Annotated in this window: 52 protein-coding genes, 1 tRNA gene and 1 pseudogene (2 of these 54 running past the window's edge); 12 read left to right on the forward strand and 42 right to left on the reverse strand. The window is 40.8% G+C overall.

Annotated elements, in window-relative coordinates; all coding sequences use genetic code 11:
• From yiaK to mfd, 7 genes are all read right to left on the reverse strand, one after another.
• A protein-coding gene (yiaK, locus tag IL355_RS04610; RefSeq protein WP_225621108.1) for a 3-dehydro-L-gulonate 2-dehydrogenase crosses the window boundary here: on the reverse strand, positions 1-319 show its 5' portion. The gene continues 731 nt to the left of window position 1, outside the view; 319 of the gene's 1,050 nt are visible here — the first part of the coding sequence; its start codon is at positions 317-319; its stop codon lies beyond the left edge, outside the window.
• A 34-nt stretch (positions 320-353) separates the two neighbouring features.
• Positions 354-1,202, reverse strand: coding sequence for a DMT family transporter (locus IL355_RS04615; RefSeq protein WP_192460994.1), 849 nt, complete (start codon positions 1,200-1,202; stop codon positions 354-356).
• 1 nt (position 1,203) lies between these two features.
• Positions 1,204-2,487, reverse strand: a complete 1,284-nt coding sequence (locus tag IL355_RS04620; RefSeq protein ID WP_225621109.1) for an acetylxylan esterase — start codon at positions 2,485-2,487, stop codon at positions 1,204-1,206.
• Between the two features lie 61 nt (positions 2,488-2,548).
• The gene (locus IL355_RS04625; RefSeq protein ID WP_225621110.1) at positions 2,549-2,977 is read right to left on the reverse strand and encodes a YybH family protein; all 429 of its coding nucleotides are present in this window, start codon (positions 2,975-2,977) and stop codon (positions 2,549-2,551) included.
• Between the two features lie 30 nt (positions 2,978-3,007).
• The gene (locus IL355_RS04630) at positions 3,008-3,352 is read right to left on the reverse strand and encodes a TerB family tellurite resistance protein (protein WP_192460995.1); all 345 of its coding nucleotides are present in this window, start codon (positions 3,350-3,352) and stop codon (positions 3,008-3,010) included.
• A gap of 5 nt (positions 3,353-3,357) precedes the next feature.
• Positions 3,358-3,693 carry a TerB family tellurite resistance protein gene (locus IL355_RS04635; protein ID WP_192460996.1) on the reverse strand — a complete coding sequence of 112 codons (336 nt, stop codon included), beginning with the start codon at positions 3,691-3,693 and terminating at the stop codon, positions 3,358-3,360.
• A gap of 102 nt (positions 3,694-3,795) precedes the next feature.
• The gene (mfd, locus tag IL355_RS04640; protein WP_192460997.1) at positions 3,796-7,170 is read right to left on the reverse strand and encodes a transcription-repair coupling factor; all 3,375 of its coding nucleotides are present in this window, start codon (positions 7,168-7,170) and stop codon (positions 3,796-3,798) included.
• Positions 7,171-7,331: 161 nt separating this feature from the next.
• Between mfd and IL355_RS04645 the strand changes: the two genes are divergently transcribed.
• Positions 7,332-8,681 (forward strand): dihydrolipoyl dehydrogenase family protein, encoded by a 1,350-nt coding sequence (locus IL355_RS04645; protein WP_192460998.1) that lies wholly within the window; start codon positions 7,332-7,334, stop codon positions 8,679-8,681.
• Here IL355_RS04645 and IL355_RS04650 read toward each other — a convergent pair whose 3' ends face one another.
• The 5 genes from IL355_RS04650 to IL355_RS04670 form a co-directional block, all read right to left on the reverse strand.
• Positions 8,682-9,482: a tryptophan-rich sensory protein gene (locus tag IL355_RS04650; RefSeq protein ID WP_192460999.1), complete on the reverse strand. Its 801-nt coding sequence runs from the start codon at positions 9,480-9,482 to the stop codon at positions 8,682-8,684.
• A 76-nt stretch (positions 9,483-9,558) separates the two neighbouring features.
• Positions 9,559-10,191, reverse strand: a complete 633-nt coding sequence (pdeM, locus tag IL355_RS04655; RefSeq protein WP_192461000.1) for a ligase-associated DNA damage response endonuclease PdeM — start codon at positions 10,189-10,191, stop codon at positions 9,559-9,561.
• 20 nt (positions 10,192-10,211) lie between these two features.
• Positions 10,212-12,695: a ligase-associated DNA damage response DEXH box helicase gene (locus IL355_RS04660; protein ID WP_192461001.1), complete on the reverse strand. Its 2,484-nt coding sequence runs from the start codon at positions 12,693-12,695 to the stop codon at positions 10,212-10,214.
• A gap of 45 nt (positions 12,696-12,740) precedes the next feature.
• Complete coding sequence (locus IL355_RS04665; protein ID WP_192461002.1) at positions 12,741-14,363, reverse strand: ATP-dependent DNA ligase; 1,623 nt, start codon at positions 14,361-14,363, stop codon at positions 12,741-12,743.
• Positions 14,360-15,385: a ligase-associated DNA damage response exonuclease gene (locus tag IL355_RS04670; RefSeq protein WP_192461003.1), complete on the reverse strand. Its 1,026-nt coding sequence runs from the start codon at positions 15,383-15,385 to the stop codon at positions 14,360-14,362. Before IL355_RS04670 ends, IL355_RS04665 begins: the two co-directional genes overlap by 4 nt.
• A 289-nt stretch (positions 15,386-15,674) precedes the next feature.
• On the opposite strand from IL355_RS04670, the gene IL355_RS04675 reads away from it, so the two are divergent.
• Complete coding sequence (locus IL355_RS04675) at positions 15,675-16,097, forward strand: tellurite resistance TerB family protein (protein ID WP_192461004.1); 423 nt, start codon at positions 15,675-15,677, stop codon at positions 16,095-16,097.
• Between the two features lie 60 nt (positions 16,098-16,157).
• Here IL355_RS04675 and fbp read toward each other — a convergent pair whose 3' ends face one another.
• On the reverse strand, positions 16,158-17,165 hold the full coding sequence (gene fbp / locus IL355_RS04680) for a class 1 fructose-bisphosphatase (RefSeq protein ID WP_192461005.1): 1,008 nt from the start codon (positions 17,163-17,165) through the stop codon (positions 16,158-16,160).
• 112 nt (positions 17,166-17,277) lie between these two features.
• On the opposite strand from fbp, the gene IL355_RS04685 reads away from it, so the two are divergent.
• The 3 genes from IL355_RS04685 to IL355_RS04695 all read left to right on the forward strand — a co-directional run bounded on the left by IL355_RS04685 (position 17,278) and on the right by IL355_RS04695 (position 20,928).
• Positions 17,278-17,763, forward strand: coding sequence for a GNAT family N-acetyltransferase (locus IL355_RS04685; RefSeq protein ID WP_192461006.1), 486 nt, complete (start codon positions 17,278-17,280; stop codon positions 17,761-17,763).
• A gap of 32 nt (positions 17,764-17,795) precedes the next feature.
• Positions 17,796-19,043: an aspartate kinase gene (locus IL355_RS04690; RefSeq protein ID WP_192461007.1), complete on the forward strand. Its 1,248-nt coding sequence runs from the start codon at positions 17,796-17,798 to the stop codon at positions 19,041-19,043.
• 85 nt (positions 19,044-19,128) lie between these two features.
• A complete protein-coding gene (locus IL355_RS04695; protein ID WP_192461008.1) occupies positions 19,129-20,928 on the forward strand; it encodes a GNAT family N-acyltransferase in 1,800 nt (599 codons plus the stop codon).
• A gap of 14 nt (positions 20,929-20,942) precedes the next feature.
• Here the strand turns inward: IL355_RS04695 and IL355_RS04700 are convergent, their stop codons facing one another.
• The 12 genes and pseudogenes from IL355_RS04700 to IL355_RS04755 form a co-directional block, all read right to left on the reverse strand.
• Entirely contained in the window at positions 20,943-21,434 is a 492-nt protein-coding gene (locus IL355_RS04700) for a GNAT family N-acetyltransferase (protein WP_192461009.1), read from the reverse strand.
• A 26-nt stretch (positions 21,435-21,460) separates the two neighbouring features.
• The gene (locus IL355_RS04705; protein WP_192461010.1) at positions 21,461-22,075 is read right to left on the reverse strand and encodes a YtxH domain-containing protein; all 615 of its coding nucleotides are present in this window, start codon (positions 22,073-22,075) and stop codon (positions 21,461-21,463) included.
• 51 nt (positions 22,076-22,126) lie between these two features.
• Positions 22,127-22,514: pseudogene (locus IL355_RS04710) on the reverse strand (VOC family protein).
• 33 nt (positions 22,515-22,547) lie between these two features.
• Positions 22,548-23,003, reverse strand: a complete 456-nt coding sequence (locus tag IL355_RS04715) for a DUF1801 domain-containing protein (RefSeq protein ID WP_192461011.1) — start codon at positions 23,001-23,003, stop codon at positions 22,548-22,550.
• 2 nt (positions 23,004-23,005) lie between these two features.
• Entirely contained in the window at positions 23,006-23,377 is a 372-nt protein-coding gene (locus tag IL355_RS04720) for a VOC family protein (RefSeq protein ID WP_192461012.1), read from the reverse strand.
• Between the two features lie 58 nt (positions 23,378-23,435).
• A complete protein-coding gene (locus IL355_RS04725) occupies positions 23,436-24,392 on the reverse strand; it encodes a 2-hydroxyacid dehydrogenase (protein WP_192461013.1) in 957 nt (318 codons plus the stop codon).
• Between the two features lie 274 nt (positions 24,393-24,666).
• Complete coding sequence (mgtE, locus tag IL355_RS04730) at positions 24,667-26,019, reverse strand: magnesium transporter (protein WP_192461014.1); 1,353 nt, start codon at positions 26,017-26,019, stop codon at positions 24,667-24,669.
• Between the two features lie 104 nt (positions 26,020-26,123).
• A complete protein-coding gene (gene rsmA / locus IL355_RS04735; RefSeq protein ID WP_192461015.1) occupies positions 26,124-26,990 on the reverse strand; it encodes a 16S rRNA (adenine(1518)-N(6)/adenine(1519)-N(6))-dimethyltransferase RsmA in 867 nt (288 codons plus the stop codon).
• 16 nt (positions 26,991-27,006) lie between these two features.
• Positions 27,007-27,309, reverse strand: a complete 303-nt coding sequence (locus IL355_RS04740) for a gamma-glutamylcyclotransferase family protein (RefSeq protein ID WP_192461016.1) — start codon at positions 27,307-27,309, stop codon at positions 27,007-27,009.
• Complete coding sequence (locus tag IL355_RS04745; RefSeq protein WP_192461017.1) at positions 27,309-27,620, reverse strand: DUF4286 family protein; 312 nt, start codon at positions 27,618-27,620, stop codon at positions 27,309-27,311. The genes IL355_RS04740 and IL355_RS04745 overlap by 1 nt, the downstream gene beginning before the upstream one ends.
• 6 nt (positions 27,621-27,626) lie before the next feature.
• Positions 27,627-29,222 carry a S41 family peptidase gene (locus tag IL355_RS04750; protein WP_192461018.1) on the reverse strand — a complete coding sequence of 532 codons (1,596 nt, stop codon included), beginning with the start codon at positions 29,220-29,222 and terminating at the stop codon, positions 27,627-27,629.
• An 81-nt stretch (positions 29,223-29,303) separates the two neighbouring features.
• Entirely contained in the window at positions 29,304-31,094 is a 1,791-nt protein-coding gene (locus IL355_RS04755; protein WP_192461019.1) for a tetratricopeptide repeat protein, read from the reverse strand.
• 206 nt (positions 31,095-31,300) lie between these two features.
• On the opposite strand from IL355_RS04755, the gene IL355_RS04760 reads away from it, so the two are divergent.
• Complete coding sequence (locus IL355_RS04760) at positions 31,301-31,618, forward strand: hypothetical protein (RefSeq protein WP_192461020.1); 318 nt, start codon at positions 31,301-31,303, stop codon at positions 31,616-31,618.
• A 42-nt stretch (positions 31,619-31,660) separates the two neighbouring features.
• On the opposite strand, the gene serS is transcribed toward IL355_RS04760, so the two are convergent.
• A complete protein-coding gene (gene serS, locus IL355_RS04765; protein WP_192461021.1) occupies positions 31,661-32,932 on the reverse strand; it encodes a serine--tRNA ligase in 1,272 nt (423 codons plus the stop codon).
• A 283-nt stretch (positions 32,933-33,215) separates the two neighbouring features.
• On the opposite strand from serS, the gene IL355_RS04770 reads away from it, so the two are divergent.
• Positions 33,216-33,596, forward strand: a complete 381-nt coding sequence (locus IL355_RS04770) for a VOC family protein (RefSeq protein ID WP_192461022.1) — start codon at positions 33,216-33,218, stop codon at positions 33,594-33,596.
• A gap of 10 nt (positions 33,597-33,606) precedes the next feature.
• Here IL355_RS04770 and IL355_RS04775 read toward each other — a convergent pair whose 3' ends face one another.
• A complete protein-coding gene (locus IL355_RS04775; RefSeq protein ID WP_192461352.1) occupies positions 33,607-34,923 on the reverse strand; it encodes an HTTM domain-containing protein in 1,317 nt (438 codons plus the stop codon).
• A gap of 94 nt (positions 34,924-35,017) precedes the next feature.
• On the reverse strand, positions 35,018-35,950 hold the full coding sequence (locus IL355_RS04780; protein ID WP_192461023.1) for a bifunctional riboflavin kinase/FAD synthetase: 933 nt from the start codon (positions 35,948-35,950) through the stop codon (positions 35,018-35,020).
• Between the two features lie 52 nt (positions 35,951-36,002).
• Here IL355_RS04780 and IL355_RS04785 point away from each other — a divergent pair, with 52 nt between their 5' ends.
• Both IL355_RS04785 and IL355_RS04790 read left to right on the forward strand, forming a co-directional pair.
• Positions 36,003-39,788 carry a reprolysin-like metallopeptidase gene (locus IL355_RS04785; RefSeq protein ID WP_192461024.1) on the forward strand — a complete coding sequence of 1,262 codons (3,786 nt, stop codon included), beginning with the start codon at positions 36,003-36,005 and terminating at the stop codon, positions 39,786-39,788.
• Entirely contained in the window at positions 39,785-40,465 is a 681-nt protein-coding gene (locus IL355_RS04790; protein ID WP_192461025.1) for a hypothetical protein, read from the forward strand. The genes IL355_RS04785 and IL355_RS04790 overlap by 4 nt, the downstream gene beginning before the upstream one ends.
• Here IL355_RS04790 and pth read toward each other — a convergent pair.
• From pth to IL355_RS04805, 3 genes are all read right to left on the reverse strand, one after another.
• Positions 40,452-41,081 carry an aminoacyl-tRNA hydrolase gene (pth, locus tag IL355_RS04795; RefSeq protein WP_192461026.1) on the reverse strand — a complete coding sequence of 210 codons (630 nt, stop codon included), beginning with the start codon at positions 41,079-41,081 and terminating at the stop codon, positions 40,452-40,454. The two genes, IL355_RS04790 and pth, sit on opposite strands and share 14 nt — an antisense overlap.
• A 77-nt stretch (positions 41,082-41,158) precedes the next feature.
• Entirely contained in the window at positions 41,159-41,800 is a 642-nt protein-coding gene (locus tag IL355_RS04800; protein ID WP_192461027.1) for a 50S ribosomal protein L25/general stress protein Ctc, read from the reverse strand.
• A gap of 42 nt (positions 41,801-41,842) precedes the next feature.
• Positions 41,843-42,784: a ribose-phosphate pyrophosphokinase gene (locus tag IL355_RS04805; RefSeq protein ID WP_192461028.1), complete on the reverse strand. Its 942-nt coding sequence runs from the start codon at positions 42,782-42,784 to the stop codon at positions 41,843-41,845.
• 205 nt (positions 42,785-42,989) lie between these two features.
• Here IL355_RS04805 and IL355_RS04810 point away from each other — a divergent pair.
• The 3 genes from IL355_RS04810 to IL355_RS04820 all read left to right on the forward strand — a co-directional run bounded on the left by IL355_RS04810 (position 42,990) and on the right by IL355_RS04820 (position 45,022).
• Positions 42,990-43,070: transfer RNA gene (locus IL355_RS04810), tRNA-Leu, on the forward strand.
• A 762-nt stretch (positions 43,071-43,832) separates the two neighbouring features.
• Positions 43,833-44,342, forward strand: a complete 510-nt coding sequence (locus tag IL355_RS04815) for a BfmA/BtgA family mobilization protein (RefSeq protein WP_225621112.1) — start codon at positions 43,833-43,835, stop codon at positions 44,340-44,342.
• Complete coding sequence (locus IL355_RS04820) at positions 44,342-45,022, forward strand: hypothetical protein (protein ID WP_192461029.1); 681 nt, start codon at positions 44,342-44,344, stop codon at positions 45,020-45,022. The genes IL355_RS04815 and IL355_RS04820 overlap by 1 nt, the downstream gene beginning before the upstream one ends.
• Positions 45,023-45,046: 24 nt before the next feature.
• Here IL355_RS04820 and IL355_RS04825 read toward each other — a convergent pair whose 3' ends face one another.
• From IL355_RS04825 to IL355_RS04875, 11 genes are all read right to left on the reverse strand, one after another.
• Positions 45,047-46,756 (reverse strand): efflux RND transporter periplasmic adaptor subunit, encoded by a 1,710-nt coding sequence (locus tag IL355_RS04825; RefSeq protein ID WP_192461030.1) that lies wholly within the window; start codon positions 46,754-46,756, stop codon positions 45,047-45,049.
• Between the two features lie 6 nt (positions 46,757-46,762).
• The gene (locus tag IL355_RS04830; protein WP_192461031.1) at positions 46,763-47,242 is read right to left on the reverse strand and encodes a DUF305 domain-containing protein; all 480 of its coding nucleotides are present in this window, start codon (positions 47,240-47,242) and stop codon (positions 46,763-46,765) included.
• 19 nt (positions 47,243-47,261) lie between these two features.
• On the reverse strand, positions 47,262-47,969 hold the full coding sequence (locus IL355_RS04835) for a PepSY domain-containing protein (RefSeq protein WP_192461032.1): 708 nt from the start codon (positions 47,967-47,969) through the stop codon (positions 47,262-47,264).
• A 5-nt stretch (positions 47,970-47,974) separates the two neighbouring features.
• On the reverse strand, positions 47,975-50,479 hold the full coding sequence (locus tag IL355_RS04840; RefSeq protein WP_192461033.1) for a heavy metal translocating P-type ATPase: 2,505 nt from the start codon (positions 50,477-50,479) through the stop codon (positions 47,975-47,977).
• Positions 50,480-50,497: 18 nt separating this feature from the next.
• Positions 50,498-50,974, reverse strand: a complete 477-nt coding sequence (locus tag IL355_RS04845) for a nuclear transport factor 2 family protein (RefSeq protein WP_133642517.1) — start codon at positions 50,972-50,974, stop codon at positions 50,498-50,500.
• A 134-nt stretch (positions 50,975-51,108) separates the two neighbouring features.
• Positions 51,109-51,564, reverse strand: a complete 456-nt coding sequence (locus IL355_RS04850) for a heme-binding domain-containing protein (RefSeq protein WP_133642516.1) — start codon at positions 51,562-51,564, stop codon at positions 51,109-51,111.
• Positions 51,565-52,155 (reverse strand): DUF3347 domain-containing protein, encoded by a 591-nt coding sequence (locus IL355_RS04855; RefSeq protein ID WP_133642515.1) that lies wholly within the window; start codon positions 52,153-52,155, stop codon positions 51,565-51,567.
• A gap of 30 nt (positions 52,156-52,185) precedes the next feature.
• A complete protein-coding gene (locus IL355_RS04860; protein ID WP_192461034.1) occupies positions 52,186-54,615 on the reverse strand; it encodes a multicopper oxidase domain-containing protein in 2,430 nt (809 codons plus the stop codon).
• A gap of 70 nt (positions 54,616-54,685) precedes the next feature.
• The gene (locus IL355_RS04865) at positions 54,686-55,252 is read right to left on the reverse strand and encodes a helix-turn-helix domain-containing protein (protein ID WP_013188089.1); all 567 of its coding nucleotides are present in this window, start codon (positions 55,250-55,252) and stop codon (positions 54,686-54,688) included.
• A 2-nt stretch (positions 55,253-55,254) separates the two neighbouring features.
• A complete protein-coding gene (locus tag IL355_RS04870) occupies positions 55,255-56,472 on the reverse strand; it encodes a TolC family protein (protein WP_192461035.1) in 1,218 nt (405 codons plus the stop codon).
• On the reverse strand, positions 56,469-57,671 hold the final stretch of the coding sequence (locus tag IL355_RS04875) for an efflux RND transporter permease subunit (RefSeq protein ID WP_192461036.1). It continues 2,550 nt past the right edge of the window; the window shows 1,203 of its 3,753 coding nt (coding positions 2,551-3,753); its start codon lies beyond the right edge, outside the window; it ends in the stop codon at positions 56,469-56,471. The genes IL355_RS04870 and IL355_RS04875 overlap by 4 nt, the downstream gene beginning before the upstream one ends.

Below are 57,671 nucleotides of genomic sequence, written 5' to 3' on the forward strand. Positions count from 1 at the left end.
TAGTGGCATTGATAATCCCGGGTCCTAAATTACCGTCCCATCGCTCCATACTGCCCATTCCTTCGGCCTTTTCGGCCTCGGCATTAATTTGAATAAATTCTTGCTCTATATAGGATATAAATAAGGGAACGCGATTAATACCGTGTGAATTTACGCCGTCTAGAGTGCTTTCAGTGTAAGTGCGTGCCAACAATTGGGCCTTTTCTTGGGTGAATCCGTATTTTAAAAATAGGTGAACGAGTGTGGATTGCATTTCCTCAAAGGAAATGTTCTTAAGGTTGGAAGCCATAGTAGTAGTTGTAGTTTTAAAATTGAACATCAAGTTTTGATACTTGCTGTTTATTAGCGGTAAGTTAACGCTTTTTTACGTTCATGCGCGTAATGAGGAAACTGCTAATAAGAATGAGAATGCCTCCGACAATCGTATGGATACTAAGGGTTTCATTTCTGATAAAATAACCTAAAGCAATTGCACTCAAAATTTCAATGTACATGAGGCCTGAAGCAGTAGAGGCCGGCAGATGTTTAAGAGCGAAGAAAAAGAGCATGAAGACAACAATCCCGATCCAAAAACCATAAAAAACTCCCAATCCAATTTGAGAAATATCTATTTCCGGTAAAAAGAACATAAACGGAATAAAGAAAACACTGCTTACCAAGTTCTGCCAAATAATGGTCTGTTTTTGGGTGTAATAATGTGATTCTGACTTAAACATTACTACGGTAATCGCATAACCCAAAGCGCAAAGGATGGCAGCAACCATGCCTATCATATCATTGCTTTCAAAGGAAAATGACTTGTTGGAATAGGTAATGACCATACCTGTAAAAGCCAATAGTAATAACAGTACCTGCTCTTTTTGCAGTGGTTTTTTGTGCTGTCTTGACTCCAATAGGAATACGAAAATGGGCCAAGTATAAACCAATACCACGGCATTGCCAATAGAGGTATATAAGAAAGCCAAAATATAAAGGTACAGGCGTACTACATTAATGGTAGATGCCAATAGCATTTTACGATAATTACCTGTAAATAGGGGTTTGGATTTACTAAATACAACTGGTAACAAAAACAGCACCGGTACCATGGTCCTAAAAAAGGCGATGGCACCTGCAGGGAAAACGTTCAATTGTTTGATAAGAACGCCATTACTACCGGCAATTACGGCACAGGCAATAATGGCATATAGGGCTTTGTTCAATTTACTGCTTCAGTTTGGCGTATAGCCATTGGTTTTTCATTTCTCGTTGTTCAGGAAAAGTCCAGTGTTGTGTTTCCAAAAAGACTTCCAGTTCTTTTTTAGCTTCTATTAGGTTGTAGGCGGCATACATAGAAACTGGTGGACAAACATTGTCATTGTAGCCCCAGCTGTACCATCCTTCGGCCTTTACAAAGCGGGCAAAGTTGGCTACATCGTAATATTTTGAGACTTCAATTTTTTCCGGTTGGTTGGTAGATTCATCCACAAAAATCTGTGGCCAGCCACCGGCACGTCCATGAAGGAATCCGGTCATATCAGACAATGCGGGAAAAAAAGCTGCCAAGTAATCGATTCGATCATCCAAACCCGCGGTAATGATGGAAAGCGCACCTCCTTGGCTTCCTCCAGTGACGCCCATATCTTCTCCGTTGAATTTATCCAAGGTTTCAATAAAATCAAGCGCACGTACGCAGCCCAAATATACGCGCCGGTAGTACATTTGGTCCTTGTTGTCCAAATTAAAGGTCTGGTATCCGTTAAGCGCACCTGCACGTAAATCGTCATAAACAACCTTATCTAGATTTACAGGAATGCCGTGAATGCCAATGGTAAAGGAAACAAAACCTTCAGCGGACTCGTTTACTTCTCCATAATAAGGTCTGATTCCAGCTCCTGGCACGTGTAAGATGGCGGGGTATTTCCCTTCTTTTTTCGGGGTAGTTAGTATGCCATAGATTTTACCCTGTATGTTATTGATGCTCACATGGTATACATCTACCTTATCGGTACATCGTTCAGGCATCAAAGTGAGCACGGGTTCTATAGGAATTTGAGCTAGTTCTTCTTTGCCTTTTTTCCAAAACTCCTCAAAATCCTTAGGTAGTGAGGTGGTCGGTTTTATTCTTTCGGGTTCAAAGCCCACCGTGGTGTATGAGCTATATTCCTTTCCGCCCACGGTTACTTTTGCCGAACAACGGAGAAAACCAGGGTGGTCTACTTTTTTAGCCTTGACCGTAGTATTGTTTTTTAGTTTGATGGTTCCTTTTTTTGAAAATGGAAGTTCCCTGTAACCATGGTCCGGTCCAATAGAGTAGTCTACCTTAATGCCGGTCATGGGGACTTTGTTTTTCAGGACCCTTATAGTAAATTCTGCCTGTTCGCCGGTGTTGTAGGTCCAATCGGCTTCACTGGGCGTGATGATGACCTCTACCAATTGTTTACTGGGCTGGGCAATAGAAAAATAGGAAAATAAGAGGATAGGGATGAGTAGTGCTTTCATCTTCATGGTATAGGTTGGTTTAGTTGAATTGAAATACTAAGATACAAATTGATAACTAGGAAAGTAATCAATTGCCGGTTCTCGGGAGCATATTCCTAATGGCGCTTATTTTCCAAGTGTCTTCTTCCAAAATAGCGACAAAAGTGCTCCACATCTTTCGGACATTTCCATCAGGGTTCCTTATTTCATATCGGGCATCGATTATGGCCGTGGAATTGTTCAAGAAGCGAACCTGTTCTACCTTTAACACCCTATCTCCCGGATTGGCGTTGGAGCTACGGAGCATGCCTTTTTGCGCCGTTTTTAGTCCGCGCCGCCACTCGCCCGTAGAAATCAATTGGTCTATATCTTCGGTCAAGATATTACCTAATACCACCGAATCTTTTGATTCCCTAGCTTGCGCATAAGCAGCTATGAGGTCGTACAGCGGTTTTTCTTGAGAGGTTTGGGCTTGTATAGGTAATGTTAGGAACAGAATAATTATAGAAGTATACAAACAATATGTGGCTTCACCCAGCTTCATGCATTACTCCGTCTCACTTCCAATACCGATGTTCTTAAAGGTATCGATAATCAACTCCATTTCATTTTCATGTAGAACTTCATCAGCCATGGCAATATCATCCAAAATTTTGGCCAACACCTTTTTTTTGTCGTAATCCATATTGTTGAGTGGTACCAAAGCTTCGTCCATGCTCATTTCTTGGGCTTCCTTGGCAAGGGAATTTGTCAAATCCATAGAAGCAATTAGTTTTTTAATGGCAGCTACTTCGGTAGGATGGATGGATCCATCGGCAAGGACCACTTCATAGGCGGTACTTAAAATGGCTTTTTTCTCAACATCGGAAAAATGGAGCGCTTTGGTAGGCATAAAAGTTAATTTATAAAGTTCATTGAACTATAAATATACTCCATTAAATCGGATTCTTTAGTATGTTTAAAACCATCTGAAATTGCAGTGGATTCCAGTATTTTTTTTAAACTATTTTTCTTTTCCTTTGTCATGGATTTGAGAATTTCAATGGCCTGTTCGCTATCAATGTTTCGGGCCTGCATAATGAAATTACTGTCAAAATCTAGTTGCTCCATGAGTTGGGTGAGTGCAGTTATTTCTCCATTATGAATACTTCCATCTGCGAGAATAACAGCGTTTACCGCATTTACAACGGCCATTTTTTCGGCCAACGTAAATGAAATGTGGGGACTTTGCATACGTTGCTACTAGTTAAAATTGCGAGGGCAAGATAAAAAATATATACAAGTCGCACATTTTGAGGAAGAAACCTAGTTTGCTGAAAGTTACATTAACAACAGTTATTGTTCTGCGGTAACAGTTTGGGCCATTTCCCTAAAAGGAGTCAAAGCCTTCATGGCCTTTTCAATACTAGTGATATTGTTAAAGGTAAGTAGCAAACGCAGCCCGTTTCTGGTCTGCTTTTCCTTCAAGGTGCAGTGTTGTGGGTGACTCTGTACGTATTGTAAAACCTTGGTAAAGGCGGCACTTTGATAAAAGTCCGATTGTTGGTCTGCTATAAAGTAACCGATCAACTTGGTCTTTTTCATGACCACTTTTTCGATACCTATTTGGCTGGTAATCCATTTAATTCTCACCGAATTTAATAGGTCTTCTGCCTCTTGTGGAAGCTCCCCAAATCGATCCACCAATTCTGTTTCAAACTTCTGCAGTTCTGTTTCATCTTTTACCTGATTCAGCTCTGTGTACAGGTTTAGACGTTCGGTAATGTTGTTGATGTAATCATCAGGGAAGAGCAGCTCAAAATCCGTGTCAATTTGAGATTCTTTTACAAACACCTTCTCTTTGTGTCCTTCTACTTCTTCGTACAGTTCTTTGAACTCGTTTTCCTTCAGTTCATCAATTGCTTCGGCTAAAATCTTCTGATAGGTTTCAAAACCTATTTCATTGATAAATCCGCTTTGCTCGCCACCCAATAAATCTCCGGCACCGCGAATTTCCAAATCTTTCATGGCGATATTGAAACCACTTCCAAGTTCGGTAAACTGTGCCAAGGCCTCAATACGCTTACGAGCATCGGCCGTCATTACCTCATAGGGTGGCGTAATAAAGAAACAGAAGGCCTTTTTATTGCTACGACCCACACGACCTCGCATCTGATGCAGGTCACTAAGACCAAAATTATTGGCATTGTTAATGAAAATGGTATTGGCGTTGGTAACGTCAAGTCCACTTTCGATAATGGTGGTTGAAACCAATACGTCGAATTCCCCGTTCATAAAACTGAGCATGAGGGCTTCTAGCTTTTTACCGTCCATTTGGCCATGACCTATGCCTACTTTCGCATCGGGAACCAAACGCTGAATCATTCCGCCCACCTCTTTCAAGTTTTCAATTCTGTTATGAATAAAAAACACCTGTCCGCCACGTTGTATTTCGTACGAAATGGCATCCCGTAAAACTTCCTCGTTCAAGCGAACCACCCTACTTTCAATAGGGTAGCGATTGGGAGGCGGAGTGCTAATGACCGATAAATCACGGGCGGCCATTAAACTAAACTGTAGCGTTCTAGGTATGGGTGTTGCCGTGAGGGTGAGAACATCTACGTTTTCTTTTATAGACTTTAGTTTGTCCTTTACCGCAACCCCAAATTTTTGCTCCTCATCCACTATTAGTAGACCCAAATCCTTAAACTGAACGTTCTTGTTCACTAACTGGTGGGTGCCAATGATAATGTCCACTTTTCCACTGGCCAAATTCTCCAAGGTTTCCCTACGCTCTTTGGTAGTTCTGAACCTATTGAGGTAATCGACCGTTACCGGCATCTCTTTTAACCTTTCCGAAAAGGTACGGTGGTGCTGAAATGCCAAAATGGTAGTAGGTACCAAAACGGCCACCTGTTTACCATTGTCCACCGCCTTAAAGGCCGCCCTTATGGCTACTTCGGTTTTACCAAAACCTACATCACCACAGATGAGCCTGTCCATGGGGCGTTCACTTTCCATATCACGCTTTACATCTTCGGTAGCTTTGCTCTGGTCTGGCGTATCTTCATAAATAAAGGAAGCTTCCAGTTCGTTCTGTAAATAGCTGTCAGGCGCATACTGAAAACCTTTTTCCAGCCTTCGCTTGGCGTATATTTTAATGAGGTCAAAAGCAATTTTCTTGACCCGGGTCTTGGTTTTTTGCTTTAATTTTTTCCAAGCGGCAGAACCCAGTTTGAAAATTTTGGGCGGAGCTCCATCCTTCCCGTTGAATTTGGATATTTTATGCAAAGAATGAATGCTCACATAGAGAATGTCACGCTCGCCATACATTAATTTAATGGCTTCTTGCTTCTTGCCCTCAACATCAATTTTCTGTAAGCCCCCAAATTTGCCTATACCATGATCAATATGGGTTACATAATCTCCTATTTCAAGCTTGTTCAGTTCCTTTAAGGTTATCGCCTGTTTTTTGGCATAGCCGTTTTTTAGATGGAACTTATGGTAGCGTTCAAATATCTGATGATCTGTGTAGCAAACAATTTTAAGGTCATCGTCAATAAATCCTTGGTAGAGCGGCATTACCCGGGTTTCGTAATGAACTTTGCGGCTTACATCTTCAAAAATGGCATGAAATCTTTTGGCCTGTTGCTCGCTGGCACAAAAAATATAATTGGTATACCCTTTTGCCTTGTGGGCGTTCAAATCATCAATTAGTAAATTGAATTTCTTATTGAAAGAAGGTTGCGGCTTGGTATTGAAATTAAGCTCTTCATTTATATTGCCATTTGAGGGTGGGGTGCCCATGGAAATTATCCCAAATTCTTGTAAGTGTGCTCCAAAAGTGGTGGAGTTCATAAAAAGTTCTTTAGGCTCCGCATGCTTTACTTCTTTGGATAGTTTTTCAAAGGCGTCACCAGCCTTTTGAAAGAAATCGTCCAAACGGTCTAAAAGAAAATCGGTATTCTTTATAAAAATGGAAGTGTCCGCTGAGATGTATTTTAGAAAACCCTCCCGTTTTTCCTCCAAAAATTTATCGGCAACATTGGGTATGATGGTTATTTTGTTCACTTTGTCCGTAGAAAGCTGACTTTCCACATCAAAGGTTCGAATACTATCCACATCATCGCCAAAAAATTCAATACGATACGGTTCGTCATTGGAGAATGAAAATACATCAACAATTCCCCCACGTACCGAAAACTCCCCAGGCTCGGTTACAAAATCTACCCGCTTGAATTTATATTCAAACAACACCTCGTTTAGAAAATCGAGCGATAGATTATCGTCGGTCTTAATTTTAAGCGTGTTTTTTTGCAGCTCCCTACGGGTGACCACTTTTTCAAAAAGTGCTTCAGGATAGGTAACGATTACGGCCGGTTTTTTACGGGAATTGATGCGGTTCAAAACCTCTGCCCGCAATAATACATTAGCATTATCGGTCTCCTCAATTTGATAGGGCCTGCGATAACTTCCCGGGTAAAAAAGAACATGTTCCTCACCCATTAACTGCTCCAAATCATTTAGATAGTAGGCCGCTTCTTCTTTATCATCAAAAATTAAAAGAAAGGTTCGGTCTGAAATCTTAAATGTTTCCGAAAGTACAAAGGAAAGGGAGGAACCGGTTAGGCCATGTATAGCCGTAGTTGCTTCATTTTTGGAAATAGCATTCCCTAGTTTCCGGATGTTCGGAGACTGGGCAAACAGTTGTTGGATAGCAATTTGGGTCAACCGTAAAATTTTGAGTTGCAAAGATAAACATCCTTCTAAAATCGATGCCATTCATTTTTAACGAAATCGGGCTAGAAACTGATACAAATAATGCGGAACTTAGACTTTTAAGGAAATTGGGTACGATGAAACTTCAAATAGATTGGATTTAAGAAGAAATTATGGAGGTAAAAAAGTTTGATGTTTTTGTAATAGGAAGCGGAATTGCAGGCCAGACCGTGGCTACTAATTGTGCCAAAGCTGGCTTAAAAGTGGCGGTTGCCGATAAACGCGAATTTGGAGGAACCTGTGCCAATAGGGGCTGTGACCCCAAAAAGGTATTGTTGGCCGCCACGGAAGTATTGGAATCTGCCGCCTTGATGGACGGAAAGGGAGTAAACGGAAAACTGGAAATCAACTGGAAAAAACTTCAAAAGTTTAAAAATAATTTTACCGAAGCCGAACCAAAATCCACAGAAGAGAAATTAAAGGACTTGGGTATTACATTATACCACCAATCTCCTCAATTTTTAGATAAAAACACCCTTGAGGTGGAAGGTAAAAAAGTGCAGGCCAAAAAAATAGTGATCGCTACCGGTTATGAACCAAGGGTACTTCCCATTAAGGGGCATAAGTTGTTAAGGAACAGCGATGATTTTCTTGATTTAAAGGAACTACCCAAAAAGCTGGTTTTTATTGGTGCTGGATATATAGGAATGGAGTTCGCCCATATGGCAGCCCGTGCGGGATCAAAGGTGACGATAATCGATTCTGGAAAAAGAGCTCTCAAACCTTTTGATGCCGATTTAGTAGCGGAATTAATCAATTATTCCAAAAAGATGGGAATTGAATTCGTTTTTGGTGCACAGGTAGAAAAAGTTGAAAAACTTAGAAAGAAGTACAAAATCTATTTTAACACCAAGGGTAAGAACCAAAGTCTCAAAGCTGGTTTGGTCTTTAATACTGCGGGACGAGTGCCCGCTGTTTCCAAACTGGATTTGGAAAAAGGGGAGGTAGAACATAATGAATATGGAATTGTGGTGAATAGCTTTTTGCAAAATACCACGAATGAAAATGTATACGCCTGTGGGGATGTATCCGATAATGAATTGCCATTAACGCCTCTTTCCGGTAGGGAAGGTTATGTGGTTTCCCAGAATATTATCCATGGAAACACTAAAAAACTAAATACACCTGTGGTGCCATCGGTAGTGTTTACCTTGCCCCACTTGGCGTCTGTGGGTTACAGTGAAAAGGAGGCTAAAAACCGCTACAAAAATGTTATTGTAAGAGAGGGAAATGCCAAAAAATGGTTCAATGCCAAGCGTAAGAACTATCCTGTATACAACTATAAAATAATACTAAACAAAAGAACTCAGGAAATTGTAGGCGCGCATATTTTAAGCCCTGATGCGGCAGAAACAATTAATATCTTCGCAATGGCCATTAATAAAAAAATGACCGCAGGCGATATTAAGGGAACCATATTTACTTACCCATCCTGGATCAATGATGTAAAGAGTATGGTCTAGTTATTTGAGACCCCAACGTTCTTTGCATTTTTCCACCGGACTGGTTGCACGGTTTTTGAAGGCGTGAATTCCCGAAGCAATAAAAAGGATTACCCCGCCACCAAGTGCGCTGTAGGCAATACTGGGTATATTTGTTTTGTGACGAATGTAGATAGCCACTAATGCCCAAACACCTACCATGGCAAATTCACGCATGTTTCTTTTTAGGATAATGAGGAGGTTGATAACTACCGCAGCAAAAATCATTAGGATTGTCCATATTTCTTCTGATATAAAACCGCCGTCCCAACCTAATTTGGTTAAGTAAGCCGAAATGTTGGCTATGGTAGCCACAGTTATCCAACCGGAATACAGACAAATAGGCCACCACACCAATGCGATAATTTCAATGGGGGCATCCCAACACTCCATGTTCGTTTTACGGATTATTTGAATCAAGGAAGCCAAAATTCCTAACATGATGAGTACGGAAAGTCCCATGAAGTCGTAACTAAAAGCGATTACCCAACTAGTATTTAGGATATTGGCCAGAGCGAACCACCAGCCTGTTTGCTTTACAAACTCTGAAGTTTTGGAGCTAAAAAACGAGCGTCTAATCTGAAAAACAGAATATGCAATTAAGCTCAGAAAAATAAGTCCCCAAATAGAAAAGGCATAACCCGCCGGCGTAAATAGATTCTCGTATTGAGTGCTAACCTCGCCAATGGTGGTATTATTTAATCGGTATACTTGGGAAATATAGTTGACCAAAATAACTAGAAGAACCGAAACCGAATTAATAATGGAAAGCTTCTTGACCACAACAATTTTTTGAGGCAAGCTATTGAAAATTATAATTAGGGATGTTCTTTGATGGATAAATTACTGTTCTAAATGCCTAAATCTGTATTACCTGCTGTTCGGCAATTACAAAAATTTCATCCAATTCTTTGGGTTTTAATACATGGTTGCCGGTAAATTCACCAAAAGCGGGAAGAATCATTTGGTTTTCGGTTTTAAAAAAGCAGGGAAGTTTTAATCGCTGTCTGCCAAAACCCTGTAGCCTCACTGCGGGATGTATATGGCCGCACAGATTAAAAAAACCTTCTCTTTCTTCTGGATGGTGGGTAAGGAGGAACTCTTCGGTTACACATTCCTCTAATTGTTCAATTTCCAAACTTTCAAACTTTTCGGGCCCAATAATGTCATGGTTTCCGGTGATTAGTGTGATTTTGGCCGGGGTGCGGGCCACCCAATTTTCAAAAAGCACCCATTCCCTATTTAATGACGAATGGAACAAATCACCCAAAAAACAGATTTCAAAAGGTTGGTAGGTTTCCACCAACTTATCCATTAAAAGATAGTTCTTGTGAATGGCATGCTTGGGTACGGCAGCGCCATACTTCCTAAAATGGGAGACCTTACCTAAATGTACATCGCTTAAAAGTAAACACGATTTTTCTTCCCAAAAAATGGCACCAGTAGGGTCTAAGGAAAAGGATTGCTTATGAACTTGAATTTTGTGGCTCATCTATGACTGCAAAAATACCGCTATTTCATCAAAATCTTGGTCATCCGTTTGATACGGTCTGCCAGTTTTTCTGATGATAGTTTTTCTCGCAGTCTGTCTGTGATGATAGGAAAAGAAAATGGAGTAGGCTTTTCGCAATTTTTCCAAATAATGTTTTGCTGCGCGATGCGTTCCAATGCCAAGCGTAAACGGCCTTCTTCCAATTGATGTTCAAAAGTCTCGGTAAAAGCCTGTTGAAACAATAAGTTATCTGGCTCGTAATCCCGAAAAACATCAAACAACAATTGCGAACTACTTTGTAGGTGCTTCATTTTCACCCCTTTTTCTGGATAACCGGTAAAAACCATTCCGCTGATTACCGCAATATCACGAAACTTACGCCGTGCCATTTCGTTGCTATTCAGGCTCTTTTGTAAATCGGCCAACATATAATCCGTGGTAAACAAATCATTGTCCAGTACGGCTTGTATATCAATAGGTTTATCGCTCAACATCTCAAAACCATAATCGTTAAAGGCCAAAGAAGCGGTAATTGGGCTTAATAGGCTTATACGATAGGATAGCAGACTACTCATGGCTTCATGAACAGCCCGACCCTCGAATGGATAAAAAATATGATGGTAACCGTCTCGGGTTTTAAATGTTTCTATAAGAAATTCGTCCGGTTTGGGGACTATGCTTTCTTGGCGTTGCTTATCAAATATAGGTTGTAACGCTTTTAGCTCTTCACTAATAAGTTTTCCCTTTCCTTTGGGGAGGGGGTTAGGGGGTGGGGCTTTATAGAGTTCTTGGCGTAGTAATTCGGACATTTGGGCACTAAAACTGAGTCTACCGCCCATCCAACTAGGCACTTTGTTGGTTTTTTTGTTGGAATTTCGCACGTGGGCCTGCATGCCTTTCATTCGGATGAACTCCAAGTTTCTACCCGCAAAAGTAAAAACATCGCCTTGCGTTAATTTCGAAATAAAATATTCTTCTATAGAACCAATATATCCTCCTTTTTGGTATCTAACACTTATGGTAGCATCGCCTACGATGGTCCCAATTTGAAACCGATGCCGCATAGCTAAGCCGCGATTGTTCACTTTAAACTTGCCGTCTGCTTCCACTTCCACTTTTTTGTATTCGTCATAGCTGCTCAGGCTTTGGCTGCCCATGACCAAGAAATTTAGGAGCCATTGCCATTGCTCTTCTGTAATCCCTTGGTAGCAAAAGGTCTGCTGAATTTCAGGGTGGATTTCATCTGGGTAAAAACCATCGGACACCGCTAGGGTGGTGAGGTATTGCAACAATACATCATAACTGTTGAGGTAGGGTAGGCGGTCCTCTACCGCATTTTCTTTAACGGCTACCTGCAGGGCAGAAGCTTCTATCAATTCCATGGCATGTGTAGGCAAAAAGTGGATAACACTCTCTTTTCCGGGTCGGTGCCCACTACGCCCGGCACGTTGTAAAAAACGAGCTACACCCTTGGGGCCACCAATTTGTATTACCGTTTCTACAGGGGCAAAATCTACACCCAAATCCAAGCTGGAAGTACAAATCACGGCCTTTAAACTTTCGTTACGGATGGCCTGTTCTACCCATAAGCGTGTTTCCTTGTTTACACTTCCGTGGTGCATGGCCATTTCCCCAGCGAATTCCGGATACTTTTCCAAGATTTTCTGAAACCAAATTTCGCACTGGCTGCGGGTATTGGTAAATAGTAACGTGGTTTTGCTGTTGTTGATGATGGGCACCACTTCGTCTAGCAAATGCAACCCTAAATGCCCACGCCACGGAAAGGTTTCCATGGTTTTGGGGATGATACTTTTTACGGTAATCTTCTTTTGTAAGTTGGCACGCACCATGACTGAATTTTCCAGTTCTGGACTTGTGGGACCTAATAATACCTGTCTGGCCTGTTCCAGATTGCCAATGGTTGCCGAAATACCCCAAATACGTAAATCTGAGGAGATGGTTTTGAGTCGGCTAAGGCCCAATTCCATTTGTATACCACGTTTGGTTCCTAAAAGTTCGTGCCACTCGTCTACCACAATGGCAGAGCAGTTTTTAAAAATCTTTTTATAATCCTTGGAAGACAGTAGTAATTGTAAACTTTCTGGTGTGGTAATGAGCAAGTCTGGCATAGCAGTTCGTTGCTTGGCACGTTCCTTGGTACTGGTGTCTCCCGTACGGATACCTACCGTCATTTGGGAGCCTAAATCTTCCGTAATGCGTTCTGCGGATTGCTTTATTTCTTGGGAAAGGGCACGTAGCGGTGTTATCCAAATGGCCTTTAAGCCTTTTTTATGTTTGTTTTTGTAATCAGGATTTTGTTTGATGTAGTTTAGAACGATGGGAAACCAAAGTGCATAGGTTTTTCCACTGCCGGTAGGTGCATTGAGCAGGCCGTGTTTGCCCGTCAGAAAAGCTTTCCAGGTCTCTTTTTGAAACGGGAAGGGTTTCCAGCCTTGCTGCTGAAACCAATCTTGGGCGATATGGAATAATTCTTTTTGGGTCATATATTGCGAGGAGCGAAGCGGATTTACTCGTGCTTCTTGTCAAATTTAATTATCTACATCTGCATTCGGTATCAAAGCTTTTAAATCTTCCAAGCTATTGGCTTCTTCAATTTTTTTGTCTTGGCGCCAGCGCAAAATTCTTGGGAATCTTGTGGCAACACCACTTTTGTGCCTTTTGGACAGTGCTATGCCTTCAAAAGCGATTTCAAAAACATGATGCGGGGTTACGCTACGTACTGGTCCAAAGCGTTCCAAAGTATTTTTCTTTATCCAAGCGTCTACTTTTCTAAATTCGGCATCTGTAAGTCCGGAATACGCTTTTGCAAAGGTGACTAGCTCTTTTTCGCCTTCTTTATTTTTGTCCCAAAGGGCAAAAGTATAATCCGTGAACAGGTTGCTGCGCCTACCGTGACCGCGCATGGCGTAGGTGAGTACGGCATCAATAGTTAATGGGTCTACTTTCCATTTCCACCAATCGCCTTTTTTACGGCCTACCAAATAGGGCGAATCGTTTTTCTTTAGCATGAGGCCTTCGCTGCGTTTTTCTCTGGAGGTTTCCCTTTCTGCAGCTACTTCTTCCCATGTGGAAAAAGCCATTTTTTGGGATAATAATAAAGGTATATTGTTAGCTGAGGTTAAATCGCTATACAGTTGTTCTAGCAGCTTTCGCCTTTCTAAATAGGGCAATTCCCTACAATCTTTACCTTTCCATTCCAACAGATCGTAGGCTTTTAAAATAACAGGAGTCTTTTTAAGCAACGCCTTGGATACGGTTTTGCGCCCTATACGGGTTTGTAAATCGTTAAAAGTGCCGATTTCTCCATTGGGATAGGGTAGAATTTCACCGTCTAAAACAGTACCGTTGGGAATTATCCCCACAAACGCTTCAAACTCCGGATATTTGTCCGTTACCAATTCTTCGCCACGGCTCCAAACAAACAATTCGTTGTTACGAAGAATCACTTGGGCTCGAATACCATCCCATTTGTGTTCAAAAGACCATTGCGTAACATCACCTAAATCCTTGGGTTCATCTTCCAAAGCGTACGCCAAATAAAAAGGATAGGGTTTGGAAAGGAAATCGCTTGCCTTTTCTTCCAATACCAAATCTTGAAAACTGATGGTGTTTGGGTCCCAATTACCCATTAATTTATAAGCCAGGATATCCTCGTCTATACCGGTAGCTTTCGCCAATGCCCGGGTCATTAATTTTTGACTTACCCCAATACGGAAGCCCCCCGTAATGAGTTTGGTAAATACAAAACGACCGTAATAATCCAACTGCTTCCAATTGGCAAAGAGGTAGGTTTTTTTATCCGCTTCTTCCTGTTTTTTAAGCCAAATCATTTCTTGTAAAAATTGGGTTAATGACTTGTCTGTTGCGGTTTCGTCAGAAGGTACTACTAGGGCAATGGTTTCCGCCAAATCCCCCACAATATGGTAGCTTTCCTCAAAAAGCCACAGCGGAATATTCGCTAACTCCGAAGCCCATTCGCGCAACAATCTGGTATTTACAGGTCGTGGAGGTCTTCTATGAGACAAAATGGCTATGGTCCAAACTTTGTCTTGGTCTGGTACGGCAGAGAAATAATTGGCCAAGGCAGCCACTTTTACATTGGTCTTATTGGTGCCGTCCAAGGTTTTTATAAGTTGGGAGAAATGCTTCATGCCGATTCTTGGGTTTCGGGTTCTGCGTTCACTTCGGCATTTTCCCCTTCAAACTGTGTAGCTTCTGTACGGGCATCATATCCTAAGTCGCGCAAGTACTTCGAAAAAATATCGGTATAACCGTGGGTGCAGATTACCTTTTCTGCCCCGGTGTCTTTAATCGCTTTGAGTAATGATGGCCAATCGCAATGGTCGCTCAACACAAAACCTTTGTCTATAGCGCGTCTACGGCGTGCGCCCCTAAAGGCCATCCAACCACTGGCAGATGCCGTAACAAAGGGTACCATTTTACGTATCCATGTGCTGCCGTGGGCAGAAGGCGGCGCTAGCACCAAATTGCCTTTTATGGCTTCCTTTTTAGTATCTCTTGTAATCAATTCGGTTTCTGGAAAATCCACTAATGGCCGTAATACTTCGGTCATATTTTCAATGGCACCGTGGGTATAAATTTTGCCAATGTTGGGGTCTAAATGCTTTAGCAGCCGTTGTGCCTTGCCCAGAGAGTAACCAAAAAGAATAGAGGTTTGTCCGTTGGCTTTGTTCTGTGCCCACCAGTTGTTAATGTCCGTAAAAACCTCGGTTTGCGGCCGCCATAAAAAAGCAGGTAAGCCAAAGGTGCATTCAGTAATAAAACTATGGCATTTTACGGATTCGTAAGGCGTGGCTACGCCATCGTCCTCTAATTTATAATCGCCCGTAAACACCCAAATTTCTCCCTTGTGCTCTACTTTTATCTGGGAAGAGCCAATAATATGCCCAGCAGGGTAAAAGGTGAATTTTACATTGTTTACGGTAAAGGGTTTTCCCCAGTTAACTCCGGTAACATTGATGTCTCCCAACCGATGTTTTATAATAGGCACGTTACTGTTATGGGTAATGTATTGTTGGTGGCCCCAGCGGCTGTGGTCTGCATGGCCGTGGGTAATCAAAGCTTTGTCCACCGGTTTCCAAGGGTCTAAATACACCTTTGCCGGATGGCAGTAAATGCCTCGGTCCGTAAATTCCAATAAGGGTTTTTTCATCTGTACAGCATTTTTGGCATCGGCGAACGTTGTGAACGATTTTCATGAATGGAGTTATATTACACCATTTGAGGAGACGACCGTAATTTAATCATTTGTTACTATTTGTAGTTGTTCTGCGTTAGCGATAGCAGTGGATAACCCACAGCACTTTTTAACAAGTGCGAGGATTAGAAACGAATAGCGCGACCGTGCCCGATTTATGGGCATGGTAACGCTAAAATAATCTGGAAGGGTATGACAAATGACCTCTAAAAAAATTATATTTGCTGCCAATAAAATTTAAATTATGGCAATTGCAGATTTATATACCAGTGGGGAGCACAGAAGAAATTTAGCCCATTTTGCATCGCTTGCTACTTTGGCAGCGGTGGACGGTGAAATTAGTACCGAGGAAAAAGGAATGTTAGACCGTTTTGCTACCAAGTTGGATATAACCGAAGCTGAGTACAAAGAGGTGATGAAAAAGGAAAACAAATACCCTATTGTACCTCCGCACGATTCTGAAAAAAGATTGGAGCGCTTGTATGACCTGTTCCGTATTATTTTCTCCGATCATTTAATTGATGATGAGGAAATGGTATTGTTGAAGAAATATGCGATCGGACTAGGTTTTTCTGGGGATAAGGCCGATAAAATTATTGAGAAATCTGTGGCTATTTTTAGCGGACGTATAGATTTTGATGACTATATCTACCTATTGAAGTCCTAGGTGAATTTCCCGAAAAAATATGAAAAGCCCTATTTTCTATGGAAAATAGGGCTTTCTTGTTTAGTGATATTTTTCTAAAAACTCTTGAAGTTTTAAGACCATGTTCTTACTACCACAAAAGAAGGGAATTCTTTGATGTAGCTCTGTGGGTTGCACATCTAGAATACGGTTTTTGCCCCCAATGGCAAGTCCGTTTGCCTGCTCTGCCAAAAAGGCCATGGGGTTGCATTCATATAGTAAACGCAGTTTTCCCTCTTCAGTAACACTGCTTTTTGGGTATATATAAATACCACCCTTGATCATGTTTCTATGGAAATCCGAAACCAAAGAACCAATATACCTTGAAGTGTAAGGACGGTCACCTTCCTCTTCTTGGCAGTATTTGATATAGTCTTTGACCCCTTGGTGAAAATGGATGTAATTACCCTCGTTGACGGAGTAAATCTTACCATCTTCGGGAAATTGCATATTCGGGTGGGAAAGATAAAAGGTGCCAATGGCTGGGTTTAGTGTAAATCCGTTTACCCCGTCCCCAGTGGTGTAAACCAACATGGTAGAGGTGCCGTAGACCACATAGCCTGCTGCCACTTGATTTTTACCGGGTTGAAGAAAATCTTCAAGGGTTACGGGAGTACCTACTGGTGTTACCCTTCTGTAGATAGAAAAAATAGTGCCTACCGAGACATTAACGTCAATGTTCGAAGAACCATCCAATGGATCGATCAAAACCACATATTTGTTCTGGTGGTTGTTGTCATTGCTGTTGATTGTGATGAAATCATCTTCTTCCTCCGAAGCAATACCGCAAACTATTTCACGGTTGGTAAGGGTCTGAATGAATTTTTCATTGGCAAGCACATCTAGTTTTTGCTGATCCTCGCCTTGAATGTTGGTTTCCCCAGCGGCGCCTAAAATATCTACTAAACCAGCTTTGTTTACTTCGTGGTTTACTACTTTTGCCGCCAATCTAATGGCGTTGATCAATTTTGAAAGTTCTCCGGATGAATATTTAAATGAAGTTTGATTTTCAATGATGAATTCACCTAGCGTACGGTTTTTCGTTGTCATGAAGAAAGACTGTTGGTTCACCCACAAATGTCGGCTAATTTGTGAAAGAACCCTATTTTCGTTTTCAATTACTTTTTTAAATATATAACTTTGTGTTTTATTTGTAACAATCATGGAATTTAACATTAGAGAAGCGAAAAAATCTGACATGGATGCTGTGCATCGGTTGATTCAAGAACTGGCCGTTTTTGAAAAAGAAGCTGACGCCGTGGAGGTTACTGTGAACGATTTGGTAGCACATGGATTTGGAGACAATCCTCTTTTTCATTGTTTTATAGGTGAAAGTGAGGGCGATGTGGTAGGGATGGCTTTGGTCTATAATCGGTATTCAACCTGGAAAGGCCCGGTCGTTCATTTGGAAGATTTGATCGTGACCGAAAAAATGAGGGGCAGTGGTCTAGGAAGTGCGCTGTTGGCGGAAGTAGTCAAATATGCCAACGACCTTGGTGTACGGCGTATCTGCTGGGAAGTACTTGATTGGAATGAACCTGCCATTACTTTTTATGAGGCCAAAGGAGCGAAAGTGTTACGTGATTGGGATGTAGTGCAAATGGACGAGAAGGGTATAGAGGCTTTCTTGCAACAAACAAAAAATTAAGGTTGTTGGCAACCTTCAAAAAATAGCTTTTTATGCGAGTATTTAAATTCGGCGGGGCATCGGTGAAAGATGCTGCTGGAGTGCAGAATGTAGTAAAAGTTCTTCAACAAACGGGTCACGAAAATACCCTATTGGTAGTTTCCGCAATGGGAAAGACCACCAATGCCATGGAGGCTATTGTGAATGCCTATTTTCAAGATAAAGAGACGTTACAGGCCAATATTCAAGAGAGCATCGATTACCATGCCGCTATTCTTCAAGACCTTTTTACTGACCCTAAACATGAAATCTATGCCGTTGTGAAGCGACTTTTCGATGAGGTAAAAGGTTTTTTGGCTTGGAACAAATCGCCGAAATACAATTTTGTTTACGACCAAGTGGTAGGTTATGGGGAGCTTATTTCTACCACCATTATCAGCCATTACTTTAACGAAGTGGGTATTAAATGCAATTGGTTGGATGTGCGCGATTATATCAAGACCGACGATAGTTATCGTGATGTTTCGGTGAATTGGGAAAAGACGCAAGAAAGGGTAAAAACCATCGATCGAAGCCAGTTGAATATTACCCAAGGTTTCTTGGGAAGCGATGACAACAACTTTACCACTACCTTGGGCCGTGAAGGATCGGATTATACGGCGGCTATCTTGGCTTACTGTCTTAATGCGGATTCCGTAACTATCTGGAAAGACGTTCCCGGGGTGTTAAATGCAGACCCTAGGTACTTTCAAGAAACTCAACTGTTAAACAAAATTTCTTACCGTGAGGCCATTGAATTGGCCTTTTACGGGGCTTCGGTTATTCACCCAAAAACCTTACAGCCTTTGCAGCAAAAGGAAATTCCTTTGCATGTTAAATCATTTTTGAATCCTAAAGACCCCGGTACCACCGTAGGAAAGGGCAATGGGATTCAACCGGAAGTACCCTGTTTTATCGTCAAGAAAAACCAGGTATTGATGAAGTTGTCTTCGCTCGATTTTTCCTTTATTGTAGAGGATAGCATTAGCGAACTGTTCAAACTGTTGCACGACCACAAAATGAAGGTGGACCTTATTCAGAATTCCGCTATTAGTTTTTCGGTATGTGTGGATAACAGATTCGGTAGATTGGAAGAATTATTGAACCTTCTAAAAAGTAGATTTAAAGTAGTACACCACGAAGGCGTTTCACTTTATACTATTAGACATTTCAACGAAAAGGCTATAGAATCGCTACAAAACGGCCACGAAATTCTCCTTGAACAACGCGGAAAGGAAACCGTACAATTGGTGGTAAAATAGCCTCGTTGGTATGTTTCGTTTTTGTTAAAACAGGTAGGCACCTATAGCGTTTTTTCTATATTAGTGCCTGCAAAGAGAATCATGTATGGGATTAGTGACCGCTAAAGAAGTGGCAACCGCCATCAATCTTGACAGGTTTGGTTTTTTTGGAACTTTTATAGCTTGGATGCTTATGAAGGTCACTAAAATATCGAACATGAACCGGCGGTATGATAAAATGAGCCATTTGGATGGAGAAGATTTTCTTGATGCCGTTCTTGAGAAATATGAGATAGACTACGAAATTCCGGAAGAGGATTTGAAAAGGCTGCCAAAGGCAGGTCCATTTATAACCATAAGTAATCATCCTTTAGGGGGTATGGACGGCATCGTTCTTTTGAAGATAATGCTTGCGCATCGGCCTGATTATAAGGTGATGGCCAATTTTCTTCTGCAAAGATTTGAGCCTCTGGCACAGTATATTTTTCCAGTTAATCCATTTGAAGATAGAAAAGAAGCTAAAAGCAGTACGGCAGGTTTTAAAAATGCGCTGCTCCATGTTAGGGCTGGGTATCCGCTAGGTATATTTCCGGCAGGAGAGGTAAGTACCAAAAAAGAGGCCGGAATTGTGGTTGATCGGGAATGGCAGGAGGTGGCCATAAAGCTGATTAAAAGGGCGGAAGTGCCTGTGGTGCCTATTTATTTTCACGCACGAAATAGTAAGTCGTTCTATCGACTTTCAAAAATTAGTGGGTTGTTTAGAACCGCTAAATTGCCCTCTGAAGTCTACTCCCAGTGGAAGAGGCCTATAAAGGTTCGTATTGGACAACCAATATCCGTAGCCACCCAAAAAGAACAGGAGACTTTGGAAGAATACACGGCCTTATTGCGTAGAAAGACCTACATTTTAGCCAATGCCTATGAAAAAGAGCGGTTAATAGACCAATTACCATCCTTGAAACTTCCTAAACAGCCTAGAAAGATAGCCCAACCTATACGTGCCGAGCTTATAGAGGCCGAAATTGAAAAGTTGGTTGAAAAGGACCGTAGGCTTTTACAAAGTAAAAATTACGAGGTATTTCTAGCTCCTGCAAAGGAGATGCCCTTTTCTCTTCAGGAAATTGGTAGGCAACGTGAGGTAACGTTTAGGGAAATAGGCGAGGGGACCAATAATTCCATAGATATTGATGAGTTTGATGCCTACTACCACCACATGTTTTTGTGGGACAATGAGGCCAAGGTCATTGCCGGGGCTTATAGAATGGGGCTGGGGGCACAAATTTTTTCCAAATATGGTATTGACGGATTTTATCTTCAAGACCTCTTTAGGTTTGAGCCGGAGCTTTTTTCAATGATGAGCCAGTCCATTGAAATGGGTAGGGCCTATATTATGAAAGAATATCAACAAAAACCAATGCCCCTTTTTCTATTGTGGAAGGGAATTGTACATACAACGCTAAGACATCCGGAGCATAAATACCTTATTGGAGGGGTTAGTATCAGTAATCAGTTTTCCAATTTTTCTAAGTCCTTGATGATAGAATTTATGAAAAGTAATTATTGGGATCCTTACGTGGCCCAATATGTGCGGCCCAAAAAAGAGTTTAAGGTAAAGTTAAAGGATGCCGATAAGGAGTTTGTATTTGACGAAACCCAGGCTGATTTAATAAAATTCGATAGGTTAATTGATGAGGTAGAACCGGGAAATCTCCGTTTGCCTGTACTTATAAAAAAGTACATCAAGCAAAATGCCAAGGTAGTGGCATTTAATGTGGACCCATTGTTCAATAATGCGGTGGACGGACTTATGTATATTAAAATAGCCGATTTGCCGGAGAGCACGGTAAAACCTGTAATGGAAGAATTTCAAGCGGAATTGGAGCGTAAAATGATGGAAGCACAATAGGAGCAGGAGGTAAATTAATCCGAACCAACAGTCTTACTACGTCTTTCATAGAGAACGTTATCCTTCCACTCACCATTCTTTTTGCCAATTTTTTCCCTGGTGCCCAAAAACCTGAAACCCATTTTTTCATGTAGTCTTCTACTGCCCACATTCTCAGGAAAGATACCTGATTGAAGGGTCCACAATCCATTGGCTTCGCTTTCTGCAATGAGTTTTTGCATCAATTTTGCACCCACGCCTTTCCCGCGTGCTTTTAGGGAAACATAGACGCTTACCTCACCCACACCTCCATACACACAACGACTGGAGACTGGGGACAATGCTGCCCATCCTAAAATTTCATTGTTAGCTATGGCTACCAAACGGCATGATTTCATATGGGAACTATCCCAAGCCTCATAAGTAGGAATTTGCGTTTCAAAGGTGGCAATGCCCGTGGCAATGCCTTCTTGATAAATATTGGAAACAGCAGGCCAATGCTCGGCTTTCATTGAAACAATTTCCATCGCTTAAACAATTATAAGTTAGACTTTTAAAGGCCCTTGAACCAATCTTGAAAATACGTACCCAATCCTGCTATAGGGACCATTTTATTGTTGGCCGCATTCACAAGACTAATGATGATGAGTATGAGACCTATGATGGCGGCAAAACAACCTACAATTGGGATAAAGCTAAGTACAATGGTTAAAAGCCAAATTCCAAGGGTTTGTCTAATGTAAAAACTACCGAATTCTGTTTTGTTCTGGGAGTTCATTATCAAGGCTACAATCCAGCCAATAGCGGTTATATGCGAAATAATTGCCACGGTTTTTCCACTATCGGGATTATTGGGGTCAAAGGTCTGCTTTACGTCATCTGCAAATTCATTGGCAGTTTTCTTTGCATCATTTGCAAAATCATTGGCCGCCTTTTTGGTGTCTTCCGTAAATTCTTTTCCTTTTTCCTTTGCCTTTTCAGAGAATTCTTCCGCCGCTTCCTTGGCGTCTTCAAACTTTTCCTTGGCTTTGTCGCCTAAAGAATCACTATTTTCCTTTGCATTATCAATAGCGTCAGAAGCTTCACTGGACAAATCTCCTTTTCCTTGGTTTAGCGGGTTGATGGCATCCTCCCCTTCGCCTTTTCCAAAATTTTTATCGTCAGACATGGTTGGTTGTATTAGTGGTTTAACATGCCTTAAATGTAGTTAATCTGTGGCTTATAAAAAAGCCTCATCGATTGGTTCCCAGAGTTCTATCTTATTTCCATCGGGATCAAGTATCCACCCAAATTTACCATATTCATATTCCTCTATTTCGCCTACAACGGTTACTCCTTCTTTCTTTAGTACTTTTAGTAGTTCTTTTAGGTTTTCTACCCTAAAGTTCATCATAAAGGACGATTTACTGGGATGGTAGTAGTCCGTGTCTTCGCTCATAGGGCTCCACTGGGTTGAACAGTCCTTTCCTTCTTGATCCTTCCACCAAAAAGTACAGCCATATTGGTCTGTATTGAGTCCCAAATGTTTATTGTACCAGTTTTTAATGTGGTCCGGGTCCTTTGTCTTAAAAAAGAATCCCCCCCAGTCCTGTAACCCTTTTTTTCATATGATATCTCTTTGTATGTTCACGCTCCTCAAGTTAACGCTTTACGTTCTTTTCATATAGAGCTATCCAGTCTTTTACCGTCATTTTAGAACACAGTTCCCCTATAAGATCATAAGGTATGTCATCCATAGATTTAAATCGTATACAACTTTTGCCCATATCCAGCTTTCTTTTACAGTGCTTGGGGTATTCTGCAACAAACCAATCATAAAGTTGGGTGTCTGCGTAAATGCCCGAGTGATAGAGGGCTACATAATTTTTTTGGGAAGCCAGATTAATAAACGGAAGGGGCAATTTAGGGTCGCAGTGATAACCATTGGGGTAAACGGAATGAGGCACTACAAAACCCAACATGCCATAACTGATCTGTTCTTGGAAATCTCGCGGTAGATTCGCCTTGATTTCCTTTCTTATTTTACTGATGACAGCCTGTCTTTCTTCAGGAAGTTGAGCAATATATTCTTCTGGCGAGTTGGCCTTGTATTGCATAGTTACACGTGTTGGTCAATAAGAATAGGGTTGCCGTCCGGATCAATGAGTACCATGCTGCCAGGTCCCTTTGTGTTGGGGTCTACCTCTGTATTAATGGCCACGTTTTTACGTTTCAATTCTTTCTGAAGATCTCGAACATCCGTAAAATTTTCAAGGCTTTGTGCGTTTTCGTCCCAGCCAGGATTAAAGGTGAGGATGTTCTTTTCGAACATTCCCTGAAATAGCCCAACGGTTGCTTTTCCATTTTTTAATATCAGCCAATTCTGTTCCAGATGTCCTCCAAAAACGGTGAACCCTAAATTTTCATAAAACGCTTTGGAAGCATTGATGTCCTTAACATTTAAGCTTACTGAAAAATTCCCTAATTCCATGGTGGTCGATTTTGGTTAGAGCGAAAGAAGGAAACCAAAAGTTTCCTGATGCTCTAAGTTAGCAAAAATTTGCTTTAACCTTATCCACTATGGTTTGTGCAAGCTTTTCCAAACTTTCGAACGTCCAGCCGGCTACGTGGGGAGAAAGAATCACATTTTGGGCGTTTACCAGATATTCAAAGGCTTCCGGTAGTTGGGACGTTTGTCCGTTTTCGCCCTTGAACATGTTTTTAAAAGATGATTTTTCGTATTCCAGCACATCGAGCCCGGCACCCAATATTTTCTTTGATTTAAGGGCGGCCACCAAATCTTCCGTAACCACACATTTGCCCCTGGCCGTATTCAACAACCATATTGGGTGATGAAATTTTTCGATAAACTCAGTATGAACCATGCCAATGGTGTTTTCCGTTTGTGGCACGTGAAGGCTTACCACATCACATCTTTGGTGGAACTCCATAATTCCTACCTGTCTTGCATTTTCATCTCCTACACCACCTTGAATGTCATAGCAAATAACATCCTTTACGTCAAAACCCTTCAGTTTCTTGGCAAAGGCTTTGCCCATATTTCCATAACCAATGATACCTACAGTTTTGCCTTCCAATTCTACGCCGCGGTTACCTTCTCGGTCCCAGATACCGGAACGTACTTCACGGTCTGCTTTGTTCAGATTGTTAAAAAGGGAAAGTAGCATTCCCAAAGCATGTTCGCCTACAGCATTTCTATTTCCCTCCGGTGCCGATGCTAAAAATATATCATTGGCAACCGCTGTTTTCGTATCAATATTTTCCAGTCCGGCCCCTAATCTGCCAATAAACTTTAGCTTTTCTGCCTTTCTAATAAATTCTTGGTCTATGGTAAACCTGGACCGGATGATGAGACCGTCATATTCTTTAATTTTTTCTTCGATCTCTTGTTTGTTGGAGGTATAATCTTCGTGGTTCTCAAAACCAAGTTGTTCAAATTGTTCTATTAAAAGAGGGTGGTTTTGGTCTACGTGCAGTACTTTCATTCTTTTTGGTGTCTGTTTGATGCTCTACAGCTGGGTGATTGGTTTTTTCCGAAGCCCGTGAAATTAAGGGAATTTTAATAAATGTAAAATTATAGATGGCATCTAGTTGCTTCAAATGTCCTTTTTTTTAATGCTGATGGATAACTGGGTAGAGGTGAAAACCGAAAAATATCCTTGGATTTTGAGTTTACTTACTTAGAAAATAGGGTAATTATTTTTTCAGTTTTCGGGGTGGTATTCAACAGGTAGTAAAAATAAAATTGAGGTAATTGTATTAAATACCCAATACTATCTTGGCAATCCAGAAGTAGATGAGAATCCCAAAAATGTCATTGCTTGTTGTAATGAAGGGTCCAGTGGCAATGGCGGGGTCAATACCTCTTTTGTGTAAAAAAAGAGGAATAAAAGTGCCTATAAAACCAGCAACCAGAATGACGGCAATCAAAGAGATTGAAATTGCCAAGGCGGTAAGAAAATCGCCCTTCCAAACCCAAGTAAATAACAAAAGGATAGCAGCTAAGATTACCCCGTTCAAAAGGGCCAATAACATTTCTTTTATCAACCTGCTCCCTACACTTCCCTTTAAATCATCATTGGCCAAACCCTGTACGATTATGGCACTCGATTGTACCCCTACATTGCCGGCCATAGCCGCAATCAGAGGGGTAAAGAAGAACAGAATGGCATGTTTACTGATCATTTCCTCAAAACCGCCCATAATGGCCGCTGCGCCCACGCCTCCAACAAGGCCTAAAAAGAGCCAAGGTAAGCGGGCTCGTGTCAACTGCCAGATACTATCATCCGCTTCTACATCTTGGGAGATACCTGCCGCCATTTGGTAATCCTTATCTGCCTCTTCCCTTATGACGTCTACAATATCATCAATGGTAATACGGCCTACCAATCTGCCAATCTCGTCAACAACGGGAATGGCTTCCAAATCATATTTGGACATGATCTTGGCCACTTCTTCCGGTTTTTCGTTAACATTGACAGAATCTACCTTTGGTATATATACATCGGCAATATGCGTTCGGGTAGAGGTGGTCAATAGGTCTTTTAAGGAAAGTCTACCCTTTAATTTATCCTCTTCGTCGACCACGTAAATGGAATGTACCCGTGTCACATTTTCGGCCTGGGCCCGCATCTCCTTTACACATTTGAGGACATCCCAGTTTTCACGCACCTTAACCAATTCTTTGGCCATGAGTCCACCTGCGGAGTTTTCATCATATCGTAAAAGGTCTACAATATCCTTCGCATGTTCCCGATCCTCAATTTCAGAAATTACTTCCTGAACGATACTGTTTGGCAGTTCTCCAATAATATCGGCCGCGTCATCCGTATCAAGCTCTCCTAGCTCATCTGCAATTTCCTTGGCGGAAAGATTTTTTAAAATGGCTTCCCTAACGTCTTCATCAAGTTCTGTAAGAACATCCGAAGTTTTATCCGTTTCTAGAAGTTTAATAAGGTAGGTGGCCTCGTCCTCATTGAGCTCGTTGATGATTTCTGCAATATCCGCATAGTGTACATCATCCATCAGTTTTACCAATTCGGTATTCTGTTGGCTGTCTATGAGCTGCTCTATTTGCTCTACAAGTTCGTCTGTTAGCTTAAATGGCGTCATAGTTCCCGAGGCATATTAGGATGACCGCGGCAAATCTAAAGAAAAAGGATTAAAGGGCTGTGCACTTTACGTTTTCTTAGTGGTACGAATGGCAATAAATAGGGTTATCCTAAATCTTTAGCTACCTTTTTTGTCAATTCTATAAAATCCTCCACACTTAACTGCTCTGGCCGTTTATCAAAAATTGTAGTACTCCGTAGCTCATCACTTAGCTCAAAAGTTTTTAAACTGTTCCTAATGGTTTTTCTTCGTTGGTTAAATGCGGCCTTTACCACCCTAAAGAATAATTTTTCATCACAGTCTAAAGTAAAGTTCTCTTTTCGTGTTAAACGTAAAACACCGGATTGAACTTTAGGTGGAGGGTCAAAAACATGCGGGGGTACAGTAAATAAATATTCTGCATCGTAAAATGCTTGCACTAATACTGAGAGAATTCCGTAGGTTTTGTTACCCTCTTTTTCGCAGATACGTTGCGCCACTTCTTTTTGGAACATCCCGGAAAATTCAACAACCTGTTCTTTTATTTCCAGCATTTTAAATACAATCTGTGAAGAAATATTGTATGGAAAATTACCTGTGATGGCAAACTGTTCTTCTCCAAAAAGTGATGAAAGGTCATATTTTAAAAAATCCGCTTCAATAACCTCTAAGGTAGATTTGCCTAGCATCAGTTTTAGGTGCTCCAAGGGAAAACTATGGTTGAGGTAAATAATGGAATCGGAATCTAAGTCCATAGCTACCAACCTCATTTCTTTTTGTAAAAGGTATTTGGTAAGCACCCCCGTACCAGGGCCAATTTCAATTACATTGTTGTAATCGTCAAGTGAGAGGGTGTCCGCAATTTTTTGGGCCACTGTTTCGTCCTTTAAAAAATGCTGCCCTAAGTGTTTCTTGGCCTTTACCGGACTTTTTTCATGACTTGTTTGTGGGTCTGGGTTATATTTTCTTTTTCCTTTCTTTTTTTTGGACATACAATGGTTTTATTGGCTATTTGGCAATATAAAGCCAAGCCTGTTTGCCAGATTTTAAGGGTACCAAAATACGTTGGTATTCCGGACCCTCATACCTGTCTGCTTGAATTAAATCTTGGGGAGTAACCTCAAGTATGGCCCCTGGCAATACCGCTTTTGGATTATCTGATTTTTGAACTAAAAGATATTTTCCATACGCCTTTTGTGTTGAAAGTATAAAACCAAGTGCTTCGTCTTTCCTCATGGGAAGTAGTCTTTTAAAAATGGCCAGTTGAATTTTTCTTTCCCTAAGGGTTCCGTAACTAAATAGGTATTCCATTAATGTTCACTTACCACTTTTAATTCTGTGCTAAAGGATACAAATTTATTGGGAAATTTTTTTTGTTCTTGCTGAAATAAATGCGTGGAATCTTCTTCAAGATATTTTTCTAGGGTTTGTTTGTCAACAGTGGTATATTGAACCGAATAGGTAACCCCGCCCATCTCTTCCTCTACCATAACTTGGGTCATTTTGGCGTTCAAAAATTTTCCCGTTGCCAGAATATTTGGGATATGTGTTTCCTTCATCCACTCTACCCATTCTTTATGAACGGCCTTTTCAATATTGGTGGTTACATTGTATATGTACATTGGATATCAATTTTGTAAGATAGACAAAGCTTTTTCCAAGACTTCATCATGTCCATTTTTTATGCCATTTAAAGTGGGGCTTACCTCTATATCTATTCTAACTCCTTTTCTTTGGGTTTCTGTACCGTCAGGATAGAAAATTCCAATTCCTGTCATTCTTGTTTTAAGGTCTCCCGGAAGTGGAATTACACTCACATTTCCATCGGCGGCCAGGGTTTGGCTACCAATAGTGGTGCATTTATTGTAAGTCTGAAGTGCCATGGCGGTAAATTCTGCATGGCTAATTGTTCTTTCGTTTACAAGGATAATAATTTCTCCTTTATAGTAATTGTTTATTTTCCCTTTCCCGCCGCAATTTAGAGTTTTTTGAAGTTTGAATTTACCGGGATATTTCAGGTCCGGTTCTGAGATTAGGACAAATGGTTTGCTTTCTGGATTTAGATAGTTACTAATAGCGTATAGTGTCCCTTTTGGGTAATTTCTAATATCGAATACTATTCCCTTAGTATTCATTAGCTCCACCATCATTTCATCAACATCCTTTTGTTCTAATGCTCCTAAGTTTACATATCCTATATTGTTTTCTAATATTTTATATTTTTCGAATGATGGCCTTTCAAAATTAAAGTCTTTAAATTCATACCTGCCCACTTTTATAGTCATTGGTTTTTCATCCCTAATGATTTCAAGCCTTGTTGAATCTGTATTTCCATTAAAAATCTTGTCCCATGCATAGGCAAACTTAGCGTTATCATTAGAACCTTGAATGAGATGTTGTGCGTCTCTAAAAATTTCCATAACATCTCTATTGTCTTTTTTTACAATTATGTCTCCAATTTTTAGGTTGTTCAAGAGGCTTAGCGAATCGTTATAGTGACCAGTAATAATTACCTTTTTATTTACCCAGTTAAATTTTGAAGGAATAAACTTTGTTCCAAAGAATTTTTTAATCAAAGGTGTTGAAAATCCCGCATGACTATCATTAAGATGTACTACCAACTCCAGAATTGCCAAATGAAAATCAAGTTCGGTAGCGGCATTTTTAAATTTTGGGAGAGCGTTCATTAATGCGGTATCCCAACTAATATCCATTTGGTACTTATAAGGAAAGAAATATTCCACCATATTCCATAACCTAAATAAAGTAAGGAGTCTAAAATTTTTGGATTTCCAACTTAGATTAAAATGCTGATGTTCATTCTGGGGGATAACATTTTTGGCGGCCCATTTTGCTTTATTTTGAGATATGTAATGGGATTTACCAACTTGTCTATTGGATTCAATAAATGCTAATTGATCAATAAGTCTTTGATTGAAAGTGTTTTTGTCCCGTATCCAGGATAGATTAATGTTTTTATTTTGATGGTGTATATCGGGGTTTGATGAATGGCATTCTTTACAGTTTTTGACTTTTCCTAAAGAATTGATCCAAATGGAAACAGTTTCTGAAAACTCATCTTTGGTAGAAATTGATTCAATCTGAGATAATATTGAAAATAATTCTTCATCCCAATTAAATTTGCCTTTTGTTACCTGTGGGTGATAATATTTTAAAAAACCCCAAATTTTACCAACACGAATTAATTTTTCATCTTCTTCCATTCTATTGCTGCTGGAGTAAGCTATAAAGCAAACACCAAATACCAGAAAGAATAAAAGAAGTTTTTTCTTCATTTTGGCTATTTAGTTAATGGCATCACCCCTTAAGATTCTAAAATTTTTACGTGCCTGTGGAAAATAATAGCTGTCCTGATAATTAAATAGTATTTTCTCGTAGTGTTCCTTTGCCTTTTCTGGTTGGTTGAGAGTGGTTCTATAAAGTTCGCCCAAGGCAAAGTGCGCGTCATCAGCCAAAATATCGTTGGCATAAAACTCGGTTATTTTTAAATAATTGAATTCCGCGCTTTCGTATTCCTTTTGTTCTTCCAATAACTTTCCTTGTTTTAATAAGGCTTCATCCTCAATTTTTTCTCCCTTATGATTCTGTAAGATGTCATCCAATGCTGTAATGGATGCCTGGGTCTTGTTTTGATAGGCTAACAAATCTGCCCGGGCATATTTTTTAAGTGCGGTTTGGGTGGAGTCCTGTAGGGAATTGTCAGAAATAAGAAGGCTTAACTGCATCGCATCATTGGCAATAAGTTGGGAGGTAGAACTGCGCAACACTTTTAGTTGGGTAAGCGCCCAATCAAAATCACCTTTATAAAAACTGGTCTGGGCTACTTTAAAGCGTGCATTCTGACCTAAAATGTCATTTTTGAGTTTCGTTTGGATTTGCGAAAAGTAAATGAGGGCCTCATTAAACCTTTGGCCAAAAACCAAAATATCTCCTAGTGCCAATTTTATAAAAGCCTTGCCCCTTTCGTTTAGGGGCAATTCCAAACTATTTTTTAGAATGGTAATGGCTTCCTCTGGTTTGTCCATCTTAAAGGTCAGAAAGTTGGCATGGGCTACTTGTAATTGCAGGGTTTGTGCTTTATAGCCATGTAACTGCGTTAGTGTTTCAAATTCTTTTTCAATAACAGCGTACTTTTTGGGGTCGTTATCTAAAAGTTGAATATCAATAAGATTGAGCGTAGCGTTTAATTTAACGATTTCATCACCACTGTTCTCCGTAATATACTCATATACTTCTTTTGCGGTTTCGCTATCGTTATCTTCTAGGGCCGTTTTTCCCAATTCTTGTAATCTTTGGGTGTTGGCTCCATCCATGCGCCTATAGATGGCTTTTTCCTGTCTAAATGCGCTACCATATTGCTTTTGTTGAACAAAAAGCCAGCTGAGCATTTCATTCCAAAGGGTATTTGGACTTTTTTGGGCATTTTTAAGTAACAGACTTTTTAAGGTAATGTTGTTCTCGCTTTCCGGATCGGAAGAAATAAAATCGTCTATATTTCTAAGCACATTGGATTTGGAGGTGCGGCCCTGTTCAATAAGGTTGAGATAGGAGTGAAACATCTTTTCAATATTACCTTGTTCGCCATACACCCTGGCCATTTGGTAATTGTAGTCCAGTTTAGGATTGAGTTCCATTGCTTTGGAATAGGCTTCCAAGGCCTGGTCCAAAAGTGCATATTTTTGAAACCTATAACCTACACCGTATCCAAAATTTGGATTCTCTTCAATTTTATCAATCGCTTTTCTGTAATATTTGGTCGCCTCCTTGGGAAGGTTTTGCAGGGTGTAATTGTAGCCAAGTTCAATGTAGAGCGTTGGATAAACATGACCTTCTTCCAGCTTGTTTAAAATAAGCTTTTCTGCATCTGCAAACCTTTCCAATTGTTGATAGGTAGCTATGAGACCTTCTGTATAATCTGTTCTTCTAGGATTTTTTCTAACCAAATTTTCGTAGTAAACTACGGCTTTCTTATAATCTCCATCATTGAAGTACTGCTTGGCCAAAAAATCTTCTTGCCCATGGGAGATGATGGGCATGAAAAGTAGAATTAAAATACAGTAGATGGAATGTTTCATTTGTATGGAATATAGCAAAAATACCTCAGTGCGCCCATAAATGCTGCCAACGACTTCCTAAATTATGCCGAGCATTGAATTTTTAGAAATAACAGTTTCAAATTATACAGTTTTTAAACCTGTTCGTACATTATTAATCTGAATTCTTAGTATTTGCATGTAGTTTAGGGTGAAAGTATAACGGTAATTTCAACTTAAAATTTAAAATGATGGCAGCATTTGTTAAAACTTGTGATAGATATGCCGCTTTTCTATATCCAAATGGAAAAAGTGAAGGCAGAATCAACCTTTATTGTGCCGATGGATACAAACTCTATCTAATCTTTTCCGCAGGTACAACCTTTCCTACCAATGACTATGGGGTAGCCACTAAAACCGGAGTGGCTTATGAAAATATAGATAGATATAGTGATTATCTGGATATGGTCCGCAATGAAAAACCTGTAAGGGTAACTTTTAATCCTGAAAATAAAAGCTTCGTAGTGTATGTGTCCGGCGAAGAAGTAGGAGAAGGCGAAATCTAGAAAAGCAAAACGTACCCAACATCTAATTGGGCACGTTTAGTTTTAATCTATAATATTGAAACCACAATACGGTACCAATACCTCTGGTATTTTAATACCTTCCGGGGTTTGGTAGTTTTCTAAAATACCGGCCAATACCCTGGGTAAGGCCAAGGCACTACCATTGAGGGTATGCGCTAACTGACTTTTGCCATTTTCGTCCTTGAACCTAAGTTTTAGCCTATTGGCTTGATAGGTTTCAAAATTGGAAACGGAACTAATTTCCAACCAACGATCCTGAGCCGTAGAAAAGACTTCAAAATCATAGGTCATGGCAGAAGTGAAACCTAAATCACCGCCACAAAGACGTAAAATTCTATAGGGTAATTTCAGGTCTCTGAGGATGCCTTTTACATGCTCTACCATACCGTCAAGAGCTTCATAAGATTTAGAAGGGTGTTCTACCCTTACTATTTCAACCTTGTCAAACTGGTGCAATCTGTTAAGACCGCGAACATGGGCACCGTAACTTCCGGCTTCTCTTCTAAAACAAGGGGTGTACCCAGTATAACGTATGGGAAAATCGAACTCTGAGACTATCTCATCCCTAAAAATATTGGTGACAGGTACTTCGGCCGTAGGTATTAAATACAAATTGTCGTCGGTTACATGGTACATTTGCCCTTCTTTGTCGGGCAACTGCCCTGTACCGTAGCCCGAAGCTTCATTTACCAAATGAGGAACCTGAATTTCAGTATAACCGGCTTCCGCATTTTTATCTAAAAAATAAGTGATAAGTGCGCGCTGCAAACGAGCTCCTTTTCCTTTGTAAACAGGAAAACCGGCACCACTGATTTTTACACCGAGCTCAAAATCGATGATGTCATATTTTTTTGCCAACTCCCAGTGGGGAAGGGCATTGCTTTCCAATGAAGGTACTTCTCCCTCCTTAAAAATTTCCTCATTGTCTTCTTCGGAATTTCCAGCGGGAACCAAAGCATGGGGTGCATTAGGAATTTGGTAGAGAAGAGTTTGTAGTTCTTCTGAAATAGTATGGAGCTCTTCGCCCAGTAACTTGGAATCTTCCTTTAAACCACTGGTCTTTGCCTTAAGTTCATTGGCTTCTTGAGCCTTTCCACTTTTGAAGAGCATACCAATTTCCTTGCTTAGTTTGTTGCCTTCTGCAAGTATGTTGTCTAATTTTGTTTGTGTAGACCTTCTTTTTTCGTCGAGTTCTAGAGCCCCATTCACGAGAGGTGCCGCATCCAAATTTCTTTTGGTCAATGCCTTAATAATCTCCTCTTTGTTTTCTCGAATGGTCTGTATTTGCAACATGCCTTTTGGTTTTGGCTGCAAATTTAAGTTTTCTTTGGTTGAAAACCCGAAGTGACTTGTAAAGTTTTAAGGTTGGTAGCGTTGATTTGTCAAAGTAAAAAAGACCATTCATTACATATTGGGTCTTCCTCATCTTTTAGAATTTATAAAATTGAAAGTAGGGTAAAAGCAGTACAATTTAGTCTTCTTGCTCTTTTATCCATGGCATATTCCGTTAGAATATGCATGAATTATTCAAAAAGTGAATATGGTTTGCTATTTTTAGGTTTATAATTACCACACAATGATTTTTGAACATTTTGCCATTAATGTTACCAATATAGATGCTATAGTAGGTTGGTATACAAAAAACTTAGATGTAAAGGTGGCCAGTGCCCAAAAAGAACCACCGTTTATGACCTTTTTGGCAGATTCTGGAGGCCGTGTTTTTGTAGAGCTCTATCACAGACCGGACGAAGCTATTACAGATTTTAGCCAACAGCACTTCTTAACGTTTCATCTGGCTATGGTTTCTGAGAATTCAGAAGCGGATAAAAATAGATTGATTGAAGCCGGAGCATCTTTTGTGGAGGAGGTTTTTAAGGACGATGGCAGTCATTTGGTAATGTTACGTGATCCCTGGGGCATGCCTTTGCAGTTGTGTCAACGTACCGTAAAATTTTAACCTACTCAAATTATCGGTTTTCGCTGGGCAATATCCAGTCATTATGCCAAAAGTAGTCCCACTTTACATTGGCAAGGTCTACTTTGGGGTCAATAAAGGCCCTGTATGGTTTTCCATTTATACTAACCTTGGAGTTGGTAGCGTAAACGGCAACCTCTTGCCCTTTTTCGGCATATTCCTTCTTTAACCGCTGTGCAAATTGCCAGATAAAATCTGGGTAAGAAGCAATTCTCTGTTGTTGCTTTTTGGTCAAATATTTTTTGTGGTCGATAATTTCAGATGTACCTAATTTTTTGTCAACCACCGTAAAAGCGATTTTACCACCCCTGCTTCTAAGCATCATTCGCCAGCTTAAACGATGGCCTTCCTCGGTCCAAAGTACATCGTCCTCAATGAAATGATGCCTTACAGGAAGCAATAGCTGAATAGTAAAATAAACGCCCGCCAAAGTGTAAACTGCATATTTGTATTTTGGGACTTCTATATTTTTTAGCACGTAAGGCACCTTCTTTTTAAAGAAAATTTTTCGAATCGTCTCCGGTTCAAAAAAGAATACTGTAAAGGCTAAGGACAGGTAAGGAAAAATTCCGATTTGAAAAACAATGGAATTAAATAGATGGAAGAATATGGAGGCGAAAAAGGCCCATTTTCTTGTCGGCTTCCAAAGTAAAGCCGGTATGATGAGTAAATCGAAAAAAATACCAAAAAAACCTATGATTTTATGAACCCAAGTCGCTTGAAGAATTTCACCAATAATGGGGTAGCTTGCTTTATTTAGCATTAAGATTTTAATGATTCCAAAATCTAGCCAATCTGCGTAAATTTTGGCAACGGAGGCATAGGTGTACACAATGAGCAGCTGTAGTACGATCACCCATTTTACATAATTATACATGCTATCCGCTTTGAGTACCGGGTTTCTGGTTGCATCCCACGAGTAATTTCTACTGGCCGGTAAAAAACACATGATACCGGAAATAAGTATCAATAGGTAGTAGTGATTGTTATAGGAGGTTTTCTGCATGAGATAAACCCCTGTCCATAATAGGGTAAATGAGATAATACTGTAACGGTATTTAAAACCAAGTGCAATGAAGACCCCCAAAGTGCCCATTAAGAAAAAGTAGCAGTACATGCCATATCCCGGTAGGGGTTGAAGCCAATCACAACCAATGAAATTGAATGTAAACTGTGGCTCTATAAGCGTTCTTCTTACCCAACCGGTTAAAATAGCGCCGTAACATTCCAGCGAGACTAGGATCCCAAAGAAGATCCGGAAAATGATTAGTGGCGAATTATCAATTTTGGTAAAAAGTAGACGTTTCATAGTTCCCTTGAAAAAGGTTCTCAAAGGTATTAAGTTATTTGAAGAACTGGACTAGGCCTGCTTAAACTTAACTTAAAGAATTTTAAAGGCTTTTCTATTGGGAGTTAGAAATAAAGTCCAGGGAAGTTTCTTGGTCTTTTTTCAGTTGCCTTTTTAAGGCTTCTACAGAATCAAACTTATGTTCATCCCTAATTCTATGTAACACCCTAATTTGAATCTGCTGCTCGTACAAATCTTGGTTAAAATCAAAAAAGTGAATTTCGGTACTCTTTTCTTTTCCAGATACGGTTGGGTTGTAGCCAATGTTCATCATCCCATAAACTGTTTTCCCACCGATGATGCTTTTAACTACATAAGATCCTTTTTTGGGAACAAGTTTGTAGCTTTCCTTAATTTCAAGGTTTGCCGTTGGAAATTGAATAGTTCTACCCAGACCTTTGCCGCGTTTAACGGTTCCGGTAAGCATATACTCATAGCCCAAATAGGAGTTGGCAGTTTTTATGTCCCCATCCTCCAATGCCTTTCTGATTTTAGTGGAGCTTACAGATACTTCTTCAATCTCTTGAGCGGGTATTTCCTCTACTTCAAATTCCAAAGTGTTACCAAAAGCCTTGAGGTCTATGATATTGGCATTTCGGTTTCTTCCAAACCTATGGTCGTAACCAATTATAATTTTTTTGGTCCTTAGGTCGTTAACTAATATATCCCGTACGAATTCGGTTGCCGTTAATCTGGAAAATTCTTTCGTAAATGGATGGATAATTAATTGGTCAAGGCCCAATTCCTCCAAAATTTTGGTTTTTTCCTCAATGGTATTCAGCAACTTAATATCGGCATCTTTTTGAAGTACCATTCTGGGATGCGGAAAAAAGGTGAGAACGGTAGATTTTAGATTTAGGGTGGCAGCATTTTTGATGAGCCTTTCAAGTATTTTTCTATGGCCAATATGCACACCGTCAAAAGTGCCTATGGTAATGGCTGTGGGGTGCTGTTCATCGTATTTGGATAGGCTTTGGACTGTTACCACGTACTAAAAATAATAAAAAAGCTTATATTTGAGATTGCGCTAAAACCCCTGAATGGTTACAAAATTACGTCTTGTTTTTTCAATTACAATAGTATTTTTCTCCTTTTACGCATCAGGGCAAAGTAACTACTGGGAAAAAGTTTCTGCAAGAAATAGCGTTCGCAATTCTGCCTTTAAACAATTTAAAGTGAAAGAAGCCCAGTTTTTTTCCTTTAACGAAAGCGCTTTTAAAAAGGAATTAACAGCCTCTGGCCATTCCAAAAAACAAGGTGAAATTATTTATTTTCCGGATGCCGAAGGAAATTCCGTGCCATATCACATTCAAGAAGCATCGGTTTTGTCTCCAGAGCTTTCAAAGAAATACCCTCAAATAAAATCTTATAGAGGGTATGCCATTCAACATCCTCAAGAGAAAATTCGACTCAGCATCTCACATAAAGAGGTGCAGGCCATGTTGGTCTCCCATTCCGGGGAACCACATCAATTTGTTCAAAAATCAAAGGACGAAACCTACGTCATGTACTCCAGGGCTTCCAGAAGTGATGAGGACATAGAATTTGTTTGTGAGACCAAGGAACAGGTTTTAATGGCAGGAGCTGCGCGCTTTGCGAAACCTGTAGATGACCAGGTACTTAGAAAATATAGGGTAGCCATATCCGCTTCTGGAGAATACACCCAATTTCATGGCGGTACAAAAGCAGATGCGCTGGCGGCTATTAATGCGACCCTTACAAGGGTAAACGAAGTATTTGAAACGGATTTGGCCGTTACTTTGGAATTGGTGGCCGATACGGATAAAGTTATATATACTAACCCGTCTACGGATCCGTATTCAGGCGGTCTGTCTACACTGGGAAATAGTGCTCAACAGACCTTTGACCAGGAGATTGGGGTGAACAATTATGATTTTGGTCATTTGTTTCACAGAGGTGTGAATGGTGGAAATGCCGGGTCTATTGGGGGTATTTGTGTCAACGGACAGAAAGGTGGGGCCTATTCCTCCGGAGAAAACCCTGAAGGTGACGTATTTGACTTGGACTTTGTAGCACATGAAATAGGTCATCAATTAGGTGCTTTCCATACCTGGTCCTATGAATCTGAAGGAACTTTGTCACAGATGGAACCGGGTAGTGGAACCACTATTATGGGTTATGCCGGTATTACTCAAAGAGATAATGTGGCCGGTAGGGGAGATGATTATTTTCATTACCGGAGTATAGAAGAAATTTCGGAAACATTAAGGGATAAAACTTGTGGGGAAATTTTTGTTTTGGCCAATCAACCTCCCGTTATCGATCCCTTGGAAGATTACACCATTCCTAAGACAACACCTTTTGTGTTGAGCGGTACGGCTACCGATCCGGATGTTGATGATGTCCTTACCTATGCTTGGGAACAAATAGACCACGGTATAGTAAACAGTGCCAATTTTGGCCCTACCAATCCTAGTGGGGCCAATTTTAGGTCTCGTCCACCTAGTTTGGAGGGCGTTCGTTATTTCCCTTTGCAATCGCGGGTTTTGAGCGGTAATCTTACTCAAACAAATCCGCAAGAAGGAGATGCTTGGGAAACCGTATCCGATGTGGAACGGGAAATGAATTTTGCCTTAACGGTACGTGACAACGCTGTTGGTGGTGGTCAAGTAGTGAGTGAATTGGTGCAAATTTTGGTTACCAATAGTGCAGGGCCTTTTGCGGTAACTTCCCAGCAAAGCGCGGTCACGCTTACAGCCGGAAATGTGGAGACAATTGAGTGGGATGTTGCCAATACCAATGTAGCTCCTGTGTATACGGAATTTGTGGATATCCTGCTGTCCAATGACGGCGGACTCAGTTATACGACCGTTTTGGCCTCAAATGTGGAAAATGACGGTTCCCATGATGTGGTGGTTCCTGCTGTACCAACTACCGAGGCAAGAATAATGGTGAGACCAGTAGATAATTTATATTACGCGGTAAATTCTACGGATTTTACAGTTGAGGTAGCCGAGGTAGTACTTAATTTTTCTCAGTTGGAATTTGATGTCTGTCAGCTTTCGGACATTACGGTGCCATTTATTTACGAAACTTATCTTGGATTTTCAGAGGAGGTAACCTTTACGGTGGAGGATATGCCGGACAACTTGGTGGCCACCGTCGTTCCCGATACGGTAATTACCGGAGGAACAAATGTGGACGTATTGTTCGAGAATACAGAAAATGTCCCGGAAGGAAGTTATCCTATTAGAATTGTGGCTAATTCTGCAACTGTCACCAGGGAGGTAACCATAATTCTAAATATATATGATACAAATTTTGAGATGGTTGCCACCACAGCACCAGAAGATGGATTAGTGGATGCATCCATTAATACTCTTTTGGAATGGGAGCTAAACCCTTCCAATGTTTCCTATGAGGTTCAAATTGCTACGGATGCCGGCTTTTCCAATATTGTAGAAGTTGAGACGGTCAAGACAAATTCATACATGCCCTTGGATCTTCAAAACCAAACTACTTATTATTGGAGGGTAAGACCAGAGAATATTTGTGGCCAAGGGGCTTTTAATGCGCCTCAAACTTTTACAACGGTACAGGTTAGTTGTGAGAGCAAATTTGCAAATGGCTTTCCCAATGAGATTTCAGCTAATGGAACATCGGAAGTAATTTCCAAAATATCCTTCTTTGAGGATTTGCCTGTTTCCGATATCAATGTGAATTTAAATATAGAGCACAGTTATGTAGAAGACTTGGTCATAAGATTGACCTCTCCGGAAGGAACCACGGTCACTTTGGTTTCGGGTTCTTGCGGTGAATTTGATAATATCAATGCCACTTTTGATGATGAAGGAAGTACCTTTTTCTGTAATCCAGGTGGTGAGAATGTAATTAGTGGTACGGTAAAACCTCTCGGGTCCCTTAGTTCTTTTGATGGGGAATCTATTTTAGGAGAGTGGATTTTGGAAGTGATAGATAATGCATCCTCAGATGGGGGCGCTGTGGTAGACTTTTCTTTAGATATTTGTATAGAAGGGGAGTTTAGGCCAGATGCGGATAATGACGGTGTTTTTGATGATGGGGAAGATCAGTGTTTAGGTACCCCTGAAGGGGTAGAGGTAAATACTTCCGGTTGTCAAGTTTATCGATTTCCTACCGATAATTTTTCGGTGTCCGTAGAAAGTGAGACGTGCAGGAACAATGATGATGGAATTATAACTGTAGAACCTTTGCTGAAATTGGATTATTCGGTTACCATTACCGGAAACGGACTCAATTTAACGGAAGAGTTTACTTCGGATTATTTGCTTGAGGGGCTTGGTTCAGGAACCTATAATCTTTGTATTACTGGAGTAAGTGGAGAGATTACTTATGAACCCTATTGCTTTGAGGTGGTAATTTCCCAGCCTGAAGCACTTGGGGTCAGCTCTTCGGTCATCAATGATGGAAACCAGCTTTCATTGCTTATGAATGGAGCAAATGACTATGTTGTGGAGCTTAATGGGAAGGCCTTTCAAATTAATGAGGAACAAGTAGTGTTAGATTTAAAGGCCGGAAAAAACTCTTTAAAAGTTTCTACCTTAAACACCTGTCAAGGTGTTTTTGAGGAAGATATATTTGTGAACGGGCCTACCATGGTTTCTCCAAACCCCTTTAAAAATTTGACTAAGGTACTGCTGGGTGCTGCTGAGGAAAGAGTTCAAGTAGCTATTTATGCCTTGGGAGGGCAATTGGTGGAAAAGAGAATACATCAGCCGGTTTCTAGGGAGGTAGCACTGGATTTGACCAATCTACCAAATGGAGTATATGTAGTTTACATAAAAGGTGATGAGGTTAACGAGTTGCTAAAAGTGATTAAAAAATGAGACTACTAAGAGCTATCTTTTGTATTCTACTGGTATCGGTTGGTTGTAAAAAGGACGACCCTAACCCGCCTGCACAGGCCACTCTTGTTGCTCCGGCCAAAAATGCGGAATGTAGTCCAGTGCAAAGCACCAATGGAACTAGCAGTGTGGTAAGATTCAATTGGCAGGCATCTGAGTATACAGATTCTTATCAGCTTAGGGTAACCAATCTTTTAAGCGGAATCACCCAAAGTCCCAATACTACAAGTACTACGCACACATTATCCTTGAGCAAGGGTACACCTTATTCTTGGCAAGTAATTTCCAGTAATACCAAAAGCTCTAAAACGGCCAGTAGCGAAACATGGTTCTTTTACAATCCTGGTTCCCAAACAACCCATGTGCCCTTTCCTGCTCAGATTAGCTCCCCGGAGCCGGGTTCAAGTGTGTTTAGGGATATTAATAATGAGGTGACCTTGGAGTGGTCCGGATCTGATATTGACGATGATATTTCCGGATATGAAATTTATTTTTCAACGGCCAATCCCCCTACGGAATTATTGGCTTCCGTAAATTCCACTGTGCATCTTAGAAGTGTAAGCGTGGAGGTGGATCAAGTATATTTTTGGCAAGTAGTCACAACGGATTCTCAAGGAAATGTGTCCAAATCCCCAGTGGTAGATTTTAAGTCCCGTTAAAGGTGTTCATGGTGTTCTTGACGCCGGCAAAAATAAAGGATTTGATTAACTCTACGGATTTCTCCAAACGCTCCGGCATGGATTTTTGTTCTTCTTCAGACCATTCACCTAGTACATATTCTACCTGTCTACCTTTTCCAAAATCTGCCCCCACACCAAACCTAAATCTATTGTAGTTGGTGTTTTGTAAGGTGTTCTGAATATCCTTAAGTCCATTATGCCCACCAGCACTTCCTTTTGTTTTAAGACGAATGGTGCCAAAGGATAAGTTGATATCATCGGTAATGACCAAAACATTTTCCAATGGAATATTCTCTTTGTCCATCCAATATTTAAGGGCCTTTCCACTCAAATTCATATAAGTGGAAGGTTTCAGGCAAAGGGCACTTTTTCCCTTGTATTTAAAAGTGGTTACATCGCCGAGCTTTTGAGTCTCAAAAGACAAGGATTCTTTTTCGGCCAAAGCATCCAAAATTTTAAAACCTATGTTGTGTCTGGTCTCGGTATATTTATCGCCTATATTCCCAAGGCCAACAATCAAAAATTTTTTCATTATTTCCGTTTCTTCAAGGAGATCTGCTCTAGGCTTAAAGATTGATTTTAAAAAGGAGAGCATTCCATTAGGGTTTGCGTAAAAATACAAAAGCATCCCGAACGGTATCGGGATGCTTTTTAATTATTCTAAGGAAGTGCTTACTCTTGCGCCTCTCCTCCTTCTGCTGCTGAAGCTTCTGCTGCTTCTCCTTCCGCACCTTCTTCTCCTTCTTCATCCTCATCGTCTGTAACAACGGCAGAACGCTGAGTTTTAACTTGTACAACTACGGTACTATCTGGGTGAAGAATGGTAAAATCATCATTAAGCAATAACTGAACACTAATGTTCTGTCCAATTTTCAATTTAGAGATGTCCACATCAAAGAAATCCGGTAATTTGTCCGGAAGTGCCTTAATAGCAAGCTTTCTTTTTCTGAACAATAGACGACCACCATTTCTAACACCAGGAGAATTACCTTGTAAACGAACAGGAATGTTCATGGTAACCTCTTTGTCATCGAACAATTGGTAAAAATCTATGTGCAAAATATTGTCAGTTACAGGGTGAAACTGAATGTCTTGCATAATGGCGCTTACCTTTGTACCTCCCAAGTCAATTTCCACGGTGTGCGCGGCTGGGGTGTACACTAAATCTCTAAACGCAATTTCGTCTGCTGAAAAGTGTAATGGTTTCTCCCCTCCGTATACCACGCAAGGAACCTTTCCAGCATTACGTAGGGCCTTTGTTGCTTTTTTGCCCACGCTTTCTCTTTCTGATCCTTTAATTAAAATTGACTTCATTATATATATTAAAAATTAATACTCATTAATTGATCCAAGTGCCTACATTAAAAATTTGGAGGCAATGGATGTATTGTGATGCACCCTATGCATAACATCTGCAAAAAGATCGGCACAACTAAGGACTTTTACTTTTGAACTGTCTTTTTTTGTTGGAATGGAATCTGTAATGATCAATTCCGATAGTTGGGAAGCTTCGATTTTCTCATAAGCTTTTCCGGACAGCAGTCCATGGGTCGTGATGGCCCTAACACTTTTAGCGCCTCTTTCGATCATCAAATCCGCAGCTTTTGTTAAAGTTCCTGCGGTGTCCACCATATCATCTACCAAGACCACATTTTTCCCCTGAACATCGCCAATAAGTTCCATGTGAGAAATTACATTGGCCTTAGCGCGTTGTTTGTAACAAATGACCACGTCACATTCCAGAGCTTTGGAATAGGCGTAAGCTCTTTTGGAGCCGCCCATATCCGGGGAAGCAATGGTGAGGTTGTCCAAATTCTGCTTTTTGAGGTAAGGTAAAAATAGGGTAGAGGCAAATAAATGGTCTACCGGTTTTTCAAAAAAGCCTTGAATCTGATCCGCATGAAGATCCATGGTGATGATCCTTGTAGCTCCGGCAGTCTCCAACATCTTGGCAATAAGTTTGGCCGCAATGGGAACCCTGGGCTTGTCTTTTCTATCTTGCCTAGCCCATCCAAAATAGGGCATTACAGCGGTAATGTGCCTTGCAGATGCCCTTTTGGCAGCGTCAAGCATAAGAAGCATTTCCATTAAGTTCTCAGAACTTGGATTGGTAGACCCTATGATAAAAATTCGAGCCCCTCTAACGGATTCTTCAAAAGATGGTTGAAACTCCCCGTCACTATAGCGGGAAAAGATAACCTTACCTAATTCTGTTCCATAGGATTGGGCTATTTTCTCTGCTAGCTCCGTACTTTGTGTACAGGCAAATATCTTTGGCTCGGGAACTTGGTAGGGCATTGATAAAATGTTGTAAACTAGTTTATTGTCCTCCCTTTTTTCTTGGGAGGTGCAAATTTAGAAATTTATTTGTGTTGCTAAAGGATAAATCTTGTTATTTTTTTAGGTTGTATTTAAAATATTTTTCTAATTTTGCAGTCCGTTTTTGCCTTGATGATTTTTTCAAAAAGTGATTATAGGTTTATTAGAGGAAAACGGATGAATTGCCTTGGTGGCGGAATTGGTAGACGCGCTGGATTCAAAATCCAGTTCCTTTGGAGTGTGGGTTCGATTCCCACCCAAGGTACAGTTGGAAAGCCGAGATTTATGTCTCGGCTTTTTTTATGCTCGGGTACAACATAGGTACAACATTTAGCTATTTTTTGAGTACAAATAGTATTTGATTGCAAATGATAGCAATCGGTGGTATTAAGCCGCTCTGCACAATACCACTTCATTTCATTCCGGGAAAAGAGCTTCACTCAAAAAGTCTTGTGCCCAATTTCAAAGCTCGTATCCAGGTCACAAATAAGATTTAGTCGGATAAGAAAATTTCTCTATATGTGCTAAGCTTTGAAATGCGCACGCTTTGCCAAAACATCACTTCTACCTTTTCTTCAAAAAGGTTTAAAATTTAGCTTGAGACGGAATGCATAACCGTTCGTGCCGTCGCTTTTATAAGTCCTTACTCATTCTAAATTTTAGGTCGGGTTACCGAAAAGGTAACAGTGATAGGCTCTATGGGAAGTAAATGGATAATCAGAAGTAACAAAGTGTTCTTTTTTTAGCATTGATGAGTGTGCAATTATTCAAATTCCTACCATTTAATATAGAATGAAAAGGAAAACGCTCAGGATATAATAAGTAAGGGGATAAGTGCCATTCTGGCAATCAATTGACTGCAAATCGGAACAAATTATATGGCTTCAATTTTGATTTAAAAGTAAAGGGCTTCTCGAAGAAAGTATGGAAGACCCGAAATGAAATGGAGGGATGGAATAGCAAGAGGGTAACACGCTGACGCGATGTTACAAATTTAAGTTTTCGCCCATCCCCTGTAAATAAAGGTTTGTCAGGATATCTAAATTCTTCGATACAAGTATTGATCCCAGAATTTTCAGAAAATATCTGCAAAGCCCAAGAGAATAGACTTAAAATTTCAGAAAAAATGGATGAAGGATATGAAAACGAGCGATTTGAGAAACTTGGAATCAAAACTTCCGTAGCCAAAAGATTTAGAGAGTTCTGCAAGAAGATGTCTAAATCCCAATCAATGACACTGCTTTTGATGCTGGACTTTTTTGAGGAAAACGGAATATCACCAGTCGAACCTATGGGGCCTAGAATGGAGACACTTGAAACAAGAATTTCCACCCTAATTAAAAAGAGGATGAACGGAATAATTGCAATAATGAAGGATATTGAAAAATCCCAGACCAAGCCAACCGCTGCAATGCTGTATTCACTTTTTGAGCAAACAGAAAAGCCAAAAAAGAAACTGATGCTGGAGAAGAATGAATCAAGACAAGGTAGGGAGGTTCGGTATATCGAGAGGAAAAATCACAATAAACCTGACTAATGAGCAAGGTAAATTACATCATACAACTCAACTCAGTATTTGAACTATTCAATGAAGATGCGCGTATTAAGCAAGGACATATCACGCTATACCTAGCATTCTTTCAAAAGTGGAATCGAGAATTCTTCGCAAAGTACATAACTGTTAACAGGCGCCTAATAATGGAAAGGGCAAAGATTAAATCGAAAACAACATATCATAACAGTCTCAAGGACCTCAATAATTGGGGTTACCTCATCTACTTTCCCTCATATCACCCTAATAAGGGTTCTAAAATAGAGATGACCATATTTGGTACAAGTAGTGGTGCAAGCTCTGGCCAAAAATTGGACAGCATCCTTTCAAAACCTAGCCAAAAATTGATACCTTCTTTAAACTATAAAATCAATGAAAACATAAATAAACTGGCCAGACCAAAAAATGAACAAGCTGTTTTGATGTATTTTGAGGACAACAATTGGCCCAAAATTCAGGGTACGAAATTCTTTATCTATGGAGAATCGAAAAAATGGCAGTTAACCGCATTTCCAAAACCTAAGAATTGGAAAAATGTAGCCCGAATCTTTGCAGAAAATGATTTTATGCTCAAACCGTGCCAAACCAGTCCAATTTCTGGCCACCTATCCAACAATTCTGTCGAGCATTTTCAAGCAAGAAAAACTTTTTCATTGGACACCTAACTACTCGTTTTTAGTATAGCTAAACTACTGCACAGAATCAATCACACTACCGCACGTTAACATTGCATCACCGTAATAAGGATTACGGATTTCTTCTTGCATACTTAACCAGACAGCACCTTTGTTGTTATTTGCCATCGGGCATTTTTGAACGTATAGGGTGTTGTCAATGCTTTCGAGGTTCATTGCAATGGCAACCAGGTTTTCATTGAGAACAACAAAATGATTACGGTGGTTTTCTAAATCGGAATTATCTGCAATGGCATCTAGCATTTCTATACTTTTGGATAGATGGGATTTAAGCATCTTGTCTAGGTTTGTTTGAGTTATCGCCTTCATTTTTTCGGAAGTTGCTTTCGCGAAAGCGGAAACTTTTTCAGCATCACCGGCCACCAACGCATCTTTGAGTTCAAGGTATGAGGGCAAAGCTTTCACAAACTGTTCTTGAAAAGAATTTGGAAGTGACATTTCCATCGCCATCATTTCTTTCTCTTCTTCATTACTTTGATTCATCATCGATTTCTTGCCCTGTAATTGGGCAGCGGCATCTACGGTAAAGGTGCCATTGGTCACAATCTCATCACCATTTTCTAAACCGGATGTAACCGTAAACATATCGCCATTACGATTGCCAAGAGTTACTTCCCGCATTTCAAAAACAGGCTCATTGGGATTGGTCTTAATGTACACCAAAGAGCGTTCGCCCGTCCACATTACTGCACTTGCGGGTATGGTCAGGTTTGATTCTGTGTTTGCCATTGTTCCTTCAACTTTACCAGTGACGAACATTCCGGGTTTTAGCAATCCATCACTGTTTTTGAGATTGGCTCTTACTGTGACCGTTCGCGTTTGGGTATTTAACACAGGGTCTATTAATGAAACTGTTGCATCAAATTCCTTACTGGGATAGGCATTGGTCGTTATCTTGATTTTTTGCCCTTTTTTAAAATCTGAAATTTGGTTCTCATAAGCATCAAATTCTGCCCATACACTATTTAGATTACTTACCTTTACGATAGGCTGTCCTTGTTTTACATAGTCGCCTTCGGCGGCCATCTTTTCTGAAACCGTGCCGGATACAGTCGCATAAATCGGAAAGTTTTCTTTGACTTTTCCTGATTCCTCAATACTATTAATCTGGGCTTCCGAAAGTTTCCAAAGCTTCAGTTTGTTGCGTACCGCCTTGTATAGCGAAGGTTGCGATTCTTTTAGTGAGGCGGCCGTTATCAATTCTTGCTGTGCGGCTACTAAATTGGGTGCATAAATGGTAGCAAGTAGTTGCCCTTTTCGTACTTCCTGACCTTCAAAGTTGACGTTGAGCCGTTCAATCCTGCCATCAAAATAACTGGCTTGGACTGCATTCTCTTCCTCGTTCATCTTGATTTTTCCCGAAAGGGAAATCATATCCTCATTATCTAGGGAAGCATTGCCCACGATGGATGTCTGGATGTCTGCCAATGCCATCGCATTTTTGGTCATCTTTATTTTGTTCATTGCCAGTCCGTCGGCACCCGATTCCGCAGGAATTAAATCCATTCCGCAAATAGGGCAGTCACCCGGTTCGGGCTGCATAATCTGAGGGTGCATCGAGCAGGTCCACATCTGACCTTCAGTTTCTGTGGAATGGTCGTGCTTATCGGTCATAGATTCTTCTGACGAGCCACCGAAAATGAGCCAACCACCAAGCAGTCCGACAACGATTGCAATAGCGATATAAATGATATTCTTATTCATAAGTTGTTATTTTTCGTTCTGTAATCGTTCAATCATTTCTTTCATTTCGGCAATTTCCCTGCGCTGTGCCTTAATGATTTCTTCCGCCAGTTTCTTCACTTCTGGATCTTTGATATCCGCACGTTCACTGGTCAAGATGGCAATGGAATGGTGTGGTATCATCGCTTTCATCCATAGTACGTCGCCGACGGTGGATTTTTGGTCTCGAACCAAAAACAATGCCCCTAAAAACAGGACCAAACTACCTAACAAGATGGCCGTATTCTTTTTCTTGTCGGTGTACATTTTCCGCATAAAGAACCACATTATCACTGCCATTGTAGCTATGCCCAAGCATACCATATAAAAACGTGTTAAGCTGAACAAGACGTGGTCAAATTCATAGGTGTTGAGATACATTGTGATGTACATTGCCACAAATGAGCAAGCCAGCATCGTGAAAAATGTTCTGTATTTTCCTTTGTTTGCGTGATTTGAATGTTCCATTGTTTTTGAATTTTTGGTGTTATTTGTTTCTTTTTTTAATTTTTCTGATTGTGGGTGAGCTTATGTACCATAACAGGAATCCGCTCAACACGGTTATCAATCCAAGTAGGGAAAAGGCACGCAGTACTGTCGTATTGAAATCGTCGCGACCCTCATAATCCATTGTATGGGTCATCCATAGAAAGTCGAACCAACGCCAATCCCGATGACGTAGTGTTTGGAACGCACCATCTTTTTCGGAAACATAAGCCTTAATGTTCTCAGGGGTTTTATAACTGATGACATACGCGGGAAGCGGTCTGCCACGATACTCGCTATGGCTTTCCACTTGCTCGATGCGTTCTATGCCTTTCACTTGAAGTTCAGGTAGCATATTCCGTTCAGCGATTTTAAGGGCTTCACTTTCTGAAATTACTTTCTTTTCTTTGCCTGTCTTGGCATCAAAGAGCTTTTTGTTATTAATCCAGTAGAACGATTTACCGCTAATTTCCCGAAGTTCTACTGAAACTATCGCTTCTTCAAGATTCACTTCGGATGGACTTATCAAATCTGTAAAAGCAGATGCCTCGATCGGGTCTTGCCGAAAATGGTCGCCGTGTATTTCGTCAATATCCGTCCAACTGAAATACATACCGCTTATCGTCCACATCAAGAACTGGATGCCCAAAAAGATGCCCAGATAACGGTGTGCCTTTCTAATTTTTATTGCCGTTTTCCTTTTTACCATATAACTTAATCAATATTTGAACCTTTAAGCCTTAGCGAATTAGCTATTACTGAAACTGAACTGAAGCTCATCGCCAAAGCAGCTATCATTGGGGAAAGTAAAATCCCAAAAAATGGATAGAGCAATCCCGCAGCAATGGGTATCCCCAAGGTGTTGTAAATCATTGCGAAAAATAGGTTCTGCTTAATGTTGCGCATTACCACATCACTCAAGTTTCTTGCTTTTACGATTCCGTGTAAATCACCTTTTACCAAGGTTATGGCGGCACTTTCAATTGCTACATCAGTTCCTGTGCCCATCGCGATACCCACATCGCTTTTTGCCAAAGCAGGTGCATCATTGATACCGTCACCTGCCATCGCCACTACTTTTCCGTTTTCCTGAAGTTTTTCCACTTCCTGCAATTTGTTTTCGGGAAGCATTCCCGCCTGAAAGTCCGCAAGATAAAGTTCGCTCGCCACGGCCTGTGCCGTATCGTGATTGTCGCCCGTGAGCATTATCACATCAATTCCCTTTTCCTGTAATTCTTTGATAGCCTTGGCACTCGTTTCCTTGATTTTATCGCCGATGACCACGTAACCTACGGTTTTGCCATCAATAGCGAGATAGGAAACCGTTTTGCCTCGCTTTTGGAAGGATTGGGCTTTTTTTTCCATAGTTTCCAACAACTCGGCATTGGCGTGTTCCATCATCTTGGCATTGCCCAGCGCCACGTCCTTGCCGTTGACCTTGCCTTCAACACCTTTGCCGGTTACGGCATTGAACCCGTCGGTTTTTAGAAATTCGACTTTTTGTTCTTTGCCGTATTTTACTGTGGCTTCCGCCAAAGGATGTTCACTTTGGTTGTTCAGGGAAACAATGTATTGCAGTACTTCGCTATCGCTGAAACCGTTATCAAAAGACCCCACTTTTTCCACCGTGGGTTTTCCTTCGGTAATCGTTCCCGTTTTATCCACGATAAGGGTATCTACCTTATCCATTTTCTCAAGGGCTTCAGCATTCTTGATAAGCACCCCATTTTGTGCGCCTTTACCAACACCGACCATTACGGACATAGGTGTCGCAAGCCCCAAAGCACAGGGACAGGCGATAATTAATACGGCAATCGCATTGACCAAAGCATAAACATAGGCTGGCTCTGGGCCCCAAATTGCCCAAACAGCAAATGTAACAACAGCGATTATAACAACGATTGGCACGAAATATCCCGAAACGGTATCGGCCAACTTTTGGATGGGTGCACGGCTTCGACTGGCATCATTGACCATCTGGATAATCTGTGATAACAAAGTGTCAGACCCAACCTTTTCAGCTTTCATCAAAAAGGACTGATTGCCATTGATAGTTCCGCTACTTACTTTATCATCTACTGATTTGTTTACAGGAATGGGTTCGCCCGTAATCATCGATTCATCTATAGAAGTTTCGCCTTCGGTAATAACGCCATCCACAGGAATCTTATCGCCCGGCTTTACACGCAGAATATCACCCAATTCAATTTCATCGATGGCCACTTCCTGTTCCTCGCCATCAACTACCTTTACAGCCTTGTTAGGTGCCAATTTTAAAAGTTCCTTGACTGCGGAATTGGTCTTGCTATGCGCACGAGCTTCCAGAACCTGCCCAAGCAATACCAAAGTTAGAATGACCGTTGCCGCTTCAAAATAGACGTGAACGGTACCCGCTTCGGTCTTGAACTGGTCGGGGAAAAAGTCCGGCACGAGCATCCCGAACACACTGAACAGCCAAGCCACACCCGCGCCAATACCAATAAGCGTGAACATATTGAGGTTCCAGGTTTTGATACTGCGGTAGGCACGTTCAAAGAACATCCAGGTGGCATAGAACACCACGGGTAGGGAAAGTGCAAACTGAATCCAGTTCCAGTATTTCAGTTCCAGAATGTCGTACAACGGATTGTCGGCAATCATTTCCGACATTGCAATGATAAAAATGGGCAATGTGAAAGCGACCGCTATCCAGAACTTTTTAAGCAGTTTTTTATAGGTCTTTTCTTCTGCGGATAAATCGGGTTCCATAGGAACTAAATCCATCCCACAAATTGGACAGCTTCCCGGTTCATCCTTAATAATTTCGGGATGCATCGGACAGGTATATTGGGTGTCGGAAGTAGCCGTTAGGTTCACTTCTTCAACCAAATCCATCCCGCAAACAGGACAATCGCCTGGTTTGTCGTAAGTCTTGTCGCCCTCGCAATGCATCGGGCAATAGAACGTTCCCGTTCCTTTGCCTTTGGGTTTATCTACTTTCTTCTTATCGTGGGTATGATGATGTTCCCCATTCTGATGGATGCTGTATTGCCCACCGTTCGTTTTCAGCGCCTCTTGAAATTTTTCGATGGGAATATGGGATTGCATTTCAATGGTCGCTTCGGCTTTTTCTAAATTGACAGTTGCATTGGTAACACCTTCAACTTTAGAGAGCGTTTCTTCTACGTGTGTTCTACAACCATTACAGGTCATTCCGTGTATGTGATAGGTGTGTGTCATTTTATGATTGACTAAAAATTATTTAACATTTCTGGATGATGAATGTGTTTTAACTATCTGCCATTTATCATCTATCTTCTTAAGGATAGAAGTCGCCACCCCTTTTTTCTTTATAGTTCGGGTATTGCCATTATCATCGGGATTGAGAACTATGGTATAGACGTAAGTTTCGGTAGTAAATGCATAGGGCAAATCTACTTCTGCATCAATTTCATAATCTGAAAATTCAAACTTCTTGAAGTGTCCTAATTCTGGTCCCAAATGGTGTTCTATATAGTGCGCATAGGAACCCTCAACACCACCGGACTCAAAAACTTCCGAGTCGTTTGTGAACAACTCAAAGGTACCTTCAGTCGTTAGGTTTTGCAGCGCATCCTTATAGGTTTTCATTACTTTAAGTACGGCTTGCTTTTCTGTGTTTGTATCTTGTCCGAACACTTGGCTTGTTGCTATTATAATTAATGCGAATATTGTAGTTTTTCTAAGTGCATTCATCCTGTTTGTTTTTAAGGGTTTTTATTCAAATTCATTTATGTCATTATTCATTTTTCTAATATTTTTTATTGTGCCTGACAAGGGAAGGGCTACTAACTAACCAACCATCAACTTTCCCTTCCCATATCAGGACTTTATTCCAAACTGTCTTTTAACGCTGTCATATAATCTATTATCACCCTCTTATCTTCATCTGAAAGAATTGCATCCTTGTGAATGAGTGTATAAGAATCCAATGGCATTTTATCTTCTTCAATTTGGCTTATGATAGACCGAAGTTTACTGTTCTTTCGCCGGTCTGAATATTCTGCCCATTCATTAAAATTAAGTTCGTCCTTACCTTCTTGTATGTGGTCTTCCAGATACCAAGCCGCAGGCTGTATCTTACTATACCACGGATAATCTGTATTATTACTGTGGCAATCGTAGCAAGAAACCTGCAACCGATTTTTTATCGTTGCAGGCACTTGATTTTCGACCATAAAATCACTTTGCGGTACAGTATCGCTCTCGTTCAGGGTTATTGGAAAGAACTGAATCACTATCAATGCCACAAGGGCAAGCCACGCTATGATTTTTATAAACTTCAATTAGTTGATTTCACGCTGTACTTTACCGCATTTCAACATTTTGTCACCGAAATAGGGGTTTCTAATTTCTTCGTTCATACTAAGCCAAGCACCACCCTCATTATTCTTATACATAGGGCAGAATTGCTCGTATATCTTCATCTCAGTTCCGGTAATGGCAACCATATCGGTAACATCCTTGCTTAATATCTTAAAGTGCTCACGTTGGTGTGCCATATCACTTTCTGAAATGTGTTCTGCGTGTTCAATTGCGTCTTCCAAAATATCCTTGAGTTCTTGTTGCTCGTTATCTGAATAGCTCGATGCATCAAAACTGCCTAAAGTGCTTGCCAGCGTGGCACCCAATTGTTTTGCTTTGTCATTATTCGTCTCGACAAGTGCATCTTTTAGTTTAAAGTAGTCTTGTAGGACTGCTTTTGCATCTTGGTTGTCATTCATTGCCATATTGTCTTTGTCATCCATAGATTCTTGGTGCATCTCGTTGCTCATAGGTGCAGCAGGTTCATTTTTGTTTCCATCCTTGCAGGAAACCGTTAACACCATTATAGCAGCAAGTGCCATTGTACCTATTGTTCTTTTTACTGTTTTCATTTTTGTTATTTATTTAAGTTAATAATTGTTCTAAAATCTTAATGAGAGTCCACCACCAGCGCCAAAGCGGTTGTCATAGCTTCCCATTAATGAGAAGTCACGGCTCAATACGTATTCAAGTCCAACTTGCCACGTGGTTTCTTCTTCAAAGTCCTGACCTTCGGGTAATTTGCCGTCCCAGCCAAAGTCCATCTGGTATTCATACTCGCCATAAATTCCAAGGTGGGGAAAAATCATAAAGCCCGTACTAAAACTTATCTGTGGACGCAGTTTGCTGTCAATTCTGAAATCTGAATTAATGAGCAATGGCATTAACCATCGTACACCAGCAATGGCGGTTGTGTTTATTTCTTCAAGGCTGTCCTCACCTTCATTCTCTACATTTACACCACCAAAAACTCGGAAGTAATCATTGAGATAGCGCTCGTAGGTAAACTCGGCTTCCAGATTTTTGTTCCATCCATATTCGCCCCTTAGTGCAAATTGATTTCTGATATTTGTTGCAGTAGCGTAAAGCTCGGTCATATGACTTGCAGCCGTGATTTCGCCCCAAGTGAATATGTGGTCTGCTTCGTTGGTAAGGTTAGTAAGTGGGTAGCCTTCTAATCGTTCGTCACGAGGTGTATCGTAACTGAAAACCCTTGCCATACCGCTCATCATATGATAAAGGATGTGACAATGGAAAAACCAATCACCAGTTTCATCAGCGGCAAACTCAAATACGACTTTTTGCATTGGTGCCACGTTAACAGTATGCTTTAGTGGTGAATACTCACCGTTCTCGTTCAATACTCTAAAGAAGTGGCCGTGCAAGTGCATAGGGTGGTGCATCATCGTGAGATTGTTAAGTGTGATACGCACGACTTCGCCTTGCTCGATTTTTATCTTATCTGTTTCTGAAAGGGGCACACCGTTGATAGACCAGACGTAGCGGTTCATATTTCCTGTAAGGTTGAAAAGCATTTCCTTTACGGGCTTATCGTTTTCAAATTCGGTAGGTTCTTTAGCCCTTAAGTAGTTGTAATTGAACTCGGGATTACCACCCGTTTTCATATTATCGCCTACCACTTTATCTTTTGGCACCATATATCCCATTTTCATTTCGCCCATATCCATACCGCCATCCATTTTCATATTGGCCTTGCCTTTGTTCATCTTCATTTCTGACTTGGACATTTTCATTTTATCATCCTTCATATCCATTTTTGAATGGTCCATTTTATTGTGAGCCATCTTGGTAGAATCCATTTCCATTTCACCCTTTTTCATATTATCATCCATCATAGACATACTATTCATCTGCATTCCGCCCATATCCATTTTGTACTTTTCCATTACTTGAATGGAATCGTTTTTTGAAGGATTAAATTTTGAAGCAGGTGCGCCCATCTTCATACCCATAGACATCATTTGCTTCATATTCTTTATAAGATTAGGTTCTGGAACTACAGGTGCTTCCAGTACATTTCCAGTTCCTATAAATGCCGAAGCTTCGCCAGAACCATCCTGTGCCGTAGCTCTTACTTGAAGTTTTCCACTTTCTGGAATCGTCACTATAAAATCATAGGTTTCGGCAACGCCAATCAAAGTTTTGTTATGTTCTACTGGAACCACATCAAGTCCATCGGCAGATACGAGCATTGGGTCTTCGCCACCAAATGTGAGCCAGAAATAAGACGCTGCGGCTGCGTTTACAAATCGAAGCCTCACGCGCTCGCCGGGCTGAAAATCTGGATATTCCTGTGAAGTACCACCATTGATAAAAAACTTGTCAAAATAATTATCTGAAATAGCCATATCTGGCATACGTTGCCACGCCATCTTTAACTTGGCACCTACTGCGCCTTGGGCAATTAATTTATCCAGACTTTGAACCTGACCTTTTTTAATTAAATACCACTCATTGCCACGCTTCAAATTTTTAAGTTGAGATTGTGGATTTTCATCTACCCAATCCGAAAGCACTAAGACCAAATCTTTGTCATATTCTAAATCGGTTTCCTTTGGATTTATCTGTAATGAACCATACACCCCACGTTGTTCCTGTAACCCAGTATGGGAATGATACCAATAGGTTCCAGATTGTTTCAATGCAAACTTGTATTGAAAGGTTTCCCCTGGACGGATAGGTGGTGTGGTCAAATACGGTACGCCATCGTGGAAATTAGGTAATATCATCCCGTGCCAATGGACAGATGTTTCCACATCCATTTTATTGGTAACGTTGATAATGGCAAACTCGCCTTCGTTGAACTCGAGATTGGGACCAGGTATGCCACCATTAATGGTCATTGCCTGTACATCCTTGCCCGTAAAGTTTACGGTTTTATAATCTATAGTAAGGTCATAAATCCGTTCTGGCCAGTTGTCAACATTTTCTTCAGTTTCATTCGCTACCAATTGGGCTTTTGCACCAAAAGTGATAAGCATTGTTAGAAGTAATGTGATTTTATATTTCATAGTTCTTAATTTTATTTGGATAAAATTACTGCTGTAAATCAACAGCTTGTGTCATAATTATGGTTGTTATCTATACAATTTTGTCCAATGAATTCCTAAAGTTTTTCTGTTGTGATTTATACTCGGTCAGGCTCATACCCGTTTCGCTTTTAAACTGGCCACTCAAATGGTTGATATGGCTATAATCCAGCAGCTGTGCCATTTCTGTAAAGTTGAGTTCCTTGGCCTGTACCAGTTCCTTTACCTTTTCTATTTTCAATTTGATGAAGTACTTCTCAATGGTAATGCCTTCGGTAATTGAAAAGACCTTACTGATTTTAGAATACTCGTGACCCAATGCATCGGCTAAGTGAGCGGATAATTTCTTATCGAGTTCCAAAGGCAATTTTTGTAATGCTTTAATCAGTTCTACCTTAACCTGCTCTGTGAGTTTTTCTTCGGTACTGCCAATTAGGGAAAATCCATTACTTTCAAGTAAAGTTTTCAATTTTTCGATTTCATCATCGCTCTCGATGTTTAGGCGCAAACGACCCAATTCGATTTGTAACAATTCGATAGTTTGTTTATCCAGTACATCCCTTAAAACCTTGATGCATCTATCACATACCATATTCTTTATGTAAAAATCCTTGACCATAATTAGTTGATTAAATAGTTAATAATGGCCGATTGTACATAGTACATTTGCACCGAATCGATTTGATTCATTTGAAACTTCAACTGCAACTCTTGAATATCCAACACATCGTTAAAATCGATAGTGCCAGTTTCATAGTTCTTAACCAGAATTTCTTCGGCATCTTGCGCTTGCTTCAGGTTGCGGTCTTGGGTGCTATAAGCGATGCGTGCTTGGTTGCGTTGTGATTGTGCTTTCGCGAAAGCGGATTCCAGCACATTCAATCGCTGTTCCCGTTGGGTTTCTATTTCTTGCTGTCGCAGTTCGTTTTGCTTTGAAATGGATTTGTAACGGTTGTTGAAAATGGGGATTGATAATGAGACCATTGGCATCACGATATCCTTGCCGTTATCGCTAAAGGTCATATCGGGACGTTCGGAAACGGGTACATAATCCAATCCAAAACCGATGTTCGGCGCACTTTCCTTTTGGTTCAGCAGTTCCGATTGCTCGATGGACTCGTAAAGTCTATCGTATTTGAGCAGTTCCGGATTGAGTGCCAAGCCTTCTTGTCTATATATCGGGTCTTCCGTCGGGATGGTCATTTCTTGAACAACTTCCACGGCGATACTTTCCTTTCGGTTCAAAAGATTGTTGAAGCTGGCCTGTTCCGCCAAATACTCTTCCTGCAGGACCTCTTTTTGTTGTTGCAGTTCGTTCTGCCGAATCTGCAATCGTAGAACATCGACCGCAGAGGCCTTCCCAACTTCAACCGATGTCAATGCCAACCGTTCGTAGGTTTGTAGCAGTTGGATGTTTTCGTTCAATATATCCTGTTTCGCCTTGATGGAATACAGTTGATAGTAGGATTGGGCGATCGAAAGTGCCAATTTTCGTTTGGCAATGGCGATTTCTACAAACTCGGTTTCTGCCATTGAACTCGCATAGTTTTCCCTTGCCGTTATCGTTCCGAACCAAGGCAACATCTGCGAAATTGAAAATCGTGCACGTTGCGCACCCGTTCGGGTTTCGGGCTCGCTTACAAAGTATCCTGCGCTTACCACAGTATTAGGTAGCGTAGTGACTTCGTTGACCTTTTCCTGTGCGATGTTGTATCGAAGTTCGTATGCTTGGATAACGGGATTGTTCGCTTCCGCTTCCTGAATGTAGGATTGCAGTTCCTGTGCTTTTGCGAAAGCGGAAACAAGCAATAATCCGATGATGATTTTTACATTTTTCATTTGCTCGCTCGTTTAAGTTGGTATTCTTCCCGCCAGCTGTACAATACGGGCAACAGGAAATATGAGGTTACATCAATAAGCATCCCGCCCACAATGGGGATGGCCATAGGAATCATTATGTCGCTTCCTTTTCCTGTGGATGTGAGTACGGGCAACAAGGCAAGAACAGTCGTTACGGTCGTCATCAAACAGGGACGGATACGCTTGCCGGCCGCTTCAAGGGTAGCTTGACGAATGCCTGGTTTGTCATTCGGTTTTTCCTTCTCAAAACTCTGGTCGAGATAGGTCGCCATCACCACACCGTCATCCGTAGCGATTCCGAAAAGGGCAATAAACCCGACCCAAACCGCAACGCTCAGGTTGATGGTCTTGATATTAAACAGTTCACGTAGGTTTTCACCGAACAAACTGAAATTGAGAAACCAGTCCTGACCGTACAGCCAAATCATCACAAAGCCACCTGCAAAGGCTATGGCGATGCCCGTAAATACCATTAATGAGGTGGTGACCGATTTGAACTGAAAGTATAAAATGAGGAATATGATAATCAAGCACAACGGAACCACGATAGACAGGGTTTTCTCGGCTCGCAGCTGGTTTTCATAGGTTCCGGTGAACTTATAGCTAATGCCTTTGGGAACGGTCAGTTCACCATTTTCTATTTTGTCCTGAATCAAGGCCTGTGCGTTTTCCACCACATCCACTTCGGCAAAGCCGTCGAGCTTGTCAAACAGCACGTAGCCAATTAGAAAAGTGTCTTCGCTCTTAATAACTTGTGGACCTTGTTCGTAGCGTATATCTACCAATTCGCCCAGCGGTACAGGACTTCCTTTTTCAACGGGAACATAGATATTACGCAAGTCGTCTGGATTTGCCCGTAATTCTCTTGGATAGCGGACACGCACGGCGTAGCGTTCACGGCCTTCCACGGTTTGCGTTAGTGGCATACCGCCCACGGCCACTTGAAGGATTTCCTGCACGTCCATAATGGATATGCCATATCGAGCCAATTGGTCTCGTTTAATATCGATGAGCAAGTAGGGTTTGCCCACGATACGGTCTGCAAAGACAGCTTGTTCTTTAACGCCTTCGGCTTGTTTCAAGATGTCTTCCAGTTGCAGTCCAAAATTTTCTATGGACTTTAAATCCGGACCTTTTACCTTGATGCCCATAGGCGCACGCATTCCCGTTTGTAGCAT

The sequence above is a fragment of the Euzebyella saccharophila genome (assembly GCF_014855495.1).
Taxonomy (GTDB): domain Bacteria; phylum Bacteroidota; class Bacteroidia; order Flavobacteriales; family Flavobacteriaceae; genus Euzebyella; species Euzebyella saccharophila.

Excerpts from the sequence above, each read along its gene's own strand:
- IL355_RS04620 (WP_225621109.1), bottom strand. The coding sequence starts at position 2,487 with ATGAAGATGAAAGCACTACTCATCCCTATCCTCTTATTTTCCTATTTT.
- IL355_RS04630 (WP_192460995.1), bottom strand. The coding sequence starts at position 3,352 with ATGCCTACCAAAGCGCTCCATTTTTCCGATGTTGAGAAAAAAGCCATT.
- IL355_RS04635 (WP_192460996.1), bottom strand. The coding sequence starts at position 3,693 with ATGCAAAGTCCCCACATTTCATTTACGTTGGCCGAAAAAATGGCCGTT.
- IL355_RS04645 (WP_192460998.1), top strand. The coding sequence starts at position 7,332 with ATGGAGGTAAAAAAGTTTGATGTTTTTGTAATAGGAAGCGGAATTGCA.
- pdeM (WP_192461000.1), bottom strand. The coding sequence starts at position 10,191 with ATGAGCCACAAAATTCAAGTTCATAAGCAATCCTTTTCCTTAGACCCT.
- IL355_RS04660 (WP_192461001.1), bottom strand. The coding sequence starts at position 12,695 with ATGACCCAAAAAGAATTATTCCATATCGCCCAAGATTGGTTTCAGCAG.
- IL355_RS04665 (WP_192461002.1), bottom strand. The coding sequence starts at position 14,363 with ATGAAGCATTTCTCCCAACTTATAAAAACCTTGGACGGCACCAATAAG.
- IL355_RS04670 (WP_192461003.1), bottom strand. The coding sequence starts at position 15,385 with ATGAAAAAACCCTTATTGGAATTTACGGACCGAGGCATTTACTGCCAT.
- IL355_RS04675 (WP_192461004.1), top strand. The coding sequence starts at position 15,675 with ATGGCAATTGCAGATTTATATACCAGTGGGGAGCACAGAAGAAATTTA.
- fbp (WP_192461005.1), bottom strand. The coding sequence starts at position 17,165 with ATGACAACGAAAAACCGTACGCTAGGTGAATTCATCATTGAAAATCAA.
- IL355_RS04685 (WP_192461006.1), top strand. The coding sequence starts at position 17,278 with ATGGAATTTAACATTAGAGAAGCGAAAAAATCTGACATGGATGCTGTG.
- IL355_RS04690 (WP_192461007.1), top strand. The coding sequence starts at position 17,796 with ATGCGAGTATTTAAATTCGGCGGGGCATCGGTGAAAGATGCTGCTGGA.
- IL355_RS04695 (WP_192461008.1), top strand. The coding sequence starts at position 19,129 with ATGGGATTAGTGACCGCTAAAGAAGTGGCAACCGCCATCAATCTTGAC.
- IL355_RS04700 (WP_192461009.1), bottom strand. The coding sequence starts at position 21,434 with ATGGAAATTGTTTCAATGAAAGCCGAGCATTGGCCTGCTGTTTCCAAT.
- IL355_RS04705 (WP_192461010.1), bottom strand. The coding sequence starts at position 22,075 with ATGTCTGACGATAAAAATTTTGGAAAAGGCGAAGGGGAGGATGCCATC.
- IL355_RS04715 (WP_192461011.1), bottom strand. The coding sequence starts at position 23,003 with ATGCAATACAAGGCCAACTCGCCAGAAGAATATATTGCTCAACTTCCT.
- IL355_RS04720 (WP_192461012.1), bottom strand. The coding sequence starts at position 23,377 with ATGGAATTAGGGAATTTTTCAGTAAGCTTAAATGTTAAGGACATCAAT.
- IL355_RS04725 (WP_192461013.1), bottom strand. The coding sequence starts at position 24,392 with ATGAAAGTACTGCACGTAGACCAAAACCACCCTCTTTTAATAGAACAA.
- mgtE (WP_192461014.1), bottom strand. The coding sequence starts at position 26,019 with ATGACGCCATTTAAGCTAACAGACGAACTTGTAGAGCAAATAGAGCAG.
- rsmA (WP_192461015.1), bottom strand. The coding sequence starts at position 26,990 with ATGTCCAAAAAAAAGAAAGGAAAAAGAAAATATAACCCAGACCCACAA.
- IL355_RS04740 (WP_192461016.1), bottom strand. The coding sequence starts at position 27,309 with ATGGAATACCTATTTAGTTACGGAACCCTTAGGGAAAGAAAAATTCAA.
- IL355_RS04745 (WP_192461017.1), bottom strand. The coding sequence starts at position 27,620 with ATGTACATATACAATGTAACCACCAATATTGAAAAGGCCGTTCATAAA.
- IL355_RS04750 (WP_192461018.1), bottom strand. The coding sequence starts at position 29,222 with ATGGAAGAAGATGAAAAATTAATTCGTGTTGGTAAAATTTGGGGTTTT.
- IL355_RS04755 (WP_192461019.1), bottom strand. The coding sequence starts at position 31,094 with ATGAAACATTCCATCTACTGTATTTTAATTCTACTTTTCATGCCCATC.
- IL355_RS04760 (WP_192461020.1), top strand. The coding sequence starts at position 31,301 with ATGATGGCAGCATTTGTTAAAACTTGTGATAGATATGCCGCTTTTCTA.
- serS (WP_192461021.1), bottom strand. The coding sequence starts at position 32,932 with ATGTTGCAAATACAGACCATTCGAGAAAACAAAGAGGAGATTATTAAG.
- IL355_RS04770 (WP_192461022.1), top strand. The coding sequence starts at position 33,216 with ATGATTTTTGAACATTTTGCCATTAATGTTACCAATATAGATGCTATA.
- IL355_RS04775 (WP_192461352.1), bottom strand. The coding sequence starts at position 34,923 with ATGAAACGTCTACTTTTTACCAAAATTGATAATTCGCCACTAATCATT.
- IL355_RS04785 (WP_192461024.1), top strand. The coding sequence starts at position 36,003 with ATGGTTACAAAATTACGTCTTGTTTTTTCAATTACAATAGTATTTTTC.
- IL355_RS04790 (WP_192461025.1), top strand. The coding sequence starts at position 39,785 with ATGAGACTACTAAGAGCTATCTTTTGTATTCTACTGGTATCGGTTGGT.
- pth (WP_192461026.1), bottom strand. The coding sequence starts at position 41,081 with ATGCTCTCCTTTTTAAAATCAATCTTTAAGCCTAGAGCAGATCTCCTT.
- IL355_RS04800 (WP_192461027.1), bottom strand. The coding sequence starts at position 41,800 with ATGAAGTCAATTTTAATTAAAGGATCAGAAAGAGAAAGCGTGGGCAAA.
- IL355_RS04805 (WP_192461028.1), bottom strand. The coding sequence starts at position 42,784 with ATGCCCTACCAAGTTCCCGAGCCAAAGATATTTGCCTGTACACAAAGT.
- IL355_RS04820 (WP_192461029.1), top strand. The coding sequence starts at position 44,342 with ATGAGCAAGGTAAATTACATCATACAACTCAACTCAGTATTTGAACTA.
- IL355_RS04825 (WP_192461030.1), bottom strand. The coding sequence starts at position 46,756 with ATGAATAAGAATATCATTTATATCGCTATTGCAATCGTTGTCGGACTG.
- IL355_RS04830 (WP_192461031.1), bottom strand. The coding sequence starts at position 47,242 with ATGGAACATTCAAATCACGCAAACAAAGGAAAATACAGAACATTTTTC.
- IL355_RS04835 (WP_192461032.1), bottom strand. The coding sequence starts at position 47,969 with ATGGTAAAAAGGAAAACGGCAATAAAAATTAGAAAGGCACACCGTTAT.
- IL355_RS04840 (WP_192461033.1), bottom strand. The coding sequence starts at position 50,479 with ATGACACACACCTATCACATACACGGAATGACCTGTAATGGTTGTAGA.
- IL355_RS04845 (WP_133642517.1), bottom strand. The coding sequence starts at position 50,974 with ATGAATGCACTTAGAAAAACTACAATATTCGCATTAATTATAATAGCA.
- IL355_RS04855 (WP_133642515.1), bottom strand. The coding sequence starts at position 52,155 with ATGAAAACAGTAAAAAGAACAATAGGTACAATGGCACTTGCTGCTATA.
- IL355_RS04860 (WP_192461034.1), bottom strand. The coding sequence starts at position 54,615 with ATGAAATATAAAATCACATTACTTCTAACAATGCTTATCACTTTTGGT.
- IL355_RS04865 (WP_013188089.1), bottom strand. The coding sequence starts at position 55,252 with ATGGTCAAGGATTTTTACATAAAGAATATGGTATGTGATAGATGCATC.
- IL355_RS04870 (WP_192461035.1), bottom strand. The coding sequence starts at position 56,472 with ATGAAAAATGTAAAAATCATCATCGGATTATTGCTTGTTTCCGCTTTC.